The sequence below is a fragment of the Pseudoalteromonas sp. BSi20429 genome, from assembly GCF_000238895.1.
In the GTDB taxonomy this organism is placed as follows: domain Bacteria; phylum Pseudomonadota; class Gammaproteobacteria; order Enterobacterales; family Alteromonadaceae; genus Pseudoalteromonas; species Pseudoalteromonas arctica.
The window spans coordinates 1-51,740 of record NZ_BADV01000071.1; the positions used below are offsets into that span (position 1 = coordinate 1).

Annotated in this window: 56 protein-coding genes and 1 pseudogene; 37 read left to right on the forward strand and 20 right to left on the reverse strand. The window is 39.5% G+C overall.

Annotated elements, in window-relative coordinates; genetic code table 11:
* A partial coding sequence (locus P20429_RS20890) for a hypothetical protein (RefSeq protein WP_237715161.1) occupies window positions 1-191 on the forward strand: 191 nt, incomplete at its 5' end.
* A gap of 118 nt (window positions 192-309) precedes the next feature.
* Here the strand turns inward: P20429_RS20890 and P20429_RS19750 are convergent.
* Window positions 310-645, reverse strand: a pseudogene (locus P20429_RS19750) (DapH/DapD/GlmU-related protein); the annotation flags it as partial.
* Between the two features lie 145 nt (window positions 646-790).
* On the opposite strand from P20429_RS19750, the gene P20429_RS06110 reads away from it, so the two are divergent.
* Complete coding sequence (locus tag P20429_RS06110) at window positions 791-1,384, forward strand: hypothetical protein (protein ID WP_007584915.1); 594 nt, start codon at window positions 791-793, stop codon at window positions 1,382-1,384.
* A 2-nt stretch (window positions 1,385-1,386) separates the two neighbouring features.
* Here P20429_RS06110 and P20429_RS06105 read toward each other — a convergent pair whose 3' ends face one another.
* On the reverse strand, window positions 1,387-1,767 hold the full coding sequence (locus tag P20429_RS06105; RefSeq protein WP_007584916.1) for a hypothetical protein: 381 nt from the start codon (window positions 1,765-1,767) through the stop codon (window positions 1,387-1,389).
* A gap of 99 nt (window positions 1,768-1,866) precedes the next feature.
* Between P20429_RS06105 and P20429_RS06100 the strand changes: the two genes are divergently transcribed.
* Window positions 1,867-2,307, forward strand: coding sequence for a TerB family tellurite resistance protein (locus tag P20429_RS06100; protein WP_007584919.1), 441 nt, complete (start codon window positions 1,867-1,869; stop codon window positions 2,305-2,307).
* A 21-nt stretch (window positions 2,308-2,328) separates the two neighbouring features.
* Here P20429_RS06100 and P20429_RS06095 read toward each other — a convergent pair whose 3' ends face one another.
* Window positions 2,329-2,895 carry an NADPH-dependent FMN reductase gene (locus P20429_RS06095; protein WP_007584922.1) on the reverse strand — a complete coding sequence of 189 codons (567 nt, stop codon included), beginning with the start codon at window positions 2,893-2,895 and terminating at the stop codon, window positions 2,329-2,331.
* Between the two features lie 119 nt (window positions 2,896-3,014).
* On the opposite strand from P20429_RS06095, the gene P20429_RS06090 reads away from it, so the two are divergent.
* Window positions 3,015-3,914, forward strand: coding sequence for a LysR family transcriptional regulator (locus P20429_RS06090; RefSeq protein WP_007584924.1), 900 nt, complete (start codon window positions 3,015-3,017; stop codon window positions 3,912-3,914).
* 32 nt (window positions 3,915-3,946) lie between these two features.
* Here P20429_RS06090 and norR read toward each other — a convergent pair whose 3' ends face one another.
* Entirely contained in the window at window positions 3,947-5,503 is a 1,557-nt protein-coding gene (gene norR, locus P20429_RS06085; protein ID WP_007584926.1) for a nitric oxide reductase transcriptional regulator NorR, read from the reverse strand.
* A gap of 160 nt (window positions 5,504-5,663) precedes the next feature.
* Between norR and P20429_RS06080 the strand changes: the two genes are divergently transcribed.
* The 3 genes from P20429_RS06080 to hmpA are packed head-to-tail and all read left to right on the forward strand — an operon-like array spanning window position 5,664 to window position 8,368.
* Entirely contained in the window at window positions 5,664-5,933 is a 270-nt protein-coding gene (locus P20429_RS06080; RefSeq protein ID WP_007584928.1) for a hypothetical protein, read from the forward strand.
* Window positions 5,933-7,165, forward strand: a complete 1,233-nt coding sequence (locus P20429_RS06075; protein WP_007584929.1) for an NnrS family protein — start codon at window positions 5,933-5,935, stop codon at window positions 7,163-7,165. Before P20429_RS06080 ends, P20429_RS06075 begins: the two co-directional genes overlap by 1 nt.
* 21 nt (window positions 7,166-7,186) lie before the next feature.
* Window positions 7,187-8,368, forward strand: a complete 1,182-nt coding sequence (hmpA, locus tag P20429_RS06070) for an NO-inducible flavohemoprotein (protein ID WP_007584930.1) — start codon at window positions 7,187-7,189, stop codon at window positions 8,366-8,368.
* A gap of 80 nt (window positions 8,369-8,448) precedes the next feature.
* On the opposite strand, the gene P20429_RS06065 is transcribed toward hmpA, so the two are convergent.
* The 4 genes from P20429_RS06065 to P20429_RS06060 all read right to left on the reverse strand — a co-directional run bounded on the left by P20429_RS06065 (window position 8,449) and on the right by P20429_RS06060 (window position 11,178).
* On the reverse strand, window positions 8,449-8,820 hold the full coding sequence (locus P20429_RS06065) for a hypothetical protein (protein ID WP_002959634.1): 372 nt from the start codon (window positions 8,818-8,820) through the stop codon (window positions 8,449-8,451).
* Window positions 8,820-10,034, reverse strand: a complete 1,215-nt coding sequence (locus P20429_RS19755; RefSeq protein ID WP_007584931.1) for a S41 family peptidase — start codon at window positions 10,032-10,034, stop codon at window positions 8,820-8,822. Before P20429_RS19755 ends, P20429_RS06065 begins: the two co-directional genes overlap by 1 nt.
* Window positions 10,018-10,425 (reverse strand): hypothetical protein, encoded by a 408-nt coding sequence (locus P20429_RS20895; protein ID WP_007584932.1) that lies wholly within the window; start codon window positions 10,423-10,425, stop codon window positions 10,018-10,020. The genes P20429_RS19755 and P20429_RS20895 overlap by 17 nt, the downstream gene beginning before the upstream one ends.
* A gap of 99 nt (window positions 10,426-10,524) precedes the next feature.
* The gene (locus P20429_RS06060; RefSeq protein WP_033026978.1) at window positions 10,525-11,178 is read right to left on the reverse strand and encodes an endonuclease; all 654 of its coding nucleotides are present in this window, start codon (window positions 11,176-11,178) and stop codon (window positions 10,525-10,527) included.
* A 231-nt stretch (window positions 11,179-11,409) separates the two neighbouring features.
* On the opposite strand from P20429_RS06060, the gene P20429_RS06055 reads away from it, so the two are divergent.
* Together P20429_RS06055 and P20429_RS06050 are read left to right on the forward strand one after the other, a co-directional pair.
* Window positions 11,410-12,378, forward strand: a complete 969-nt coding sequence (locus tag P20429_RS06055; RefSeq protein ID WP_007584935.1) for a DnaJ C-terminal domain-containing protein — start codon at window positions 11,410-11,412, stop codon at window positions 12,376-12,378.
* Window positions 12,378-12,698, forward strand: a complete 321-nt coding sequence (locus P20429_RS06050; protein ID WP_007584937.1) for a chaperone modulator CbpM — start codon at window positions 12,378-12,380, stop codon at window positions 12,696-12,698. The genes P20429_RS06055 and P20429_RS06050 overlap by 1 nt, the downstream gene beginning before the upstream one ends.
* Window positions 12,699-12,773: 75 nt before the next feature.
* On the opposite strand, the gene P20429_RS06045 is transcribed toward P20429_RS06050, so the two are convergent.
* Window positions 12,774-13,499 (reverse strand): membrane protein, encoded by a 726-nt coding sequence (locus tag P20429_RS06045; RefSeq protein WP_007584938.1) that lies wholly within the window; start codon window positions 13,497-13,499, stop codon window positions 12,774-12,776.
* A 313-nt stretch (window positions 13,500-13,812) separates the two neighbouring features.
* Between P20429_RS06045 and P20429_RS06040 the strand changes: the two genes are divergently transcribed.
* Complete coding sequence (locus P20429_RS06040) at window positions 13,813-14,193, forward strand: hypothetical protein (protein ID WP_008138697.1); 381 nt, start codon at window positions 13,813-13,815, stop codon at window positions 14,191-14,193.
* Here P20429_RS06040 and P20429_RS06035 read toward each other — a convergent pair whose 3' ends face one another.
* A complete protein-coding gene (locus tag P20429_RS06035; protein ID WP_007584940.1) occupies window positions 14,194-14,634 on the reverse strand; it encodes a PaaI family thioesterase in 441 nt (146 codons plus the stop codon).
* Between the two features lie 167 nt (window positions 14,635-14,801).
* On the opposite strand from P20429_RS06035, the gene lexA reads away from it, so the two are divergent.
* The 5 genes from lexA to P20429_RS06010 all read left to right on the forward strand — a co-directional run bounded on the left by lexA (window position 14,802) and on the right by P20429_RS06010 (window position 20,078).
* Window positions 14,802-15,419: a transcriptional repressor LexA gene (gene lexA, locus P20429_RS06030; RefSeq protein ID WP_007584941.1), complete on the forward strand. Its 618-nt coding sequence runs from the start codon at window positions 14,802-14,804 to the stop codon at window positions 15,417-15,419.
* Window positions 15,420-15,902: 483 nt separating this feature from the next.
* On the forward strand, window positions 15,903-17,045 hold the full coding sequence (gene coxB / locus P20429_RS06025) for a cytochrome c oxidase subunit II (protein ID WP_007584942.1): 1,143 nt from the start codon (window positions 15,903-15,905) through the stop codon (window positions 17,043-17,045).
* Window positions 17,045-18,637, forward strand: coding sequence for a cytochrome c oxidase subunit I (gene ctaD, locus P20429_RS06020; RefSeq protein ID WP_007584944.1), 1,593 nt, complete (start codon window positions 17,045-17,047; stop codon window positions 18,635-18,637). The genes coxB and ctaD overlap by 1 nt, the downstream gene beginning before the upstream one ends.
* The gene (locus P20429_RS06015) at window positions 18,637-19,167 is read left to right on the forward strand and encodes a cytochrome c oxidase assembly protein (RefSeq protein WP_002959612.1); all 531 of its coding nucleotides are present in this window, start codon (window positions 18,637-18,639) and stop codon (window positions 19,165-19,167) included. The genes ctaD and P20429_RS06015 overlap by 1 nt, the downstream gene beginning before the upstream one ends.
* Window positions 19,168-19,202: 35 nt before the next feature.
* Entirely contained in the window at window positions 19,203-20,078 is an 876-nt protein-coding gene (locus P20429_RS06010) for a cytochrome c oxidase subunit 3 (RefSeq protein ID WP_007584946.1), read from the forward strand.
* On the opposite strand, the gene P20429_RS21060 is transcribed toward P20429_RS06010, so the two are convergent.
* Window positions 19,981-20,289, reverse strand: coding sequence for a DUF2909 family protein (locus P20429_RS21060; RefSeq protein ID WP_076916441.1), 309 nt, complete (start codon window positions 20,287-20,289; stop codon window positions 19,981-19,983). The genes P20429_RS06010 and P20429_RS21060 overlap by 98 nt on opposite strands.
* A gap of 14 nt (window positions 20,290-20,303) precedes the next feature.
* On the opposite strand from P20429_RS21060, the gene P20429_RS06005 reads away from it, so the two are divergent.
* The 13 genes from P20429_RS06005 to P20429_RS05945 all read left to right on the forward strand — a co-directional run bounded on the left by P20429_RS06005 (window position 20,304) and on the right by P20429_RS05945 (window position 32,384).
* Window positions 20,304-21,044 carry an SURF1 family protein gene (locus P20429_RS06005; RefSeq protein ID WP_033026973.1) on the forward strand — a complete coding sequence of 247 codons (741 nt, stop codon included), beginning with the start codon at window positions 20,304-20,306 and terminating at the stop codon, window positions 21,042-21,044.
* On the forward strand, window positions 21,034-21,528 hold the full coding sequence (locus P20429_RS06000) for a hypothetical protein (protein WP_007584950.1): 495 nt from the start codon (window positions 21,034-21,036) through the stop codon (window positions 21,526-21,528). The genes P20429_RS06005 and P20429_RS06000 overlap by 11 nt, the downstream gene beginning before the upstream one ends.
* Window positions 21,529-21,556: 28 nt before the next feature.
* A complete protein-coding gene (locus P20429_RS05995) occupies window positions 21,557-22,546 on the forward strand; it encodes a heme A synthase (protein WP_007584952.1) in 990 nt (329 codons plus the stop codon).
* Window positions 22,547-22,558: 12 nt separating this feature from the next.
* Entirely contained in the window at window positions 22,559-23,488 is a 930-nt protein-coding gene (cyoE, locus tag P20429_RS05990; protein WP_002959598.1) for a heme o synthase, read from the forward strand.
* Window positions 23,485-24,102 (forward strand): SCO family protein, encoded by a 618-nt coding sequence (locus P20429_RS05985; RefSeq protein WP_007584954.1) that lies wholly within the window; start codon window positions 23,485-23,487, stop codon window positions 24,100-24,102. The genes cyoE and P20429_RS05985 overlap by 4 nt, the downstream gene beginning before the upstream one ends.
* A gap of 152 nt (window positions 24,103-24,254) precedes the next feature.
* Window positions 24,255-24,527 (forward strand): STAS domain-containing protein, encoded by a 273-nt coding sequence (locus P20429_RS05980; protein ID WP_002959595.1) that lies wholly within the window; start codon window positions 24,255-24,257, stop codon window positions 24,525-24,527.
* A gap of 8 nt (window positions 24,528-24,535) precedes the next feature.
* Window positions 24,536-24,898 (forward strand): response regulator, encoded by a 363-nt coding sequence (locus tag P20429_RS05975; RefSeq protein ID WP_007584956.1) that lies wholly within the window; start codon window positions 24,536-24,538, stop codon window positions 24,896-24,898.
* 10 nt (window positions 24,899-24,908) lie between these two features.
* Window positions 24,909-26,999, forward strand: coding sequence for a chemotaxis protein CheA (locus P20429_RS05970; RefSeq protein ID WP_007584958.1), 2,091 nt, complete (start codon window positions 24,909-24,911; stop codon window positions 26,997-26,999).
* Complete coding sequence (locus tag P20429_RS05965; protein ID WP_007584959.1) at window positions 26,996-27,481, forward strand: chemotaxis protein CheW; 486 nt, start codon at window positions 26,996-26,998, stop codon at window positions 27,479-27,481. Before P20429_RS05970 ends, P20429_RS05965 begins: the two co-directional genes overlap by 4 nt.
* A 45-nt stretch (window positions 27,482-27,526) precedes the next feature.
* Window positions 27,527-29,833 (forward strand): methyl-accepting chemotaxis protein, encoded by a 2,307-nt coding sequence (locus tag P20429_RS05960; RefSeq protein WP_007584960.1) that lies wholly within the window; start codon window positions 27,527-27,529, stop codon window positions 29,831-29,833.
* A 79-nt stretch (window positions 29,834-29,912) separates the two neighbouring features.
* Window positions 29,913-30,743 (forward strand): protein-glutamate O-methyltransferase CheR, encoded by an 831-nt coding sequence (locus P20429_RS05955; RefSeq protein ID WP_007584961.1) that lies wholly within the window; start codon window positions 29,913-29,915, stop codon window positions 30,741-30,743.
* Window positions 30,727-31,344 carry a chemoreceptor glutamine deamidase CheD gene (cheD, locus tag P20429_RS05950; RefSeq protein ID WP_007584962.1) on the forward strand — a complete coding sequence of 206 codons (618 nt, stop codon included), beginning with the start codon at window positions 30,727-30,729 and terminating at the stop codon, window positions 31,342-31,344. Before P20429_RS05955 ends, cheD begins: the two co-directional genes overlap by 17 nt.
* Before the next feature lie 8 nt (window positions 31,345-31,352).
* Complete coding sequence (locus P20429_RS05945) at window positions 31,353-32,384, forward strand: chemotaxis response regulator protein-glutamate methylesterase (RefSeq protein WP_007584963.1); 1,032 nt, start codon at window positions 31,353-31,355, stop codon at window positions 32,382-32,384.
* On the opposite strand, the gene P20429_RS05940 is transcribed toward P20429_RS05945, so the two are convergent.
* A complete protein-coding gene (locus P20429_RS05940) occupies window positions 32,374-33,411 on the reverse strand; it encodes a polysaccharide deacetylase family protein (RefSeq protein WP_007584964.1) in 1,038 nt (345 codons plus the stop codon). The two genes, P20429_RS05945 and P20429_RS05940, sit on opposite strands and share 11 nt — an antisense overlap.
* A 42-nt stretch (window positions 33,412-33,453) precedes the next feature.
* Between P20429_RS05940 and P20429_RS05935 the strand changes: the two genes are divergently transcribed.
* Window positions 33,454-34,725 (forward strand): MATE family efflux transporter, encoded by a 1,272-nt coding sequence (locus P20429_RS05935; protein WP_033026980.1) that lies wholly within the window; start codon window positions 33,454-33,456, stop codon window positions 34,723-34,725.
* A 14-nt stretch (window positions 34,726-34,739) separates the two neighbouring features.
* Here the strand turns inward: P20429_RS05935 and P20429_RS05930 are convergent, their stop codons facing one another.
* Together P20429_RS05930 and nfuA are read right to left on the reverse strand one after the other, a co-directional pair.
* The gene (locus P20429_RS05930; RefSeq protein WP_002959572.1) at window positions 34,740-35,009 is read right to left on the reverse strand and encodes a hypothetical protein; all 270 of its coding nucleotides are present in this window, start codon (window positions 35,007-35,009) and stop codon (window positions 34,740-34,742) included.
* A gap of 9 nt (window positions 35,010-35,018) precedes the next feature.
* The gene (gene nfuA / locus P20429_RS05925; RefSeq protein WP_007584966.1) at window positions 35,019-35,594 is read right to left on the reverse strand and encodes a Fe-S biogenesis protein NfuA; all 576 of its coding nucleotides are present in this window, start codon (window positions 35,592-35,594) and stop codon (window positions 35,019-35,021) included.
* A 146-nt stretch (window positions 35,595-35,740) separates the two neighbouring features.
* On the opposite strand from nfuA, the gene P20429_RS05920 reads away from it, so the two are divergent.
* Window positions 35,741-38,290, forward strand: a complete 2,550-nt coding sequence (locus P20429_RS05920; protein ID WP_033026977.1) for a M14 family zinc carboxypeptidase — start codon at window positions 35,741-35,743, stop codon at window positions 38,288-38,290.
* A gap of 224 nt (window positions 38,291-38,514) precedes the next feature.
* On the opposite strand, the gene P20429_RS05915 is transcribed toward P20429_RS05920, so the two are convergent.
* On the reverse strand, window positions 38,515-39,192 hold the full coding sequence (locus P20429_RS05915; protein ID WP_007584968.1) for a ComF family protein: 678 nt from the start codon (window positions 39,190-39,192) through the stop codon (window positions 38,515-38,517).
* Between the two features lie 74 nt (window positions 39,193-39,266).
* On the opposite strand from P20429_RS05915, the gene bioH reads away from it, so the two are divergent.
* The 3 genes from bioH to P20429_RS05900 all read left to right on the forward strand — a co-directional run bounded on the left by bioH (window position 39,267) and on the right by P20429_RS05900 (window position 41,262).
* Window positions 39,267-40,004: a pimeloyl-ACP methyl ester esterase BioH gene (gene bioH, locus P20429_RS05910; protein ID WP_007584970.1), complete on the forward strand. Its 738-nt coding sequence runs from the start codon at window positions 39,267-39,269 to the stop codon at window positions 40,002-40,004.
* 90 nt (window positions 40,005-40,094) lie between these two features.
* Entirely contained in the window at window positions 40,095-40,403 is a 309-nt protein-coding gene (locus P20429_RS05905; RefSeq protein ID WP_007584971.1) for a hypothetical protein, read from the forward strand.
* 4 nt (window positions 40,404-40,407) lie between these two features.
* Window positions 40,408-41,262, forward strand: coding sequence for a putative metalloprotease CJM1_0395 family protein (locus P20429_RS05900; protein WP_007584974.1), 855 nt, complete (start codon window positions 40,408-40,410; stop codon window positions 41,260-41,262).
* A 72-nt stretch (window positions 41,263-41,334) separates the two neighbouring features.
* Here P20429_RS05900 and P20429_RS05895 read toward each other — a convergent pair whose 3' ends face one another.
* The 4 genes from P20429_RS05895 to greB form a co-directional block, all read right to left on the reverse strand.
* Entirely contained in the window at window positions 41,335-43,662 is a 2,328-nt protein-coding gene (locus tag P20429_RS05895) for a Tex family protein (protein WP_007584975.1), read from the reverse strand.
* 168 nt (window positions 43,663-43,830) lie between these two features.
* A complete protein-coding gene (locus tag P20429_RS05890) occupies window positions 43,831-44,412 on the reverse strand; it encodes a CBS domain-containing protein (protein ID WP_007584976.1) in 582 nt (193 codons plus the stop codon).
* Window positions 44,413-44,463: 51 nt separating this feature from the next.
* Complete coding sequence (locus tag P20429_RS05885) at window positions 44,464-44,775, reverse strand: hypothetical protein (RefSeq protein WP_007584977.1); 312 nt, start codon at window positions 44,773-44,775, stop codon at window positions 44,464-44,466.
* 116 nt (window positions 44,776-44,891) lie between these two features.
* Window positions 44,892-45,371 (reverse strand): transcription elongation factor GreB, encoded by a 480-nt coding sequence (gene greB, locus P20429_RS05880; RefSeq protein WP_007584978.1) that lies wholly within the window; start codon window positions 45,369-45,371, stop codon window positions 44,892-44,894.
* A gap of 195 nt (window positions 45,372-45,566) precedes the next feature.
* On the opposite strand from greB, the gene ompR reads away from it, so the two are divergent.
* Entirely contained in the window at window positions 45,567-46,286 is a 720-nt protein-coding gene (gene ompR, locus P20429_RS05875; protein WP_002959552.1) for a two-component system response regulator OmpR, read from the forward strand.
* 5 nt (window positions 46,287-46,291) lie between these two features.
* Window positions 46,292-47,605, forward strand: coding sequence for a two-component system sensor histidine kinase EnvZ (gene envZ / locus P20429_RS05870; protein WP_007584979.1), 1,314 nt, complete (start codon window positions 46,292-46,294; stop codon window positions 47,603-47,605).
* 22 nt (window positions 47,606-47,627) lie between these two features.
* Here the strand turns inward: envZ and P20429_RS05865 are convergent, their stop codons facing one another.
* On the reverse strand, window positions 47,628-49,670 hold the full coding sequence (locus tag P20429_RS05865) for a glycoside hydrolase family 97 protein (protein ID WP_007584981.1): 2,043 nt from the start codon (window positions 49,668-49,670) through the stop codon (window positions 47,628-47,630).
* Between the two features lie 158 nt (window positions 49,671-49,828).
* On the opposite strand from P20429_RS05865, the gene P20429_RS05860 reads away from it, so the two are divergent.
* Both P20429_RS05860 and P20429_RS05855 read left to right on the forward strand, forming a co-directional pair.
* Window positions 49,829-50,452, forward strand: a complete 624-nt coding sequence (locus P20429_RS05860) for a hypothetical protein (protein ID WP_007584982.1) — start codon at window positions 49,829-49,831, stop codon at window positions 50,450-50,452.
* Window positions 50,442-51,674, forward strand: coding sequence for a hypothetical protein (locus tag P20429_RS05855; RefSeq protein WP_007584984.1), 1,233 nt, complete (start codon window positions 50,442-50,444; stop codon window positions 51,672-51,674). The genes P20429_RS05860 and P20429_RS05855 overlap by 11 nt, the downstream gene beginning before the upstream one ends.
* The last annotated feature ends 66 nt before the right edge of the window (window positions 51,675-51,740 follow it).

Below are 51,740 nucleotides of genomic sequence, written 5' to 3' on the forward strand. Positions count from 1 at the left end.
GCGCAGCGACTCCCAACGTTAAAATCACAACAAAATCCCTCAATAACTCAGTCGGCCAATACAGTAGCATTTGCTACGTGACTCTCCACCGCTGTGGCCACTATGACATTCTACTGCGTAGCGTACCGACTTTATATTGTAGAGCGTCTGAATCTAATGATTCGGGCTTTTTTATGTCTACAAAAAAGTGATTCAGGTATTCCTCTATAGCGGAGCGTCTCTTAGTGAATAATTCACTTAATTTAACGAGTTAAAGTGCTCGCTGATGCGAGCGTAGCGACTCCCGACGCTAAAATCACATCGAGATAGCTACAGTGTTCTTATTTCACGAGCTGGATTACCCGCTACTGCGGTATTAGGCATTACATTTTTAGTAACGACAGCACCCGAACCCACAATACTGTTTTCACCAATACTCACACCCGCTAAAATAATTACACCTGTGCTAACCCATGCGTTATTGGCTAACGCGATAGGCGCTGCAAAATTTTCTTACTAAGCCTTTTTGCTGGATTAGTAGCATGTAACACAGCTAAAAGCTGAACTTTCGGGCCAATTAAGCAGGCATCACCAATGGTGATTAAGTAATTGGCCAGTGGCTAGTTGAGGTGTGTAATTAATATTTATAAAAGTAGGATTGTTAATGAAGGCTGAGATATTTAGTCGTTAATCGCTATTTAGTAGTTTTATCTAGTTGTCCTGTTCTCAGTTTTATATAGATACTTCTAATAAAGTACTTAAGAAAACTGTACTATTACAGGTGTTTTAAAATAACTATAACGAGAAACATATGAAATTATTAACTGCAGCAACTTTAATAGTTGCTTCATCGACAGCTTTTGCACGCCCTGCACCGCTAGTGTCTATTCCTACTCATGATGCCTTTTTTAATAGTATTGCAGCGCATTGCGGTAAAGCTTTTGAAGGTGAAGTAGCGGTAGATAACGCGAAAGGGCCAAGCTCATTTACAGATAAAAAGCTGGTTATGCATGTACGTAAATGTAGCGAGACTGAGTTACAAGTGCCGTTTCATGTAGGAGACGATGCATCACGTACGTGGATCATAACTAAAACGGGTAGTGGCTTGAGTTTAAAGCACGATCATCGTCATAAAGATGGAATAGACGACGCATCAACTATGTATGGTGGCCATACGCTTGATGCAGGGTTCGCGCAAATGCAGTCGTTTCCAGCAGACCAATACTCTAAAGAGTTATTCGTGAAAGAAGGCATTGCACAGTCTGTAGGTAATACATGGCAAATGTATATTTACCCAGAAGTATTTACTTATCGATTAATTCGCCAAGGACGTGAGTTTAAGGTGGATTTTGATTTAACTAAACCGATTACTCCACCATCAGCACCTTGGGGTTATAAAGACTAAGGTTACTTACCCTTGTTTGCATCTTCTTTAGTTTCGCATTGTAGTAAAACACTTAAATCTGGTTGGTAAGCACGTGGTTTTGTTGGAAAGCGTTCGTACTCTTGCACGCCTTCAAGTATTTTCAACATAAAGGTATTGCCGCGGCATAGACGGTCCGCATGGCGTAATAAAAATACACTTTGATTGGTAAAGTGTTTGTAATCGTCTGACTGGATTTCTATTTTATAGTTGTCTTCGCCAATTTTGGTTTGGTAGTAATGCACTTTGTTGTCAAAGTCGTATAGCTTCTCTGTTTCGGCTTTTTCAGCAAGTGCAGTATTTGCACTTGAAAGGGCCACCAGTGTAGCGCCTATAAATAAGCGTGGTGCGTTTATTCCTTTCATAAAATGTATCCTTTAATTTGCGAACTTTATACCCATTAATAAGAGTAATAAGGTCGATTTCTTTACGTATTAGTCTAACACCCAAAAAGGGAAAGTGTGATGTTCAAACAAATAAAACAACTTTTTGCTGTATTCGATGAACAGCAGCCAAGTATGCAAGAGCACGATTTAAAAACAGCTGTTGCTGCATTATTAATTGAAGTTATGCGTGCAGATACCAAGCTTGAACATGATGAACAACGAACCCTGACTGTAACCTTAAAAAAGTATTTTAATTTAACAGATATTGAGGTTAATGAGCTTACTAATAACGCGGCAAGCAGCTTAGATGATTCGATAGATTACTTTCAGTTTTCAAAACAGATTAATGAGCATTGCAGCGCGGCGCAGCGAATAGAAATAATAGAATTATTATGGCGCTTAGCGTATGCCGATGGAGAAATAGATCCCCAAGAAGACTACGTAATACGTAAAGTAGCAGGGCTTTTATATGTAACGCATACCGATTTTATCGCCGCAAAACTCGCGGCGACAAAGTAATTAGTTATTTAGGCGTGCAAGTTACCTTAACTTACTTGCAACGCTTACTAACTGATGAGCAAGCGCCGATACTCGCTCTGCAGTAACAGGTTCATTAATTTGCCCATTTTCATCAAACAATGTGTGTACAGCGGGTACTGCAAGTTGATCGGCAAGCACTAACGATCCAATACCACTTAGTATATCACGTACATGATTTAAACCGCGTAACCCACCAAGTCCACCTGGTGATGCTGAAAACAGCGCCACTACTTTATTGCGAAAAGCAGGAACAGCACCTTGCTCTGTGCGCGATGCCCAATCAATCGCATTTTTAAGTGCTGCAGTTATAGATCCGTTGTACTCTGGGCTTGCTAGTAAAATACCGTCAGCTGCACGTAGTTTGTCTTTTAAAAGCTGTACATCGCTTGGTGTACCTTGCGCTTCAATATCTTCGTTAAATAGTGGGATGTTTAATTCGTTTAGTTTTATTACTTCTACTTCAGCACCTGTTTGTAGAGCAAAACGTGCTGCCTCATTAATAATTTTTTGATTAAAGCTTTCTTGTCGAAGACTTCCTGCTAGGGCGATAATTTTTGGTGCTGACATGCTAGTGACCTTTTAGTGTTTAAACTTACAACGCTAATGTAGCAAAATTTTGCTTGTAGAAAACCCCAATAAACGCAACACTTGTGTGCGTAAATGCACATAAGTATAAGGTAATCAGAATGGCGATAAAATTTGAAGATTGGCAAGACGTTAAAGTAGCGTTTGAAGTAGCACGATTAGGCACGTTAACGGCGGCAGCAGAAGAGCTTAATGTGCACCACAGCACAGTACTTAGGCGAATTAATAATCTTGAAAAAAACTTAAATGCACGCCTTTTTCATCGCCATGCTCGTGGTTACAAGGTTACTGAAATTGGCACCAAGTTATTTGAAACAGCACAAACTATCCATAGCTCCTTAGAGCAGTTACATAACGATATAGCAGCAGCCGATAGCACCCTTAGAGGGAGTTTATTGCTAACGACGGTAAGTGGCTTTATGGATGTACTTGGTGATGTATGTGAGCAATTTCAGGCATTACATCCGCAAGTGCAGTTAGAAGTTATTTTAGAACAAAAAAGGTTAAGGCTCGATCACGGACAAGCACATATTGCAGTGCGTGCAGGCCCAAGGCCTGATGAAGGCGATTATATTGCTCAGCATTTAGCGCAGTTATCATCGGGTTTATACGCTAATAAACGTTACATTAATAAGTACGGGATGCCTAAATTATTAAGTGATTTACAACAACATAATTTTGTATCGGGTGTGGCGGGTTTTAATGCCCGCGTGCCTTATTTTGCATGGGCTGATGAACATATTCCTGCATCGCAAATTAAGCTGCGAGTATCTGAAACCGCAGAAGCGACTCGTGCAATAATTAAAGGGCTAGGCATTGGCGGATTACAGCATGACGTAGCGGCGCAATATTCTGATTTAGTACCTATATTACACAGTGAGTTAAGCTGGCCTACCGATGTATGGTTAGTCACGCATCACCTAGTACATCGCACTGCTAAAGTACAAGCTTTTGCAGGGTTGTTAAAAACACATTTTAGTAAGTTAGCTGCTAATCAATAGTTTTAGCAGCATTTTAGCTGTGTTTTAAATGATTATAGTGTTTTTTTTATTTCTATCCCTAGGCGTTTAGCCAAGCGTACTAAGTTAGCTCTATCTAATTCAAGTACTCTTGCTGCTGCTGACCAGTTGTAGTTATGCTTCTTTAATTGCTCGGTAATTACGTTGTATTGCAACGATTCTACAGCTTGCTTTAAAGGTTGGTTAATTAAGGTGTTGGTTGTACTTTGGCTTGCTACTAGAGAGCTTTGCGGCGCGCTTGGTGTTAAATCACAGTGCTCGCTTGTAATGGTTATTATTGGATTTTGCCATTGGCTTTGTTTTGCTTTTAAGGCGCTGCGGCTAATGACATGTTCAAGCTCGCGAACGTTACCTGGCCAGTTGTACTGATTAAGCAGTACTTGTGCTTCAGGGCTTAGTTTTAATTGTTTTATCCCTAATTTACGGGCTGTTTGCTCAATAAAATAACCAGCTAAGAGTGTTATGTCGTGCTCGCGTTTACTAAGTGGTGGCACAGTAATAGGGTAGACACTGAGGCGATGGTATAAATCGGCTCTAAAGCGACCTTGAGCTACTTCTTCCTTTAAATTTCTGTTGGTTGCGGCAACTACACGTACATCTACGTACTTTGGCGTGTCTTCTCCTACCGTTTGTATTTCGCCACTTTGTAGCACTCGTAATAGTTTACTTTGCATGGCAAGGGGTAGTTCGCCAATTTCATCTAAAAATAACGTGCCGCCATCAGCTAATTGAAATTTACCTTGGCGCGAGTTTTGTGCGCCTGTAAAAGCCCCTTTCGCATGACCAAAAAATTCACTTTCAGCAAGATTTTCAGGAAGTGATGCACAATTTAAGTGAATAAGCGGTTGATCTTTTCGAGCTGAATTTAAGTGAATATTACGCGCTACAAGCTCTTTCCCTACTCCTGTTTCACCTAATATAAGCACACTAAAGTTAGATGCTGCAACGAGTTTAATTTCGTTTTTAAGTGTTTGCATTAGCGGACTTTGACCAATAATTTCACCGCCGTCCCGTGTTAACGCTTCACGATTTAGTTCTTGCACTAATGCACTTGAGTGCTGTGCATGCTGTTTGTAATGGGCAAGCTCTAAAGCTGTTTTAAAATGCGCACTACACAGCGTTTGTAAGGTATTGAGTGTATCAGCGCTTATGCTGTTAAATGCATTGGCGTTAAGGCTATCAAACGTAAGTACGCCAAGTAGCGCGTTTTTATCATAAAGAGGTAAACCTAAACATGCATGTACCGGTATGTCGCCGGTTTTAGCTAATAGCAATCCGTCGTATGGATCGGGTAGTGGGCAGTCGTGCGCAAATTGCAGCGCGAGTGTGCTTTTGCAAATAGCTTCTAGGCGAGGGTGTTCTACTATTTTAAATCGTCTGCCAAGGCTGTCGGACATTAACCCTTTAATTGCCAGTGGTTTTAATTGCTCGCCCTGAAGCACTAATAACGCACTTGCATCACTAGGAATCACCCGCTCAACCGTTGCTAGTAATTGATCAAAGCTATGCTCGTGTAGTGTACTTTGAGCAAGCTCTAGAGCAACTTGTGTAAGGTTGAATTGCTGATTCATGTCAAAATGACCTGCTTGTGTTTTTATGAGTTAATTTATAGTAGGTCATAAAGACTCATACTGTAAAGTGGTTTAATTTAACTTATTGAATTTAATTAATTAAATTTGTTGGCACAGTATGTGTAATAGCTAAGTAACGTAGTTAGTTACAGAGATCGCCATGAACACACTAATGCTGAATAATTTAAATAATCAAACACAGTTTAGTTCACTATACGAAACAGTATTATTTGCTGCCAATACTGCATTAGCTGTGAGTTTAGTGTGTATTACGGCAAGTATTTTAATTAGCTACCCGTTTGCTGAGTACTTTTCCATGGCGGTGCAAGTATCAGCTCATATTGGGACTATTGTTATTGCTGCTATTTTAAAAGTAAGTTACGTACTGCGCTGTGTTGCACAACATGGTTTAGGGCAGGAGGTACGATAATGCGCCCTATAAACTTAACTGAGCCAATGCCAGCACGCGTTGCTATTCATCAAGTATCTCAATGGCCATTATGGATGCTCGCTTTTAGACCTTTCTTTTTAGGCGGTGGCTTATTGGCATTTTTGTCGGTGGGGTATTGGCTACTTATTTTAACAGGCCATGCAAGTTGGCACTCATCGATACCTGCAACATTATGGCACGCGCACGAAATGCTGTTTGGCTTTGCAGGAGTTGTAGCTGTTGGCTTTTTACTTACCGCTGCACAAACATGGACAGGCGTACCGAGCATAAGTGGGAAAGCCCTTATGTGGCTTACGTTTATATGGCTTGCAGCGCGCTTAGCCTTTTTTGTGATATTGCCTGATATTGCTCATTTTAATTTATATGCTGCACTTACATTACAAGTTATTTGGTGGCTAGGCGCCATAGCAGTACTGGCTAATATGTTATTAAAAGCCAATAGCAAAAGTAACTATCCGTTTTTAGCTATTTTAGCTGTGCTTTGTGGGCTCAATGTATTGTATTTAATACTTGTTTTAAAACAAAACATGCAGCTTGCACTTGGTGTGGTTGATACCGCAGTACTGGTAATTACTTTACTAGTTGGCATTGTTGCGGGTCGCGTTCTACCATTTTTTACCGCTAAAGGTCTAGGTTTAACCGCACAAGTTCGCACTCCTAAAATAGATAAAGCGGTGATGTATTTATCTATTTTGGCTATCACTTTATTTTTCATCAACAAGTTGTTTTTGAACACGATTAATCCTGCGTTAGTTGTTGCAACTGTTGCTGCGCTTCACCTGCTTAGGGCTGGTTTTTGGTGGGATAGCAAGGTATTGAGAGTGCCGTTGTTATGGTCTTTACATTTTTCCTACTTAGCGTTAGGCGTAGGGTTAATGATGGTTGCATTTAGCTTTTATAGCAGTGCAATACAATTTAAAGATGCGCTGCATTTAATCACTATTGGCACAATAGGTATGATGATTTTAGCAATGATGACGCGTGTATCACATGGTCATACAGGGCGGACACTCGCTATTCCTCATTACATGGCTGTTGCTTTTGCGTTTTTGCTTGTGGCCGCTATTACTCGTTCATTACTCCCTTTTATTATTGGGCCTCACCTTGCTTGGCAAATAAGTGCTTTGCTGTGGTTAGTGGCTTTTTCATTATTTTTAATTCACTGCACACCTATATTAACGCGGCGTCGTGTTGATGGGCGCCGTGGTTAGTTTACCCATAGGAAAACACATATGTTATCTGATAAAACCATTGAGATCGTAAAAAGTACTGTTCCATTATTAGCCGAGGCGGGTACGGTTGTTACCGATCATTTTTATAAGCGTTTATTTAGCCATAATCCTGAGCTTAAAAATATTTTTAATATGGTAAACCAAGATACAGGTCGTCAGCAATTTGCACTTTTTAATGCGTTGGCTGCGTATGCACAAAACATTGATAATTTAGCTGTATTAAAAGAAGCACTAACGCGTATTAACCATAAACATACCAGCTTAAATATTTTGCCTGAGCATTACCCTATTGTAGGTGCACACTTAATTGGTACGCTTAAAGAGCTTCTTCCTGAGCAATTTACTCCCGATGTTGAATACGCTTGGCGCGAAGCTTACGGCGTACTTGCTGACATTTGTATAACTGAAGAAGCTGCTTTGTATGAGCACAGTAAAAATAAACACGGTGGTTGGGCGGGAACTCGCCAATTTGAAATAACCAACAAACAGGCTGAATCAGAACTAGTAACGAGCTTTACACTTACGCCAGTTGATGGCGAAGCTGTTATTACACATAAACCAGGGCAGTATTTAGGTATTAAAGTTAAGCCGGAGGGCGCTGAATATGAAGAAATTCGCCAATATTCTATTTCGCAAAAAAGTAACGCTAAAAACTACCGTATTAGTGTTAAAAAAGAGCTACAGCCAAAGCCTGGCATGGTGTCTAATTATTTACACTCATTAGAGCAAGGCACTATTGTTGAGTTATACCCGCCGGCAGGAGACTTCTTTTTACGTAATAATACAAGTCCAGCGGTACTCATTTCAGCAGGTGTTGGGCAAACGCCAATGCTAGCAATGCTCGAAACGTTATTAAGCGATAACTCTAATCAAAATATTATGTATTTACATGCCTGCGAAAATACTCAGCAGCATTCGTTTTCAAAATATTTAAATGAGTTAAATGCAGTTTATAACCGTTTACAAACAATGACGTGGTTTAACCAAGCGACAGAGGGCGCTGACTTTACTGGGTTAATGAACTTAAACGCAGTACAAGCACAGCTACCATTGAGTAATGGTGACTTTTACTTATGTGGTCCTGCCGGTTTTATGGCATTTATAAAAAACCAGTTACTTGAATTAGGTGTTAAAAATGAGCAGATTCATTATGAAGTGTTTGGTCCGCATCAAGACTTGTAATAACGGTTTAAAATAGAAAAAGGCGCGCAGCGATATGCTGCGCGCCTTTTTTATTAATTTATAAACATTAATAAAGTGCCTTATAACTCTTTACAGGTAACACCTTCAAGTACTGTAGTAAGCTCTTTTTTAGGATAGTAAAGCTCGCATTGGTTATTACGTAGTTGCAAAATAAACTTCTCAGATTTTATATTATGCGCGCCCATAATTACTCTGCCATCAGACCCTTTACTCATTGCATGATCAATTAGCAGTTCGCTACGTTTAGTAAATACCGAATCGGCAAGTGTTACTAATGTGCCTCCCTTAGCTTGTTGAATTGCCTGTTGTAGTGTTGTAATAACGCTGGGATTAACGCTCGTTAATATAGCGGGTTTAGCAGGCTCACTATCTACACTTTGGCATCCGCCTAAAGCGAGCAAGGTGGCTAATGGGAGTAATAATTTAGCCATTACCTTTCCTCACCCAGCGTTGGCCAAGTTAAGTCCATATTACGCTGGGTAAATTGTACCGGCATATTTAAAGGAATGAGAGATTCACGAGAGCTTGAAAAATTAGCTGGTTCTGCTTTTGCAGCAGCCGTTCTAACTGGACAACTGCCATTTTCAACATGAAATAATGCGGTGGCTAAAACGGCCTCGTCACTGTCGCCTAACTGATGATCAAAGTCGTCCTCAATTTCACAACCTTGAACATCAGCATCAAATTGTGGAGTAGGGGTTGGTGTAAAACCCGCAGCGTATTCGCCAAATTCTTTGCTATTTACGCCACTAAACTGAATAGTGTAATAGGTTGTTGCGCAGTTATGAGTTGGGGTAAAGCCATAGGGCTTACCGCAGGTTGTGTCGCCAATTAAAATAACTTCTGCGTCTATACCTTTTAAACCATTAATAAAAGCTTCTGATGCCGAACAGGTGCCTGATGTGCTTAATACATAAACCTTTGATAGGTTTAAATCAGGTAGGTTTTCACCTGTGCTAAAAAAAGTAGAGTAATCTATTTCTTCATCAATAAATGGGAAGGGCGAATCAACGGGTTGTTTATCGTTTTGTTGAGTTTGATAATAAAAGCGGTTGTTAACGTTGGCGTTACCGGCAACCATATAAGCCAATTGTGCCGACAGTGCTAATAAACCACCACCGTTATATCTAAAGTCGATTACAAGCTCATCAATACCATCGGTTTTAAACTTATTTACCGCATCAATAAGCCCTTCTTGGGCAATGCTTATATGGCTATTAAATTGCATGTAACCCACGCTTGAACCATTTGCAGTTGTAATCGTTTTAACATTTTGAACAGGTGTTTGTTCAATATTGCCAGCGGTTACATTAAATGTTTTTTCGGCGCCATCGTTACTGCGTACAACAATAGTATGTGAGTCGCCGTTAGTAGGACTAAATAAACCTTCGTTAAGCATATCTACACCCGACTCTGTATTGGTATTAATGCTAACACCGTCAACTGAAAGTACGGTATCACCACGTTGAAAGCCTATTTGGCTTGCCGGCGAATCATCTTCAAGATAAGCAACGCGTAAAATACGATCGGCTGTATCGCCAATAAACGCCCAATTTATACCGTAACCAGAAGTAACGCCCGATTGCGCTTCTTGAAAGTAATCTTCAGTAGGTTCTGAAAAATGAAAGTTATCTTTTTTTTGCACCTGAGTCGGTAAGCTGCTCTGTTTTTAATTGAGCGAAGTAATCGGCTACTGTTGTAAAGCTTTCAGGGTCGTTATCGGCAATCTCATCATACCAAAGGTATGTTTCGTCGCTCCAAGAGCGAAGCCAAAGCTTTTCATAAAGGGCAGAACCCGCTTGATCTGGGTAGGGGTTGTTGTTATTAAAGGGATCGTTACCCGTACGAGGGGTTTCGCAAAAGTTTTTTAAATCGTTAGAGGGCTCAAATACCGCCGCTGTCCATGTTGGGCTGCTACTAACAGGTGTTGTAACTACAGGAGCAGAGTCGATACCGCCTCCGCCGCCACAACCCGTTAAAGCAAAGCCCGAAAGTGCTGCAAAAATGGCAAGCGAGGTTTTATTATTTTTAAACATAGTTAAGGACTTTCTGTAAATAAGTTGTTTAAAATATTACAACACTCGCTCGTTTATTCAACATTTATAACTTTGATTTATGTAAATGAGTGTTAAAGCTTAGAGCTTGCTCGCACTACTTGTATCTGCAAATGCTTGCTTTTTCCACGCATTAAATAACTTTTGCTGTTTATCAGAGATTTTTAAACCGTATGTTTTTTGCATGTAAGCGTAAGTGTCGGCTATACGTTTACGTGCATAGACAGGCGGTTCAACTACACGTTGCTTAAAGTTTACTTTTACTTCGCAACGACCATACTGTGAGGCGTTTTCGCTAAGCATACCAAAACGATAATTAGAGCGATCGGCATTAATTTCGCCAATAGCTGGCGCTAAGTTATTTATATCAGCTTCCATTTTTCTAAATTTAGCACTTACTTTACGGCAGTTTTTACGTCCGCCATCTTGCCAACATTGTAGCTGATGACCAAATTCCCACGCCGGAACAATATGTTCCCACTCAATGCGTAGTGCTCGCACATTTACTTTGCCTGAGCGGGTAAGTGTATTTCGAGGAATGTAACCACAGTTAGAAGGATCAGGAATGAGTTTTTTGCCTTCTTTTTTAATATCACAACCGCAGTAAATACTTTTGGCGTTGTCAGGGAGGGTTTTAATTAAATGTCTTTTAGCCGTTGAAAAACGGGTAAATTGTTCGGCTGATACCGAAACGCACACACAACAAGCCAGTAAGGCCAGAATAAATCGAGTCATATCCATCACAAATGTGAACTACAGGAACAGGCAGTTTAAAGCCTTGAAGATAAAAGATAAAGTTAACTTAAGGCCTGCACTTATATTACTAAAAAGTGTCCGATTAATTTTTTATTCAAAGTTATTTTCACTATTCATTTATTTCTTACTATTTATCGTATTTTAACCACACAAGATTATACGTTAAGGAGTATGCTTAAAGCTTACTCAATATGGGGATTTGGATTGCAAATGAAATTTGTTGATTATTATGCAGTGCTTGGAATATCGCCTGATGCAGACGATAAAGCGGTTAAAGTAGCTTATAAAAAGTTAGCCAGAAAATATCACCCAGATGTAAGCAAAGAGCCTCAAGCAGAAGATAAGTTTAAAGAAATAGCAGAAGCTTACGAAGTCATTCATAACAAAGAAGAACGCACTAAATACGACGAGTTACGTCGTCATCAACAAAATCGTGCTCGTCAACAGCAAGGTAATTATGGTGGTAACAATGCCTCATCGCAAAGTAATTATCAGCAAAGCGATCCTCAAACCGATCAAGAGTTTTCTGATTTTGTTAATTCAATGTTTGGCGGCGCCGGTGGATTCAATCGTTCCGGGCAGAGCAGAAGTAACGCCGCTCGCGCGCAAAAAGGACAAGATGTGGAAATAGAGTTCCCGATTTTTCTTGAAGAGACTTTAGTTGATACCGTTAAGCCTGTTGAGTTTATGTTACCGCAGCGAGATAGTAGTGGTCGTGTCTCTGAAATTAAAAAATCACTTAAAGTGAAAATTCCCGCAGGCTCAGTAAATGGCGAACGAATTCGACTAAAAGGGCAAGGCGGATTAGGGTCAGCGAACGGGCAAAATGGCGACTTGTACTTACAAATTAGTTTAGTGCCCCACCCATTATTTGATGTTGAAGGTCATAACCTAAATATAGTCGTCCCTCTTGCACCATGGGAAGCGGCTCTTGGTACAAAAATAAATTTACCTACGTTGGCAGGCAAAATCCAATTAACTATTCCATCTAATAGTCAGTCTGGTCAACGCTTGCGTATTAAAGGTAAGGGATTAATGAGTAAAAAAGCCAAAGGTGATTTATTTGCTGTGCTTAAAATTGTTAATCCAACATCTGTTGATGATACCAGTAAAAAACTTTGGGAAGAATTAGCCGAAAAAGCTCACTTTGATCCCCGTAATAACTGGAGCAAGCCATAATGCAAATTATCGTGACACAAAAAGATGATTTACTTACTAGCAAAGAGCTATGTTTGAGTAGTGATATTAGCGAAGCAATTTTATATGAGCTAGTTGAGCACAATATTGCGGTTCCAATTGAGGGGAAGCATGTTACGCAGTGGCAATTTACGGTATCTGCAGTGACCTTAGTTAAAAAAGCGGCCCGTATTCAACATGACTTTTCGTTAGATTGGTCGGCAATAGCTTTAGTTTTACAATTGCTGGATGAGCGTGATGAGTTGATTTTCGAAAACGAAATGTTAAAGCGACATTTGAGTCGATTTAAACACTTGGAATAAAATCTGCCCTTGGGTACTTCCTAGGGCTTATTTACTCTTTGGTGAAAGTGCGCTAGTTCTTAAAAACCAATATGACTACTTTGATTTATTCTTACTTTTAATTCGGATAAATCGTTTTAGTCGTATGTTTTGCATAAGTAGTAATATTCCACTTAGGCAAAAAAGTACGCTGGTTGCTGCAAAACTAATAAGCAGCGGATTATTAAAATCCTCTCGCTCATCGTAATCCATAATATGTAACATCCAAAAAAAGTCGAAAATTCGCCATAGTGTGCTGCGAACGGTGACAACTCTGCCGTTATTTTCTGACAAATACAGTGTTGTGTTAAATGTGTCGTCAAATTGTACCTGCCAAACATTGGTTTTATATCCAACTTCTCGCATACCTTGCTTTAGCAGTACAGCGCTTGTCACTTGAGCATCAATAAGTAAGTGTGCTTTAGCATTTGCGGTAATTTGTATTTTAGTTGGCGGCTCAAAAGGCCGGCCTGTTATACCGTTAAAGCTTTGCTGTTCATCTTTATTTATTACTGTAATTATAGGTGTGGTTAAAAAGTTCTCAAAAATTATTTGTGTTGGATTAACCACCTGAGATGCAATATCGTCAAGGGAGGCAACATAATCAGCCTGCGTAAATGGGTTATTAAGAGTACGTGTTGCAAGATGCTCCCCATGAACTTTATCAAGAGGAATAGCGCTCATGACTAAACCGCCTAATAGCCAAGCTAAAATTTGTAATGTGAGCAAATAACCGAGCCATTTATGTAACTTGCGAGCATACTTAAATATTTTTTTATTCATGTTTTAGTCTTATTATTTTTAGAGGCTAGTTTATTACATTAATGGGATTAGTTACTGCGACATTTTGTCGCAGTTTAAACTATAGCTTACTGTAATCATTTAAAAATAAAAAAGATTACACTTAAATTGCTAACATGACTTATTTGTTTAATTGAGCTGAGTGTTTGATATCCAGCTAGCTTTAAACGCTAAAAAATACTTAAAAGCTGCGAAATATCTATATAAAGTGGTTAATAGAGCATAGTTGATTTGGTATAACGGTAAAACTGCGTTAAAGTTTGCAATGAAATTATTAGAGGATAAATACGAAACGATGTCGGAAATTCAATTTTTAAATGTAGATCTTGAGCTTGAATCAAAGCAAGATATTAGTTTGCTAGTGGCAGACTTGAAAAAAGTCGCGACGATTTTACATTATGACAAAGACGAATACCGTCAATTAGCGCGTATTGAAGCAACAGGTGTAGTAAACACGCCTGACAAAGCAATAAACCATATATGTGAGCTTATTGAATCGTGTTCGCGTAACGCGCTAAAGCAATGGTTAAGCTGTTCACGTAGAACGTTTGATATTGGTTTTGAATCAGGCACTTCCCCTAAGTGCTTTAATCAAGCCTTAGATGCAGATACATTACTACGTATATCTGCGATTGGTGCGGGTATGGAAATTACAATTTACCCAATCGAAAAGTAACTACCTTCGCTCTACGACTGCTGCGGTCATTTTTGATACGCAGCACAGCTCATTGCGGCTATTTGTAATTTTTATTTCCCACACTGAACTACGTTTGCCAATATGAAACGCTCTTGCCGTTGCTGTTAAAGTGCCGTTGCGAGATGCTTTTAAATGACTTGCGCTAATTTCCTGCCCCACGCAGTAAAATTTTGTAAAATCGACAACAAAGTTAGCTGCATAGCTGGCAACTGTTTCGGCAAGTACAACGTTAGCACCGCCGTGAACCATTCCCATTGGGTTATGATGCTCAGGAATTGCCGGCATAGTGGCTACTAAGTAATCATCACCAATTTCAGTGACTTCTATTCCCATGGTTTTCATTAATGTTCCTTGGCCATCAATGCCTTGTTCTAACTGCTTGCACAGCTCTAAAGTGATGGGCTGGTACCAAATACTCATAATGACTCCTTTGCTTTTTTAATCATTTATAAACCTAGCTTTAGTTATATCCCTAAAATGTACACAAGTGAAATTACTTTGGCTATTTTAAGGCTTAATTTAAATTTGCGATTTTTATTTAACTGTATATACTCACAGTTAAATGTACTGTATGGAAAACCAGTTGTATGCGACCATTAACGAACCGCCAAGCTCAAATACTCGAACTAATTAAAGTTTTTATTAAAGACACTGGTATGCCTCCTACACGTGCTGAAATAGCGCAAACATTAGGTTTTAAAAGTGCCAATGCTGCTGAAGAACATTTAAAAGCACTTGCTAAAAAAGGCGCAATTAAAATGAAACCAGGTGCAAGCCGTGGTATTCAGTTAATTGAAGAAGAAGAGCCAGAACAATTAGGTTTACCGCTTATAGGGCGTGTTGCTGCTGGTTCACCTATTTTGGCGCAAGAGCACGTTGAAAGTCACTGCAAAATCGATCCATTAATGTTTAAACCGGCTGCAGATTTTTTACTACGCGTTAACGGTATGAGCATGAAAGATATTGGTATTATGGATGGTGATTTACTTGCTGTACATCGTACTCAAACCGCTGAAAACGGGCAAGTTGTTGTTGCCCGCCTAGACGAAGACGTAACTGTAAAACGTCTTGAGAAAGCGGGTCGTAAAGTATTACTTCATGCTGAAAACGACGATTTTGAATCTATTGAAGTAGATCTTGAGAATGAGTCTTTTAATATTGAAGGCTTAGCCGTTGGCGTTATAAGAAACGCTGATTGGATGTGACTTTAAAAATAGCTTTTAAACAAGCAGTTTTATAAATGCGTACTAATTAGTACGCATTTTCTGCTTTAAATTCGCACTAAAAATAGGGCATAAATAGCTCACTGACAATTTAAGCTGTAAACTTTTTTGCACTTATATTTTCCCCCTCCGAATGCGTTAAACCCCTTTGTTTTGCTCATCTTTTGAACTTCCTGTTACCTAGTTGGTTACTGATTTTTTATTAATTACTCAATATCACCTGGTTGTTTTTTATACTAAAACTTGCTTGTTGTTCATTTTTTAGCTAATTATTAATGTGCTGAGCTAATAATAACTCACAGCTTTTTAGTTTTGAGAACACACAATATACACAAACACGTTGTTGGCGCAGCAAAACCAATCAATATTAAATGAGATTGACTAAAAAAATAAAAATAACGAATTGGCGTTTAAGCCGTATGCCTCTTCGCTTTGCATTCGCAATAGCATCAAAGGAGCCGTCACATGGGTAAACTGACCTCTACCTTGTGGCTTATATTATGTGTTTTTTCGCACCCAGTTTTGGCTAACAGCCAATACAATATGCGCAAAGGCGTAACCGATATAAGCAATAATGTATATCAGCTGCACATGACCATATTTATAATATGTTGTGTGATTGGGGTGATAGTGTTCGCAATTATGTTTTGGGCACTTATTCATCACCGTAAATCTAAAGGGGCTGTACCTGCCCAATTTCACGAAAGCACTAAAGTAGAAATACTTTGGACTGCAATCCCGTTTGTTATTTTAATTGCTATGGCAGTACCAGCCACTAAAACTCTAATTGCAATGGAAGATGCCAGCAAAGCTGATCTCACTATTAAAATTACAGGCTCGCAATGGAAATGGCATTATGAATATATGGGTGAAGATGTAGAGTTCTACTCTATTTTATCTACCCCGCAAGATGAAATAGCGAATCTTGCAGATAAAAATCCTAACTACTTACTTGAGGTTGATAAACCTCTCGTACTGCCAATAAATCAAAAAGTACGATTTTTAATGACTTCTGACGATGTTATTCACTCTTGGTGGGTACCTGATTTTGCAGTTAAAAAAGATGCGAATCCCGGCTTTATAAACGAAACATGGACGAACATAAACGAAGAAGGTACTTACCGAGGCCAATGTGCTGAGTTGTGTGGTAAAGATCATGGCTTTATGCCCGTTGTGGTGGTCGCTAAATCTGAGGCTGATTTTAAAACGTGGCTTGCAGATGCAAAGCAAGCTAAACAAAAAGCAGTATTAGCAGATGCCGCATTACTTGATAAAACCCTCCCGAAAGAAGAATTAATGACTTTAGGCGAACAAGTATATATGGCCAATTGTGCTGCATGTCATCAGCCTACTGGCATGGGGTTACCGGGTGTATTTCCTGCACTTAAAGGCAGCCCGATAGTGCTTGGCGATATAAAAGATCACATTGATGTAGTTACCCATGGGCGACCCGGTACGGCAATGCAAGCATTTGCCAAACAGTTATCTATAAAGCAATTAGCAGCGGTTATTACTTATAAACGTAATGCGTGGGGTAATGATACGGGTGATGTTATTCAACCGAGTCAAATACAGGCAGCACTTGATGCCAAAGTGGAGGCGAACTAATGAGTAGCATAGTAGAACAACCTAACGCCAATGAAGCTCATCATGCTCATCACCCAGCTAAAGGTTTTAAACGCTGGCTTTACACAACTAATCATAAAGATATAGGTAGTTTATATTTAATTTTTTCGCTGACCATGTTCTTAATTGGTGGTGGAATGGCCATGGTGATCAGAGCTGAATTATTTCAACCAGGTTTACAGTTGGTCGATCCTCACTTTTTTAATCAAATGACCACCGTGCATGGTTTAATTATGGTGTTTGGTGCGGTTATGCCGGCCTTTACAGGCCTTGCTAACTGGATGATACCACTCATGATTGGCGCGCCAGATATGGCATTGCCAAGAATGAATAACTGGAGCTTTTGGATTTTACCGTTTGCGTTTTTAATCCTATTGGCATCGTTATTTATGCCTGGTGGGGGTCCTGCATTTGGTTGGACTTTTTATGCACCACTGTCTACAACATACAGTAATGATAATACTGCATTGTTTGTATTTGCCGTACATATTATGGGGATTAGCTCAATAATGGGCGCAATCAATGTGATTGTAACCATAGTGAACTTACGTGCCCCTGGCATGACATGGATGAAGTTGCCCTTATTTGTATGGACGTGGTTAATTACTGCCTTTTTATTAATAGCGGTAATGCCAGTGCTTGCAGGCGCTGTCACTATGGTACTTACCGATAAGTATTTTGCGACCAGCTTTTTTGATGCCGCAGGCGGTGGCGACCCGGTGATGTTCCAACACATTTTTTGGTTTTTTGGCCATCCCGAAGTATACATAATGATTCTTCCTGCCTTTGGCATTATATCTACAATAGTACCTACCTTTTCTCGTAAAAAACTTTTTGGCTATGCCTCAATGGTATACGCCACATCCTCCATAGCACTATTGAGCTTTATTGTATGGGCTCATCATATGTTTACCACTGGGATGCCGGTCGCTGGCGAGTTGTTTTTTATGTACGCGACCATGCTTATATCGGTACCTACAGGAGTAAAAGTATTTAATTGGGTTGCCACAATGTGGAAAGGCTCAATAACTTTTGAAGTGCCAATGCTTTTTAGTATTGCGTTTATTGTGCTGTTTACCTTAGGTGGCTTTTCGGGGTTGATGCTGGCAATTACACCTGCTGACTTTCAGTACCACGATACTTATTTTGTAGTGGCGCATTTTCATTATGTATTAGTAACAGGGGCTGTATTTTCGATAATGGCGGGGGCCTATTACTGGCTGCCCAAGTGGACGGGCAATATGTTTAATATCACGCTAGCTAAATGGCATTTTTGGCTATCGCTGGTGAGTGTGAACGTACTGTTTTTTCCTATGCATTTTGTAGGGCTTGCCGGTATGCCGCGTCGAATTCCCGATTATGCACTTCAATTTGCCGACTTTAACGCAATCATAAGTATTGGTGGATTTGCCTTTGGTTTATCGCAATTGTTGTTTGTAGCTGTGGTAATTAAATGCGCGCGTGGCGGTGATAAAGTGCCTGCAAAAGTATGGGAAGGGGCAGAAGGGCTTGAGTGGGAAGTTGACTCTCCAGCGCCATATCATACTTTTTCTACGCCGCCGGTAATTAAGTAATGACACACGCACCGCTACTCAAACGTTTGGTACTTATTTGCATAGGCATGTTTGCCTTTGCCTTTGCTTTAGTACCTTTGTATGACGTGTTTTGTGATGTAACAGGGCTTAATGGAAAACCTTCGCTTGAGCAGGCAGAGCAAAGTACACAAATAGTACAAAACCGAGAAGTCGGCGTTAGCTTTACTACTCACGCACAAAGTGGTGCACCGTTTGAAGTTAAATCAAAAGAATACAGTGTAGTGGTAAAACCCGGTGCAATGCGTGAAGTAATGTTTAGTGCTAAAAATAACAGCAACCTAGATAAAGTAATGCAGGCTGTACCATCAGTCTCGCCAGGTAAAGCGGCAAAGTATTTACACAAAATAGCCTGTTTTTGCTTTGATCAGCAACCTCTAAAAGCAGGGGAAGAACTTGAATTTAAATTACTTTTTTATGTTGATACCGCATTGCCAAGCGATATTGAAGAATTAACTTTATCTTATACCGTATTTGATATTAGTGAACAGCTGGTGGCAAGTAATAACTAGCTTTTTAAACTAGTGTGAAACTAGGAGTAAATAGAATGAATCAAGAATATGAGCATTATTATGTACCTGAGCATAGCCCATGGCCTATTGTAGGTGCTGTTGCATTGTTTTTTATTGCAGTAGGGGCAGGCTTGACTGTTATGAGTGTAGGTAAAGAAGGTGGTAGCGGGGTTTATCTGCTTTATGCCGGTATTGTTGTACTTGTTTATATGTTGTTTAGCTGGTTTAAAAATGTAATTAGTGAATCGGACCAAGGTTTGTACTCAGCACAAATGGATCGCTCTTTTAGACAAGGTATGAGCTGGTTTATTTTTTCTGAAGTTATGTTTTTTATGGCCTTTTTTGGTGCGCTTTTTTATGCACGGGTATTGTCGGTACCTTGGCTTGGAGGCGCAGGCAATAATGCAATGACTAACGAGGTTTTATGGCCTACTTTTGAAGCCGTTTGGCCGCTAGTTTCAACACCTGCTGGCGAAACTACTCAAGCTATGGGCTGGCAAGGCTTACCGCTTATAAATACCTTAATACTGCTTACTTCCTCAGTTACTTTACATTTTGCCCATGTAGCGATGGAAAACAATAAACGCACTCCACTTAAAGTTTTTTTAGGCGCTACTATTTTGTTGGGTGTTTGCTTTTTAGGGCTGCAAGTTGAGGAGTACATGCATGCATATAATGACCTTAATCTAACGCTAGATGCGGGTATTTACGGTAATACGTTCTTTTTATTGACTGGTTTTCATGGCATGCATGTAACGCTAGGAACGGTACTTTTATTTGTAATATTTTTACGGATATTAAAAGGGCACTTTACTAAAGATAAGCATTTTGCTTTTCAAGCAGCTGCTTGGTATTGGCACTTTGTTGATGTGGTGTGGCTGTGTTTGTTTGTATTTGTATATGTGCTGTAGCGTTTATTGGCGAATTATTTGCTTTAATAAAACCAAGTTTAAGCGCTGCAATAACAACAACTAAAACAACGACCGAAAACAATACGCGACGACCTAAAAAGTGAGACATAGGTCGTCCCCCAGTTTTCCCTGACACCATAATAAACAATGCTCTAAATAAGTTAAAAAGTATAAATATTAACAACAGTACGATAATAATTTTAATAATCACTGAGTTGACCCTTTATGCAGTTAGTTTTATGGCACAAACAAAAGCTTAGTTCACTAATCACACTTTGTATGGTTGTGGTTGTTGTACTTGTGTGTGTGCGACTAGGATTTTGGCAGTTGGAGCGGGGTGAGCAAAAACAGCAGCAACTAACCGCTATTGCTAAGCAACATACTCGTGGTGTGATGAGCTGGTCTCAATTACTTAACCTGCCTGATAGCTGGAACAAAACAGGTGTATTGGTTGAGTTAAAAGGGCGGTTTGTACAAAGCCAATATTGGCTTTTAGATAATCAAGTTTATAACGGGCAAGTAGGGTACGATTTACTTGCTTTACTAAAGCCAGACAGCGAAGAAAAAGTGATTTTAGTTAATTTAGGATGGGTAAAAGCGCCTATATCTAGAGATACACTGCCAAAGGTTACTCTGCCTACAGGTGTTTTTATTCTTAAAGCGCAAATAAAAGAAAATAACTTAAGTAGCTTTACGCTTGAAGATAAAACTACAAATAATGACTTACCTACAAGAATCCAATCTATCGACTTGAATATGCTGAGCACTCAAAGCCAGCAATCATTAATTAATTTTATGGCTTACAGACAAGGTAATGGTGATGAGATTGCAACACCTCATTATGAGGCAGTTGTTATGAGCCCTCAAAAGCATAATGCCTACGCTGTGCAATGGTTTTTAATTGCTGTTGCATGTGCTGTTGTGGCTATTTTTGCGAGCAAAAAAAGGACACTTAATGAAAAATAATCCCCTTGTGTTGTTTGTGGGCTGCTGCGCTATCCCATTAATTTTGGCATATGGCGCATTAAAGTTTGATTGGTTGCCTACTGCAATTACTAATAATGGCGAGTTTTTAAGCCAAGAAATAAAACTTAAAAATTGGCCGCAAAATAATCCCAAGCAATGGACTATCGCACTTAATTATTCAAACGAATGTAACACCCCATGCAGCGAACAACTCAATGCACTTAATAATTTATATGTGGCACTTGGTAAAAACCAAGGCAAGGTTGATATGGCTGTAATGGGAAGTCCCGACAATAAAAACCTACCATGGAAAATTATTACCGAGCAACAGAGTTTAAATCCTGCAAGTTTGTATTTAATTGATCATATGGGGTTAGTGGTACTTGAATATCCCTTTAAGGTCGAGCCACAAGAAAACCGTTTAGTACAAAAAGGGTTATTAAAAGATCTAAAAAAATTACTTAACTATTCTCGTTCTAGCTAACTAAGTTGAGCTTAAGTTGGAGTATCTGATGTATAAAAATTATAAAAACTTAGTATTAATAACAGGATTACTCGCTTTAATTGTAGTTGCTTTAGGTGCGTACACCCGCTTAAGTGATGCAGGTTTAGGGTGCCCCGATTGGCCTGGTTGTTATGGCTTTTTAACGGTACCTAAGCATGAGGCTGACATAGCCTTAGCAACTCAAAGCTACCCCGATATGATGTTCGAAACCGCAAAAGCGTGGAAAGAAATGATTCATCGCTACTTTGCAGGTGCTTTAGGCTTACTTATTTTAGGTTTATTTGTGTTGGCTTTTTTAAAACGCCAATATCCAACTACGCCAGTTAAATTGCCTTTGGCTTTACTTCTACTAGTGGTGTTTCAGGCTGCTCTTGGTATGTGGACAGTAACCATGAACCTTCAGCCGCTTATTGTAATGGGCCACTTATTAGGTGGCTTTAGTATTTTGTCACTTATAACGCTTTTATATTTACGGCTAACCGCAAAACCTATTATGGGTGGCGATAGCGGCGCAAAACGCTATTTCGGTTTAAGTTTAGTAGCGCTCAGTGTATTAATTATCCAAATTGCACTTGGTGGTTGGCTGGCTGCAAATTACGCCGCTCCACATTGTAGTGGTTTGCCATTGTGTAATTACGCACAACCGTTTTCATTGAGTAGCGTATTTCAATTACCACTTGAGCACAGTAATTATGAGTTTGGTGTGTTATCGCAGCAAGCGCGTATGTCTATTCATTTATTACATCGCATTTGGGCACTCGTTACTTGCATTGTTCTGGCGTTAATTATGTGGAAAATATACAGCCAAGCGTACTCTAAAAAAATTAAAAATTGCGTTGTGAGTGTATTACTTGTTCTGCTTTGCCAAATTAGCTTAGGGCTTATTTTAGTACATTGGCATATTCCGTTGGGAGTTGCACTGGCGCATAACTTGATGGCAGCCATACTGTTATTAAGCATGGTTAGGTTGTGTTATTACCTAAAATCACGCACATAAAGGGGAAATATGATGGCACTTATAATTGATAAAAAAATACTGCTACCCGTTAATACTCAATCGCTAATTTCGCGTACACATAGTTTGCTGCAAGACTACTTAGCAATTAGTAAATTTAAAGTGGTAGCTATGCTGGTGCTAACAGCTTGGGTTGGTTTAGCGCTGGCTCCCGATGTAGGGCGCGGTATGGTCGTACAGTTTATTAGCTTGTTAGGTATAGGGCTACTTTCTGCTGCTGCAGCGGTTATTAATCATGTGGTTGATAGCGAGATAGACTCAAAAATGGCGCGGACTCGTCATCGCCCTGTGGCTAAAGGGCGTTTAAGTAAAACACATGCGCTTAGTTTTGCAGCTGTTATTGGGGTTGCTGGTTTTATTATGCTGATGGTGTGGGCTAATACCTTAACCGCTATATTAACGTTATTTGCATTGGTAGGTTATGCATTTGTTTATACATCATTTTTAAAGCGTGCAACGCCGCAAAATATTGTTATAGGTGGGTTGGCTGGCGCAATGCCTCCATTATTAGGTTGGGTGTCAGAAACAAACCAAATGGCAGCAGCCCCTTGGTTACTCGTAATGATAATATTTACCTGGACCCCACCACACTTTTGGGCGCTGGCTATAGCACGAAAAAGTGATTATGAACGCGCTAAAATCCCTATGTTACCAGTAACCCATGGTATCGATTTTTGTAAAACGTGCGTCGTTGCTTACTCTGTTTTACTCGCTGTTGTTTGCGTATTACCTTATTTAATCGGTATGTCTGGATTAATCTATTTGATAGGTGCATGTGTATTAAATGCCGTGTTTATATATAAGGCGGTCAATTTAAAAATTGCTGGAAATGATGAGACTGCAATGGACTTATTTCGTTTTTCGATTATTCATTTAATGGTACTCTTTGTAATCTTATTTATAGATAAATGGCTCCCTTTATGAAGCAGTTATGGCTTGGATTAATTGTTATTTTAGTTTCGTTTTTATCAGCATGTTCAAATGAAAATAGTCCACCAGATGTAGATGCATTAGTTTACGAAAATGCAAAGCCACTGTCTGATTTTACGCTAAACGATCAGCGCGGCGAATTAGTGACTAAGCAACAATTTTTAGGACAGTGGAATTTAGTATTTTTAGGCTACACAAGCTGCCCAGATATTTGTCCATTAACACTTGCTAAGTTAAATGCTGTTTATAAAAACTTACAAGCAGATTATCCGCTACAAGTTTGGTTTTTATCGGTTGATCCAAAACGCGATACACCAGCTAAACGAAAGCAATATATAGATTACTTTAACCCAGACTTTTTAGCTGTATCAGGGGAACATAAACACCTTTTTCCTGTTGTTCGAGAGCTTGGTTTAATTTACGCCATTAGCGATAGTAGTGAATCAGAATATGCTGTTGATCATAGTGCCTCGGTCGCTATGGTTGATCAAAATGGAGCCGTTAGAGCTATTTTTAAACCAGAATTTAAACAAGGTAGTGTGCCATTAATTAATGCGACGACTTTAACGCAAGAGTTTAAAAAAATAGCTGATTACTATAAAAACTAGTTTTTTACTTTTTACCAATTTTAAAGGAGCTTTAGGCTCCTTTTTTTGTATTTTAACGACAGGTTAAATTTAATTAAGCATTTTATGGCAATTTTAATAACTAGGGCTAAGCTTTTGTTATGAATTGAATTGACAGGGAATGCACTTACTAAATGCTAAAACTTCCGAGCGAACTTGCTATTACGCAAGTTGAAACACTACATCAAGACTTACTACACGAACTCAATAGCAACGATGATATCTGTCTTGATATTAACGATGTAATTTCTGCTGATACTGCCTCAATTCAACTTTTATGCGCCTTACAAAAACACCTACTTACTATACAGCACAAAATAATATGGGTAGGCAGTAGCGAGGCCTTAACGCATACAATTAATAAACTTGGCTTAAGCCAATACTTAACAACCGAAAGTAAAAGTTAGGGGTATATATGAAAAGAATTTTAGCGGTTGATGATTCAGCATCGATGCGTCAAATGGTGAGCTTTACATTAAAAACTGCCGGGTTTGATGTAACCGAAGCTAAGGATGGCAGTGAAGCTCTCGCTATTGCCAAGCAACAAGACTTTGATGCCGTGATCTCAGATGTAAACATGCCAATAATGGATGGAATTACATTAATACGAGAGCTGCGTACTTTACCTAGTTATAAATTTACACCACTACTGATGCTTACTACAGAGTCGGGCTTAGAAAAAAAGATAGAGGGTAAAGCTGCTGGTGCAACAGGTTGGATTGTAAAACCATTTAATCCCGATCAGCTACTAGCGGTAATTAAAAAAGTTATTCGCTAAGGAGCGCAGTGTGAGTATAGATTTAAGTCAATTTTTTGAAGTTTTCTTTGAAGAGAGTTTTGAAGGCCTAGATACCATGGAGGCTGAGTTATTAAACTTAGTGCCAGGTGAGGAAGATTTAGAAACTATCAACACTATTTTTAGAGCTGCTCACTCAATAAAAGGAGGCAGTGGTACTTTTGGCTTTAGCTCCGTTGCTGACTTTACTCATGTACTTGAAACACTACTGGATCAAATTCGCCAAGGTGAACGAGAGCTTAGTACCGAGCATGTCAATTTATTACTCAAAGCTGTGGATTGCTTGCGCGCTTTACTTGCTGCACTTCAAGGTGAGCAAGAGCCAGATTTAACTGAGGCAGATTTGTTAAAAGTACAATTTGAACATGTACTTGGAATGAAAAACGAAACACAAGAAAATAAACCTCAAAGCTGTGAAGAGCAAACAAGTAGTAACACCTATCAAATAGACTTTAAACCCCATCATCATTTATTTAAAACAGGAAACGAGCCACTGTATATGATCAGTGAGCTTGAAGAGCTAGGTGAGTTAGAAACCACAGTATTTTACGATGAAGTTCCAGAAATTACAGATTTGAGCAGTGATGAATGCTTTTTACATTGGCGCTTTTTTTTAGATACTAGCCATGATGAAAAAGCCATAAAAGAAGTATTTGAATGGGTAGAAGACGATGCCGACATAAAAATTGAATTATGCGGAGGCTTATTTGGCAATGATGAGCAAATACAACCTAATCAAGGTGAGATATCTAAAGCTGTTGAGCTTGAAACATCCGATTTAATAAAAGTAGCTGAGCTACCTAGTAAGCCAAAGCAACCCGCTGCTAATAAAGATAAAAAACCTGCAAGTACACCAGAGTCTACCTCCATTCGAGTTGGTATTGATAAAGTTGATTCGTTAATAAACATGGTTGGCGAACTTGTTATTACACAAGCTATGCTAAATCAACTCAGCGAACAAGAAATCACACCAGCCACAATTACTTTACTACAGGAAGGCCTAGCGCAACTTGCCCATAATACGCGTGATTTACAAGAAAATGTGATGCGCATTCGTATGCTGCCAATAAACTTTGTATTTAGTCGTTTTCCTCGATTAGTGCGAGATATAGCGCAAAAACTAAATAAGCAGGTTGAGCTAAAGTTGATTGGAGAGCAAACCGAGCTTGATAAAACAGTAATGGAAAAAATATCCGATCCTATGGTGCATTTAGTGAGGAACTCACTTGATCATGGATTAGAGACTGTTGAGCAAAGACTGGCGGCAGGTAAAGATCCCGTTGGCACAGTAACCTTAAATGCATTTCATCAGGGTGGAAACATTGTTATTGAAATAATGGATGATGGGCAGGGGTTAAATACAAAAAAAATAAAAGAAAAAGCCATCGCTAACGAATTAATCTCAGCTGATAACCATCTCAGTGACGATGAAATAAATGAGCTTATTTTTATGCCCGGCTTTTCGACAGTGGATGAGGTAAGTGACTTATCTGGTCGTGGAGTTGGGATGGATGTAGTTAAGCGAAATATTCAATCATTAAATGGCTCAGTGGAAGTAACCTCAGCGCCCGGTGTTGGTTCTACGTTTACTATTAGATTACCACTTACTCTCGCTATTTTAGATGGGCAATTAGTTAAGGTGGCTCAGCATACTTATATTATCCCGCTCATTTCTATTGTGGAATCTCTGCAAATTGATATTGCTAAAGTGAGTCGAGTGGGTAAAAACCTTGATGTATTGAGGCTTCGGGACGAATACATTCCTATTTTAAGGCTCTACGATATTTTTAATCATAAAAATGCCATTGAATCACTCGATAAAACGCTGCTTGTTGTTGTAGAAACAGATAACCAAAAGGTGGGTTTATTAGTTGATGATTTACTGTCTCAACAACAGGTTGTTATTAAAAGTTTAGAGGCTAACTATCATAAAGTTGATGGCGTATCGGGAGCTACTATTTTAGGCGATGGGCGTGTATCGCTGATTGTGGACATTAGCGGCTTAATAAAGCTCTCAGGTTTAAAAAAACCAGGTAGCCAAGAATTAACGATTGAAACGCAAGCCACTTTGGAGGCGTTATGAGCTCAGAGCAAAGCCAGTTAAGTAATCAATTAAATCTTCAGCAACAGCAAGGTGTAAAACAGTTTTTAACTTTTATTATGGCTGATGAAGAATACGGCGTTGATATTTTAACAGTACAAGAAATTCGCAGTTGGGAAGAAATTACAGTATTGCCCAATGCGCCTGAATTTGTAAAAGGCGTTATTAATTTACGTGGAACAATAGTGCCAATTATTGATTTACGGTTGCGCTTTGGATTACCAAGTGTCGACTATGGGCCATTAACGGTGGTTATCGTTGTCAAAATAGAATTTGAACTAGGTAGTAAAATTATAGGTGTTGCTGTTGATGCCGTTTCTGATGTTTACAGTATTGCGGAGCAAGATGCGAAAGCGGTTCCTAGTTTATCTGAATCGAATAATTGTGAATATGTAGCTGGGTTGGTGAATGTTGGTGAAAAAATGGTAGCGCTAATTGACCTGCAAAAAACAATGAATATTTAGCAAACAGAAACTAAATGAATAATAAACTTAAAGGTGGTGATGAGCATGGGATGGTTTAGTAATCCAAAGCAGTCAAAATCAAGTAATGATTTAATTGTAGACGCATTGAATAAATCATTAGCGGTGATTGAGTTTGAACCTAACGGAAAAATAATTACTGCAAATATGAATTTTCTAAACGCGATGGGCTATCGCCTTGAAGAGGTTCAAGGCCAGCATCACTCTATGTTTGTTGACCCAGATGAAGCTCAGGGCAACGATTATAAGAACTTTTGGCAACGCCTGCGTAATGGCGAGTTTATCTCAGATGAGTTTAAGCGTAATGCAAAAGGTGGAACTGAGGTATGGATCCAAGCAACTTATAACCCAATTGTTGATGAGCAAGGGCAAGTATTAAAAGTAGTTAAGTTTGCCACCGACGTGACCGAGCAAAAGTTAATAGCAGCAGAAGCTTCAGGGCAAATTAGTGCTATAAGTAAATCTCAAGCGGTTATCGAGTTTAATTTAGATGGCACTATTATTGATGCCAATGATAACTTTTTAAATGCACTTGGTTATCAACTTAGCGAGATTAAAGGTCAGCACCATAGGCTTTTTATTGAACCCGAACATGCAAATAGTATCGAATATAAAGAGTTTTGGGCCAAACTAGGTCGCGGTGAATTTGATTCAGGGGAATATTTAAGAATAGGGAAGCAGGGTCAGGAGGTTTGGATTCAAGCATCTTATAACCCAATTTATGATATGAACGGCAAGCCGTTTAAAGTGATTAAATACGCATCTGATATTACTGAACAAAAAGAGCTTGAAAAAGCATCTCGTAAAGCAGCCGATTTAGCAAATGCGCTTAAAGTTTGCCAAGCGAACGTAATGATTGCTGATGAAGACCTTAATATAGTATTTGTGAACGATCGTGTTCAGCAAATGCTAAAAGTCCGCGAAAAAGAATTACAAACTGTATTACCAAGCTTTTCTGTTGATAATTTAATTGGCACCTGTGTTGATGATTTTCATAAGCACCCTAATCATCAGCGCGATTTATTAAAAAATCTCGATAAGCCTCATAAAGCCGAATTACTTTTAGCAGGTGTCACTTTCACCTTAATTGCTTCACCTTGGATTAGCCAAGATGGAAAGCATTTAGGCACCATTGTTGAGTGGGAAGATAGGACCAATGAGGTTGCGCTTGAAAAAGAAATAGCCGAACTTATTAGCGCTGCAGGTAATGGCGAATTAGATACAAGAGTCGCGGAAGAAGGCAAGGAAGGATTCTTTTTACGTTTGGCTCAAGGGCTAAATAGCTTAGTTAAAATAGTTGATGATGCAGTTGCTGACACGGGCAGTATGCTCGATGCGATGGCAAATGGTGATTTATCAAAACGAGTTGAAAAAGAATATAAAGGCTCATTTGATAAACTCAAACGCGATGCTAATGCTACGGCAGATAAGTTAACGGAAGTGATTAATCGCATTAATTCATCGGCAACGCTTGTAGCCAGTGGTGCAGAGGAAATCTCTCAAGGTAATGCTGATTTAAGCCAACGTACAGAAGAGCAAGCCTCGTCACTTGAAGAAACAGCGTCGAGCATGGAAGAGATGACTAGCACCGTTCGCCAAAATGCTGATAACGCAAAAGTGGCAAACGATTTAGCAGAAGAAACATGCGAAAAGGCGATTCAAGGTGGTGAGGTTGTAAATAGAGCAGTTACGAGCATGTCGGCAATTAATGAGTCGAGCAAGAAAATTGCAGATATTATTGGTGTCATTGACGAAATAGCATTTCAAACTAACTTATTAGCGCTTAATGCTGCAGTAGAGGCTGCAAGGGCTGGTGAACAAGGTCGAGGCTTTGCGGTTGTTGCAGGTGAAGTGCGTAATTTAGCACAGCGCTCTGCAGGCGCAGCGAAAGAAATTAAAGAGTTAATAAGAGATAGTGTAGGCAAAGTAGCTGATGGCTCTCAATTAGTTAATGAGTCGGGCGCTACACTTAAAGAGATTGTTGTATCGGTACAAAGAGTGACGCAAATGATTTCTGATATTACAGAGGCATCTGAAGAACAAAGTGCGGGTATTGAACAAGTTAATACCGCCATCTCACAAATGGACGAAATGACGCAACAAAATGCCGCCTTAGTAGAGCAAGCCTCTGCCGCTGGCGAGTCTATGGCTGAGCAAGCTAATGAGATGCGCCAACTACTCAACTTTTTCTCAATAGGTCAGCAAGAGATGGCGATGATTTCGCCGACTATGCGCACACCTAAATTATCTCATAAGTCGCAAAGCAGTTTTGTAAGTAATAAACCCAGAGGCGATAACTTTGTAGACTCTGCTGATGAATGGGAAGAATTTTAACAACCAATCTTCTTATATACCTCGCTGAATACATAATCACAGCGAGGTATTATTTGGCAGGCTAAATTGAGAGCGAACAATGAAAGAGTTTTTGTGTACCGACCGCGACTTTAAAGAAATTGCCAGTTTAGTTTATAGCGCATGTGGAATTGTATTAGGTGAGCATAAGCGAGAGATGGTTTATTCACGCTTAGCAAGACGTATTAGAGAGCGAAAACTAACTGACTTTAAAGCCTATTTAGAGTATTTAAATAGCCATAAAGATCAGGAGTTTGATGCCTTTATTAATGCAATAACAACTAACTTAACGTCTTTTTTTCGTGAAATACACCACTTTGAATTTATAAAATCTGAGCTTGTACCTGCTCTCTTAAAGGCAAATAAAAATAGTAAGCGAGTAAGAATCTGGTCTGCAGGTTGCTCAACAGGAGAAGAGCCCTACAGTTTGGCGATGACTTTAAATAATGCATTTCCGAGCAATTGGGATGTAAAAATACTAGCAACCGATTTAGATTCTAATGTATTGGCAAAAGCACAAAAGGGTATTTACACCGCAGCGAATGTTAACGGCTTAGATGACGTGCAACTTAAGCGTTGGTTTTTAAAAAGTAAAGACGGTGAAAACTATAAAGTTAAAGATAGGCTAAAAGAGTCTATTTCATTCAAGCGTTTAAACTTATTGCAAGATTGGCCAATGAAAGGAGCATTTGATCTTATTTTATGTCGTAATGTTGTTATTTACTTTGATAAAGAAACAAAAGATCAGCTTTTTAAGCGTTACGCCAATATATTAAATGAACAAGGTTATTTGTTTTTAGGTCACTCAGAAAGTATGGGAAAAGAGCATACGCAATTTAAAAATTTAGGGAAAACTATGTACCAAAAGGGACAAAATGCACGCAGAGTTTAGGCCGGTATTACCTAACTTTGAACATATTAAACGATATTGGGACTCGGGCCGAGGTAGCGTTGTTGCTAAAGTGCTTCCGGGTGAGTTTTATGTTTCTAAAAATAATGAGCTGATCTCTACAGTTCTGGGTTCGTGTATTGCGGCTTGTGTTTACGATGAAGTACTAGGGATTGGGGGCATGAATCACTTTATGTTACCAATTCAAAAGGGAGTAGAACTTAAGAATGCGCATAGTTTAAGTTGTCGGTATGGCAATTGGGCTATGGAGTATCTTATAAACGAAGTTTTAAAAAATGGTGCGTCTCGCCGTAACCTAAAAGTAAAACTTTTTGGTGGGGGTAAAATTATTAGTGCGATGACTGATATAGGGCTGGGTAATATTAGTTTTGCAGCGGCGTATATTAAAGAAGAGGCATTAAATCTAGTTGCCCACGATATGGGTGGACCATGGCCACGAAAAATATTTTTTCATCCGAACACCGGTAAAGTTCATATGAAAAAACTTAAAAACCTACATAATAATACGATTGAAAAACGCGAAGTCCGTTACTTACAAAACCTTAAAAAGCAAGAAGTAGTAACTGATATAGAGCTGTTTTAGGAGTATGCATGATTAAAGTATTAATAATTGACGACTCCCCCTTAATTAGGCGTTTACTCACTGAAATATTACAGCAAGCTAAAGATATTACGGTAGTGGGGAGCGCTGAGGATCCCTACGAAGCTCGCGAAATGATAAAAAAGTTAAATCCTGATGTATTAACGCTCGACGTAGAAATGCCAAAAATGGATGGCATTAGTTTTTTAAAAAACTTAATGCGATTAAGACCAATGCCAGTAGTGATGATTTCAACACTGACCCAAAAAGGCTCTCCTATTACACTCGAGGCACTCGAATTAGGGGCTGTTGATTTTATAGCTAAGCCTACTAATAACGTAAGAGAGCAATTGAGCCAATATGCATCACTTGTTCAACAAAAGGTGCGAATAGCTGCTGGAGCAAGAGTAAGAAGCTATAAAAAAACGGTCGTCACAAATGAGCCTATTAATACCCATTCTCAATTTTTACTTAATAAAGTAATTGCGATAGGTGCTTCCACGGGGGGTACTGAGGCTATCAAAGAAGTACTTATTAAAATGCCACAAAATTGCCCGCCCATTGTAATTACTCAGCATATTCCTCCTGTGTTTAGCGCCTCATTTGCTGAGCGAATGAATCGTACATGCACGATAAATGTGAAAGAGGCTGAACATGGCGATAAGCTTAGCACTGGCTGGGCTTATATAGCACCAGGTGGTTTTCATTTAAGTATTAAAAAGCGAGGTGTTAGCTTGTATTGCCAGCTTGATGATGGCGAGCCGGTCAACAGACATAAACCTGCGGTAGATGTGCTGTTTAACTCATTAGTTGAGACAGGAGCTAAAAACGTAGTTGCAGCCATACTAACAGGGATGGGGAGTGATGGCGCAAAAGGGTTACTTGCACTAAAACAAAACGGTGCGTATACCTTGGCTCAAGATGAGTACTCATCGGTGGTATGGGGTATGCCTAAGGCTGCCGCTGAGTTAAATGCAGCAGACGAGATAGTTGCGCTGGATAAAATAACCCAGCGACTACTACATCAGGCAGTTAAGGTTTAGGCGCTTCAATTACCCAAGGCTGCGAAAACCAAAAATAATCACCAGGGCTAGAAATAGAAGGGGCCGTACAATTAAAACGAGAGCGTCCTTTATTAAGCACCTTTGGTGAGGTTATTTCGACTGTATTTTTATTTACCCATTTTAAATCTGCTTGGCCTACGCTTGATACGTAACAGGCAAATTGGCTTTTATGAAAGTCACCCATTTTAAATTCAATTGTGAGCGTGGGTGGATTTTGTTGTGTAACGCTATCTTGATAAGTTAAATTGGTGATATTAAACGCGCGTGAGTTAAGCTTAGTAATAAGAGTTTCTAGTTTGCTGTAAAAGCCTGATGCAGGAAAACGTGGTAAGCGGCTAAAATTAGAGTCTTTATTTACAGCGCCGGAGTGCTGACCAATACCCACAAAACCAAGCTCTGTCACAAGTGCTTGCAGCTCGTTATTAAACTCACCATACGGGTATGCTAAGTATTTATAGTCGTGGCCTATTTCTTCTTTTATACGCTTTTGAGAGCTAATAATATCTTGCTTAATACGTGATTGCCATTGTGCATCGGTTTCGTTTTCAAGCTTAAGGTGTAAGTAATCATGTTGTCCGCTATGATTGGCTATTAATGCCCCTTTTTTAGATAATTCTTTGAGCTTATCCCACCCCATTACGTAGCTGATGCCCTCGTCGATTAATTTAGGATTTACAAAGATAGTGTACGGGTAGCCAAACTTTTCTAAAATAGGCGCGGCTTGTTCATAGTTATTGTTATAACCATCATCAAAGGTGATGGCGACAGTTTTATCAGGTAAGGTTTCACCTTGCTGAAGTGCGTTTATTAAGTCATTAAGAGGAATAACGTTAAAGTTGTGCTCTTTTAAATAGCTCAAATGTTTAGTGAATGTATTGGCGCTAACGCTTGTTACAGCGGGTAGGGTTTCACTAACATGATGATACTGTAAAATAACGGCTGCTTGAGCCCGCACAGATACACTAATGAGGATAAATAATACTAAATGAAACAATTTCTTATACATAATAAGGCACACCATAAAAGCTTGCTGTTGTTAGCGGGTCCGATGATACTATCAAATATCACAGTGCCGTTGTTAGGAATTGTTGATACTGCTGTAATTGGGCACTTAGGAAGCGCTCATTACCTAGCGGGTATTGCCCTTGGCTCTGCAGTTATATCTATTTTATTTTGGCTTGCTGGTTTTTTAAGAATGAGCACCACGGGACTCGTGGCACAAGCATACGGAAAAAACGATTTAACCCAACTTGCCGCTTTACTTAAACGAAGCCTATTGCTTGCAAGCGCAGTGGCCGTGCTATTAATTGTGTTATCCCCATTAATAAAGCACGCTATAGCTTACCTCTCCGCCGCCAATAGCGACGTACTTACCCAAGCGTATCAGTATTTTAGCATTCGTATTTTTAGTGCTCCAGCAGCATTATGTAATTTAGTGTTACTGGGGTGGATGCTTGGTGTGCATTATGGTCGAGGTCCATTTTATTTATTACTCGTCACTAATATCGTTAATATAGTACTCGATATTTATTTTGTTGTTTATTTAGATTGGGCAGTTGCAGGCGCTGCGTGGGCTTCACTTATTGCTGATTATACGGCTTTAGTATTTGCACTGTTTTTAGTGGTTAAACTAGCTAAAAAACAAGACATTGATCTAAATGTACCGAATTGGTTGAGTATTAGCAAAATGGCTGAATTATTGAGTTTGAATAGAGATATATTTATTCGCTCTTTAATACTGCAATTATGCTTTAGTTTTATGACGTTTTACGCAGCGCGTATAGGCGAAACCACATTAGCTGCTAATGCTGTTTTACTTAACTTTCTAATGTTGGTGAGTTTTGCTCTTGATGGCGTTGCTTACGCGTCTGAGGCAAAAGTAGGGCAAGCTAAAGGCCAAGGAAGCGTTAAAAATATAGAGCTTTGGGTTAAAATAAGTGTATTTTGGGGCATGCTTTTTGGCGTCTTATATAGCGCTTTTTTTGCATTATTCGGCAGCGGTATAATCAAGCTTTTAACCAATGTGCCAGAGGTTATTGAAGAGGCAACACACTATTTACCATGGCTAATAGTGTTGCCTATTTTGGCCATGAGTTGCTTTTTGTTTGATGGTGTTTTTGTAGGGCTTACGCGAGCAAAGAACATGCGTAACAGTATGATACTTTCAGCTGGAGTTGGCTTTTTTGGTGTGTTTTGGGTGTTTATAGACTTGCAAAATAACGGGTTATGGCTGGCTATGAGCTGTTTTATGTTAATGCGCGGGCTTACATTAATAATTAAATATCACCACTTAAAAATAAATAATCAGCTATTAGATTAAACTAAATAAATGGTTTATTTCCAGAGATCGGGGTCGTGGTGTTTAGGGCCCATATCTTTTAAAACTTGTGAAAAACGATTAGCAAAAATACCGCAGTAGCCCCAACCGGCAAAAAATAATGCGGGGAGTAAAATTATAACGCCAATTATTTGTAAGCTGTAGTGAGTGTAATACCCAATAGATATGAATATCACGGCTAGCACAAACAGTGCTAAGCCGCGAAAAAAGCGCTTTAAGCTCAGCTTAGGGTTGCTCCCTAAGCGATAAATAAGCTGCTTTAGCATTTAGAAGGCCTAATAGTAAGAGTGATCGCCCGCTTCGTGCTCTGTTATATCAGCAACACCGGTGATTTCTTCAAACTTAGCTATCATTTCTTTTTCAATGCCTTCTTTTAGCGTTACATCGATCATAGAACAACCGTTACAACCACCACCAAACTGAAGTATAGCTATACCTGCAGCTGTAATTTCAACAAGGCTTACTTGACCACCGTGGTTAGCAAGTTGTGGATTTACTTCGGTTTCTAGCATGTGCTGTACACGTTCGTTTAACGATGCATCGTTACCTATTTTACGCGCCTTTGCATTTGGTGCTTTTAGCGTTAACTGAGTACCCATTTTGTCGGTAACAAAATCGATTTCAGCTTCTTCTAAAAATGGAGCACTTTCTGCATCTACAACGGCATCAAAACCGTTAAAGTTTAGGCGAATATCGCTCGCTTCTACAGCGTCTTCTGGACAATAAGACACACCACATTCCGCTTGTGATGAACCAGGGTTTACAACAAACACACGAATATTGGTTTGTTGTGATTGATCTGCTAATAGTTTAGCAAAATGCGCTTGCGCTGTTTCGGAAATAGAAATCATAAAACCATCTATACTTGACTAAATTACTCGGATACTGCGTATCATACTCCGCTCATCGTGTTGCGGCTAGTGTTGAGCGTAAAAAGTTGGCATCTATTTTAAGCAATGGTAGCGTGCAAACAACGAACATTTTTTGAGTGATTTATATGCGTTTGGTATTAACATTAATGGTGGTGTTGCTTAGCTTTTCAAGTGTAGCTAAGCCACTTTCGTATTATTTTGAACAAGATGTAAAATTTGACCCTTCAATTCCTACTCCTGAGCAAGTACTCGGTTACGAAGTAGGAGAGTGGCACGTGAGACACGATCAGCTCGTACGTTATATGGAAATACTTGCTGATAAAAGCGACCGTATAAATTTTGAGGTGATTGGCCGCACGCATGAACAACGCCCGTTAGTAATGCTAACAATTACTGCTGCTGATAAGTTATCAAGCATAGAGCAGACACGCCAAGCTCACTTAGCACGCTTAAGTAATAACAGTAGTAAAGCACAAGACGATCCTGCCGTTGTATGGATGGGTTATAGCGTTCATGGTAATGAGTCATCAGGTAGTAACTCATCTTTGCTGGTGGCATATTACTTAGCTGCTGCACAAGGTACTGAAATAGATGAGCTATTAAATAACACGGTTATTTTACTCGACCCTTCACTTAATCCTGACGGGCTTGCTCGTTTTGCTAATTGGGCAAACAGTAACCGAGGCATGAACTTATCAAGTGACCCTAAAACCCGTGAACATGTTGAAAACTGGCCAAGTAGTCGTACCAATCACTACTGGTTTGATTTAAATCGTGACTGGTTATTACTACAGCATCCTGAATCGCGCGCGCGTATTGCTAAATTTCATCAGTGGAAACCAAATGTCTTAACCGATTTTCATGAAATGGGGCCTAATAGCAGTTACTTTTTTCAACCAGGTATTCCAAGCCGTAAACACCCAATAACACCTGATGAAAATGTAACGTTAACTAAAGCGATTGCTAACTATCACGCAAAAACGTTAGATGAAAACAACGCACTTTATTTTACTGAAGAAAGCTTTGATGACTTCTATTACGGTAAAGGTTCAACCTATCCCGATGTAAATGGTGGCATAGGCATTTTATTTGAGCAGGCAAGTTCTCGTGGACATATTCAAGAAACTATAAATGGACCTTTGAGCTTTCCTTTCACTATTAAAAATCAACTGTTAACGAGTTTATCTACCTTTAAGGCAGCAGTTGATAACCGCCAAGCGTTATTGGATTACCAAGCTAAATTTTATAATCAGGCTACTGATTTAGCCAGCGATGAAAGCTTTGAAGGTTATGTTGTTGAAGGTGCAAGCGACAACACCCGTATTATGCACTTTTTAGAATTGTTAAAGCAGCATCAAATTAACGCTTACCCACTTACTAAATCATTAAAAGCAGATGGTAAGAATTTCAGTACACATAGCTATTTTGTACCATTAGCACAACCACAATATCGTTTGGTAAAAGCGATTTTTAGTGAGCAAAAAAACTTTGCCGATAATACTTTTTACGATGTATCTGGCTGGACATTAGCGCATGCGTTTAATTTGCCATTTTCTAAAGTTAAAAGTAGTTGGGGATTAAAGGTTGCTGATAAAGCATGGGAAAAAGTAGCAACCCCATCATTTTCTTCACTCACCGAAGGTTACGCATTTGGTTTTTCGTGGGATGATTATTTAGCACCTAAAATGTTAAATAGCTTATTACAGCAAGGTATAAAAGCACGTGTAGCGCTAAAAGCATTAACGGCTAAATCAACATCAGGAGAAATTAATTTTAAACCTGGAAGTATTATTATACCGGCTGGACTACAAACAAATACAGATTGGATTACCTTGCTAAATAAAGCACAAAATGAGTTTGGTATTGCAATCAAACCTATTACATCAGGTTTAACAAGCAAAGGAGCCGATTTAGGGTCGCGATCAATGGCGGTTGTTAGTGCTCCAAAAGCACTGCTTATTGGCGGGCAAGGCGCAAGCCAGTACGAAGTCGGCGAAGTGTGGTATTACCTAGATCGCTTTGTAGGTGTTGCACCAACAATTGTTGAAATGAACCGCTTTAGTTCACTCGAGTTAAGTGACTACAGTCATATTGTGCTTGCTCATGGCAATTACAATAGCTTATCTGATGCCGACAAAGTTGCTATTAAAAGCTGGGTAAGAAAAGGCGGCGTTATTTGGGGTCACAAAGGCGGTGCTAAATTTTTAGCTGATCAGCAATTACTCAAAGCAAGCTATCTATCACGACAAGATGTAGCAAGTGCATTTAAAACGACAGATTTAAGTTATGGCGATAAAGATCATTTAGCAGGACGTCAACGCATTGCAGGTGCTATTTTTAATACTAATGTAGATTTAACTCATCCGCTTACATTTTCACTTAAGCGTAATACATTGCCCGTATTCAAAAACAGTACTTGGTTGCTAGAAGCTTCCGATGCTCCGTTCGTAAATGTACTTACCTACACTAAAAATCCATTATTGGCAGGCTTTACCGATGCCGTTAATGTTGAGCAAGTTGCTGGCGGCGCAGGCTTAATTGCTCACTCATACGGACGAGGTACAGTAATAGGCATGACCGACGACCCTGTATTTAGAGGTTACTGGTATGGGACTAGTCGACTACTAAGCAACGCTTTATTTTTTGGCCATACGTTTCGTGCAAATGGCGAATAATACTAATTCGCTTAAATTAAGTGATCTATTTTGAGGATGGAAAAACGTGTTGAGAGCTAGGCAAAAAATTCGCTATTTAGTTGTTCTCGGCAATTGCTCCTGCATTGCTCTACCTTCTGCATCCATGCAGTCGTAAATGAAAATTTTTTAACTCAGGTAGCGACACGTTTAGCCCCGTAAAATGATTAAGTATTATTGCGGATTGGTATAATACTTTTTAATAATTAAATAGGCGTTAAGCAAGTTGTAAAAGCCCACACTTGTTTAGCGCCTGCTTGTTTTAGTGCACTAGTAGCTGCGTTTAATGTTGCCCCTGTCGTCATCACATCATCAACAATAGCGACTGTTTTACCGCCCATATCCTCTGTACAAATAAAGGCATTTTTTAAGTTTTTAATACGCTTTGCTTTAGATAGCTCCGACTGAGCTTGTGTGTTTTTATTGCGAATAAGTACGTTACTCACTGATGCGTAATTAGCTAAACATGGTTGCCAAACTTGGCTTACCTGATTAAACCCGCGAGTAATGAATCGGCTTTTATGAAGAGGTAAAATAATAAAGGTATCTGGCAAAGTAGGGCTTTGCTCAAAAAACTGCGTTAATTGTTTTTGTATAACTTGCTGCAATGCCTTTTTATAATGAATTTGATTATTAAATTTTAGCCTTTTAAGCCAATGTTCAAAGGGAGGTTGATAAAAAGCACAGGCAAATAATTTATCAAACTCGCAATTAGGAAACATCTCAACAATATCGGGTCGATGCAGTAAATTCTTATGCTTACTAAAATCAAACAATGGTAAATCTTCAAGGCAATAATCACAAAGCCCTAAAGAGGTCGTAATCGTATTTTGACATTGCACGCAATAAGAGGGAAATAACCAATTTAAAATGGCTTGCTTCACTGACTCGCTCCTTGCATTGCAATCGCCTTTTTAAACGTTATGATGAGCCTAAGTTTGGTAAAGGTTAGGCAAATATGCAAAATGAGTTAGTGTTATTACATGGTTGGGGAATGAATCAGGGCGTATGGCAGTTAGTACAGCCAGAACTTGAGTTTTTATATTCAGGAAGTGCACGTAGCCTTGACCTACCTGGGTTTGGTAATAGCCATGTTTGCCCAAGCCCTTATACTTTGCATGATGCAGCAGAAACTTTAAGTAAGCAATTAAAGCCGAAGACCATTTTAATGGGGTGGTCGTTAGGTGGATTGTTTGCACTTTATATTGCTAAGCATTGGCCTGAAAAAGTATCAAAAGTTATTTTAATTGCATCGACTCCTTTCTTTGCTGAGGCAGATAATTGGCCCGGAATAAAAGCGAATGTATTGGCGCAGTTTAAAGAGCAGTTAGTTAATCATCGAGAAAAAACAATAGAGCGCTTCTTAGCTATTCAAGCGATGGGTAGCGAGTCGGCGCGTGATGATATAAAGCTGCTTAAACAATTACTAAATCAGTACAGCGCACCACAAAGCGACGCCCTGAGTGCTGGTTTAGATATTTTACAAAACGACGATTTACGCGATTTATTTGCTCATTGCCCAGTACCTATCAAAGGAGTATTTGGCCGACTTGATGCCTTAGTGCCTTATAAAGCAATTAGTGAAATGTCAGTACTAAATACTGAGTTTGAATACGAGGTGCTAGATAAAGCGTCGCACGCGCCATTTATTTCTCATAAAAGTGAGTTTTTATCTGTCGTTAAATCAATGCTTTAAAATAGAGCTAAGAATAGCGCTGTTTAAAGCTTTATTTTGAGCAGAACCTGAGCGATAATTAAACAATGTTTATTTGGTGGAGGTTTTAATATGCCAATCGGATCTGTATTTAATAGTGGTGTAGAAGGGTTTAATCGAGCTAGCCAAGGTATTGAAAAAGCCAGTGCTGAGATTAACCGTGCCAGTATAGAACAGCAAGATGACGCGCAATTAGCGCAGCAACGTCAGCTTACAGCAGCACGCCCTGAAGAAGCTATTACTGCACCTGTAGCACAGCCTGCTCGTGTTGATGAAGCACTTGTTAACTTAAAAGTTGAAGAGTTTAATGCCAAGGCAAATACGCAATCAATTCAAACGGCCGATGATGTACTTGGCACGTTAATCGATATTAAAGTTTAGTATTATGAATATTGTCACGCCATTTCCTTCTATCAATATAAACACTGCAAATGTTTATACGGAAACTGCACGGCGTGACAACCAACTACGCGAAGTTATTCCTGCTCCCGCATCTAGTAGCGCAAGCAATACAGAAACCAAAGCGCAAAGTGATTCTGAAAAAGCAAAATTACCAGGCAGTAGCGATGGTGCGACGTATAACGCAACGGGGAAAATAGCAGACGAAAAGTCAGTTCAGCAGCGCGATGGAAACTCAGAAAACCCTGAGGGCTCTGAGGAAGAAAGTGAAGCAATTGAGAAAAAAGAATCTGAGCAAGAAGAGCTGCAATTAGAACAAGAACAACAACAAATTACAGAGCTAAAAGCACGAGATACTGAAGTACGAATACACGAGCAAGCGCACGCTTCTGTAGGTGGGCAACATGCTGGCTCGCCAAGCTATGAGTATCAACGTGGCCCAGATGGTACTAACTACGCAGTTGGCGGAGAAGTACAAATAGATGTGTCAGAAATTCCGGGTGACCCGCAAGCCACTATCGATAAAATGCAAACCGTGCGTGCTGCCGCATTAGCGCCTGCAGAGCCTTCGGGAGCTGATCGCTCTATTGCTGCAGATGCTACGCAAAAGCTAGCAGCGGCTCAAGCTGAGCTTGCACAACCTGAAAAAGAAGACGACGAAGACGCAAAAAGTAAGCTTGAAGCTTCATTCTCTAGCGATGAAAGCAACGATACAAAAACAGCTAAAAGTGATGAGCAAACACGTGATGCCGATGTTGAGGCACGGGCGGGGCGTATTGCTAACTTTTATCAAATGGCTACATCGCCAGCGAGCCAAAGTAGTTTTTCAGCGTTAAGTTAATAATTTAGCAAAACATAACCACAAAAAAACCGCTTACGCGGTTTTTTTCGTTTTAGCTTAGCTGTACAACTATTATTTTTTCACTTTAGCATTAGCGAACGCATCGGCAAATGCATTACCCATTAACGCATTACCGTTGTCACGTTTAGGCTTTGCAGCGCGAGGTTGCGAATTATTAGCACGTGCTTGTGGTTTTTGCGTAGCTGGCGCTGCTGACTTATTACTTGTGTCAATGTCGTCATCTAAGCGCATAGTAAAGCTTATACGTTTACGTGCAGCGTCTACTTCAACAACTTTAACCTTTACAATATCACCAGCTTTAACAACTTCACGCGGATCTGATATAAATTTATTCGTGATTGCTGAAATATGCACTAAACCATCTTGGTGAACACCTACATCAACAAACGCACCAAAATTAGCAACGTTTGAAACCACGCCTTCTAAAATCATACCTGGTTTTAGGTCACTAATTTTTTCAACACCGGCTTTAAACTCAGCTGTTTTAAATTCAGGGCGAGGATCTCGACCTGGTTTATCAAGCTCAGTAATAATATCGGTAACGGTTGGTAAGCCAAATTTTTCGTCAGTGTAATCGTTAGCAGCAAGTTTAGTTAAAAAGTCGCTGTTACCAATTAGGTTACTGACATCGACGCTATTGCGTTCACAAATGCGTTTAACAACAGGATAAGCTTCAGGGTGAACTGATGAGTTATCTAGAGGATCGCTACCATTGTTAATACGTAAAAAACCAGCCGCTTGTTCAAATGCTTTTGGCCCTAAACGCTCAACCTTTTTAAGCTCACTACGTTTAGTAAATGTGCCGTTAGCATCGCGATAATTAACGATATTTTGCGCTAATGTTTTGTTTAAACCAGATACGCGTGTAAGTAGCGGTACCGATGCCATGTTTAAATCTACGCCTACTGAGTTTACACAGTCTTCAACTACTGAAATAAGGCTTTGGCCTAATTGGCTTTGCGATACATCGTGTTGGTATTGGCCAACACCAATTGATTTTGGCTCAATTTTAACAAGTTCAGCAAGAGGATCTTGAAGGCGGCGCGCAATAGAGACAGCCCCTCGTATAGAAACATCTAAATCTGGGAATTCATTAGCTGCAAATTCAGAAGCTGAGTAAACCGATGCACCCGCTTCGCTAACCATAATTTTACTAAGCTTAAGTTCGCTGTTTGCTTTCATAAGCTCAGCAACCAACTTATCTGATTCGCGTGATGCAGTACCGTTACCAATCGCAATTAGCTCAACTTTATGCTGACGACAAAGTTGCTCTAACGTACGCACTGATTTATCCCAATGATTTTGTGGTGCATGAGGGAAAATAGTTTGTGTAGCTAGTAATTTACCTGTGCTATCAACAACGGCAATCTTACAGCCAGTACGAAGGCCTGGATCAAGACCTAAAGTAGTACGGGGGCCTGCAGGTGCTGCCATTAATAAATCTTTTAAGTTTTTAGCAAATACGTCGATTGCACCAGCTTCTGCTTTTTCGCGCATTGCCGCAAAAAATTCATTCTCTAGGTGTAATCCTAACTTAATTTTCCACGCCCATTGCACAACGTTTAATAACCAAGGACTTGCCGCTTTATATTTAATATCTAAACGATAATGATCTGCAATCATTTGAGCACACAATTGAGCTGAATTTTCAGAACTTGGCTCAGGATTCACACTTAGCTGAAGTATGCCCTCATTACGCGCTCTTAACATTGCAAGGGCTCGGTGAGAAGGTACCTTTTTAAGAAGCTCTTGATGCTCAAAGTAATCTCGATACTTTGTACCAGCTTGCTCTTGCCCTTTAATTAGCGAGCTTTCAATAGCGCCATTTTGACTAATGTGACTTCTAAACTTAGCAAGTAGCTTTGCATCTTCAGCAAAGCGTTCCATTAAAATAAACTTAGCACCATCAAGCACTGCTTTTGTATCAGCAAAGCCTTTTTCAGCATTAATAAATTGCTCTGCTTGTTGTTCAGGGTCTAGGTTTGCATTGTTAAATAACTCATTTGCAAGAGGCTCTAAGCCTGCTTCAATTGCTATTTGACCTTTAGTGCGACGTTTTGCTTTATAAGGTAGGTATAAATCTTCAAGCTCAGTTTTACTTTGTGCATTAGTTATATCGGCACTTAGCTCTGGCGTTAATTTATTTTGCGATTCGATGGTCGATAAAATAAAACTACGGCGCTCTTCTAGTTCACGTAAATACGATAAACGCTGCTCTAAAAGGCGTAATTGGGTGTCGTCTAGGCCGCCGGTAACTTCTTTTCTGTAGCGGGCAATAAAAGGAACAGTTGCGCCTTCATCAAGTAATTTTGTAGCTGCAACAACCTGTTGCTGCTGTGCGTTTAACTCACCGGCTAAACGTGCAGAGATATCGCTCATGCAAAAACCTTTTTATACAATAAAATAAGACCAGAAGCGTGTTACTGGCGCCGTTAATTGCTTGAATAATATCACAGGAGGTAGTAATAAAAAGCTCTTAAAGCAAGCTATTTCACTTGCTTTAAGATGGTTGGGAGGGGAGTAAATCAATTCAACTAAAAGAGCGCCCTAGTGAGGATGCTCAATGTTTTCTAATACTTCACTGAAAGAGTGAGCAATAGGGCTAATATGTAGTGGAATATGTAATGTTTTAGCTATTTGGCGAGCTGAAATTAAACCACAAATTTCGCTACTTGCTGTTGTTACTAATAAAAACATTACACCTTGATGCTCCATTGTTTGCAGCGCATCACCAATACATGCATAGCTTAAACTTTGCATGCTTACACCTGTAAGTCGGCTAATTGGCGTCATAATATCGCGCAAGCTTACTTCACTTCGTGGGGTATTTAAACGCTCTGCAATAATAGTAATTTTAGAGCTTTGTAAATCGGCGCTAGAAACAAGACCAATCAATTTTTGGTTCTCGTCGGTTACTAAAACAAAATCAGATTGTTGTGCACTAACTTGTTTAAGTGCATCTGTAATCGTTGTTGTATGCTCTGCACGAATAGGCGTTTTTTGAGTAAAGTTATTTACCATTTTTAGCGCTGGAGATGATAAATCAATCAATGGTTGGTCATCTGCAAATGTGCTTGCAATAACGCCGTGAGAAACATTTAGGGTACGTAATTCTTTAAAGTTAGACATAGGTAGTCACCTTAGTAGTTATAAAATTTAATTAAGTTGTAAAATAATGAATTAAATTAAATAGCTAGGTGGTCCGCGTTGGTACGCAGTGCTAAAAGGTCTGTTTAGGTTGGTGCTCTTATAAAAAGAATCTACGACATTAGGAAGTGGTTGAGGCGACCTAAAGGTAATAGTATTAACGTGAGAGTCTACGTCAAAATCGAGGTTTGCTTGGTCAGGAATGTCACAAGCAATAAAGTGATTAGATAGTTTAGCGTTATCAAGGTTTACTTCAGTGTTACTGGCATGCAGCGTCAAACTTACACTCATTAAAAGTGCAAACAATACGGCATTATTTAATATGCGCTGTACTATGTTTGACATAACCACGACCTTAATTAACTGCTTTCAAATTAAACAAATCAACTTGAATAATTCAGTTATAGCTTATTGGTTTAATTTACACAATCAAAAGTTAACATGATCTGAATCAAAACTTTTTATTTCTTTTTTTGGTAATCGATACTGTTTACATACCACTGCTTTTTACCCTGAGGAGTAGGTACTTCAAAATCGTCATCTACTTGTTTTTTAATCAGCGCCCGCGCCATAGGTGAGTCTATCGATATGTAATCTTTTCGGTCGTAAATTTCATCAGGTCCGACAATTCTGAATTTTTTAGTTTCACCTTCTTCGTTTTCAATTTCGACCCATGCACCAAAAAACACTTTTCCATCTTGAACGGGAGAGTAGTCGATGATTTTTAAATCAGGTATGCGTTTGCGTAAATAGCGTACACGACGGTCAATTTGGCGTAGCAAACGCTTGTTATATTGATAGTCTGCGTTCTCAGAGCGATCTCCGAGACTAGCTGCCCAGCTTACTATTTTTGTTACTTCTGGGCGTTTAACGTTCCATAGTTGGTCGTGTTCTTGTTGTAATTGTAAGTAACCTTCGCGGGTGACTAAATTTGTTTTCATGGTGAATTCTTTATTAGCTCTAATGGTGTGCACGTTATTAAATTTGCCAAAACTTGTCGAGCGTAAAATGTAATAAAGTACGAGTAAGTAAGCTTTGAAATGTTCAGTAACAATCTAAGCAAGTAATTAGTTTTTGATTATTAAGTTTTTCATTTATATTAACTAGTAATTGGATATAAAAATAAGAAAGAGATTATGGGACACGAAACCACAAAAGTATTAGTTGTTGATGACGATATGCGCTTACGCAGTTTGCTTGAACGTTATTTAGTAGAGCAAGGCTTTATTGTTAGAACCGCAGGAAACTCGGAGCAAATGGATAGACTCCTAGAGCGAGAAAACTTTCACTTAATGGTTCTCGATTTAATGCTCCCAGGCGAGGATGGCTTATCTATTTGTCGCCGTCTACGCCAAAAAGAAAATGAAATTCCTATTGTTATGCTTACTGCAAAGGGCGACGAAGTAGATCGCATTATTGGCCTTGAACTTGGCGCTGACGATTACATTCCAAAACCATTTAATCCACGAGAGCTACTTGCTCGCATAAAAGCCATTTTACGTCGCCGAGCAAAAGAAGTGCCAGGCGCACCTGCTGCTGAAGAAAACTTAATCGCTTTTGGTAAATTTACGCTTAATTTGGCAACGCGCGAAATGAGTGAAGGGGATAAAACAATATCGCTTACCAGTGGTGAGTTTGCAGTGCTTAAAGCGCTTGTTTCGCATCCACGTGAGCCACTTAGCCGCGATAAGCTAATGAACTTAGCGCGTGGCCGCGATTACAGTGCGCTTGAGCGAAGCATTGATGTGCAAGTGTCGAGACTTCGCCGCATGATCGAAGTAGATGCTGCCAATCCACGATATATTCAAACCGTTTGGGGTTTGGGGTATGTGTTTGTTCCCGATGGTGAAAAGTAATATTTATGGGCATGTTTCCGCGCAGTGCTTTTGGACAAACTGTTTTTTTAGTGGCGGCTCTGCTGCTCATAAATCAAATAGTGTCTTATGTTACGGTTAGTTTTTATGTTGTAAAACCAACCATTGAGCAAGTCAACTTGATGCTTGCTAAGCAAATTAAAACAGTATTCATTGACTGGGAAGATGGCGTTGAAATAAACGACGAAGTATCTGCAAAGTTTTTTGAAATTACCGGCATTGAAGTCATGACGCAGCGCGAAGCAATGCGCCAAGGGCTTGGGCAAAGCCGCGAATATTCTATGCTATCGCGCAGCATGACTGAGCAACTTGGTGGTTATTCTCGTGTACGTATTAGCCAAACTGATCCGTTGATTTATTGGGTTGAAGCACCGCAAGCGCCAGGTTATTGGGTAAAAGTACCGCTTAAAGGCTTTAAAGAGAACAACTTAGAGTTTTTAACTTTTTACTTATCAAGTATTGGCTTTTTAAGTGTGCTGGGTGGGTGGTTGTTTGCAAGACACCTTAATAGACCATTAAAAGCACTGCAACAAGCTGCAGTGAAAGTGGGTAAAGGCGACTTTTCTACCAAGTTAGAAGAACAAGGCTCAACAGAAGTAATAGAAGTAACGCGCGCGTTTAACCAAATGTCGCGCGGAATTGCTGCACTTGAAAACGACCGCCGTTTACTAATGGCCGGTGTATCTCATGATTTACGTACGCCGCTTACGCGTATCCGTTTAGCCACCGAAATGATGGTTGATGAAGATGACTATCTCCGTGAAGGTATTATTTACGATATAGAAGACATGAACGGGATTATTGATCAGTTTATTGAGTATCTACGCCACCATAAACGTGAAGAACTAAGTTGCGAAGATATAAATGCTTTAGTTGCCGAGGTTGTCAATTCTGAGCTTCAGCATCAACGTACTATTACGTTTAAAAGTAATCCAAATATAGGCAATATACCGTTAAGCTCTGTGGCTATTAAGCGTGTAATTACCAACATGATTGGTAATGCACTGCGTTATTCTGAGGGCGATATTGAAGTACTTAGCTACTTTAATTCAAACAAAAAGTATGTAGTTATCGCTGTAAACGATAATGGCCCCGGCATTCCTGAAAACGAACTAGAGTCTGTGTTTGAGCCCTTTAAACAAGGCGATGCTGCACGTGGCAGTGAGGGTAGTGGCTTAGGCCTTGCCATTATTAAACGCATTGTTGATATGCACGACGGTAAAGTAAAACTAGAAAACCGCCCAGAAGGCGGTTTAAGTGCACAAGTATATTTGCCAATAAAGGTATCAACCCCTGCATAGTAAATGCAGGGGGCCCATTATATTAAAGTGCTTTAAAACGAATAGCTGTACCGCCACTAGTGGCTAATTTAAGCGTTAGTTTATCGCTTGCAGTTACAACACGTTTTTCGATAGCTAGATCGTACGGATTGTTTTTCCACTCTGCGCTTTTACCATCTTTATAAATTTGTGCTTCAAATTTTTTGCCTTGCTCTAAAAAGTCGAGTTTCACCTCAATAGTTCTGGCTTGTTCGTCAGTAACAGCGCCTAGGTACCAATCATTTCCTGAGTATTTAGTGCTTTTACGTTCTTTACGAGCGAATACAATAAAGTCGCCTACTTCACCATCAATAGCAATACTTTGCTGCCAATCTGTTGGTACGTCTTGAATGAATTGAAATGCATCGGGCTTAGCCAAGTAGTTTTTAGGTAAGTCGGCAGCCATTTGAATTGGGCTATACAAAACAACATAAAGTGCAAGTTGTTTGGCAAGTGTAGTTTGTGGGCGGTTTGTATCGCCTCCTAAACCATTAAAGCTCATATCAAAAATACCTGGCGTAAAGTCCATTGGTCCTGCAAGCATGCGGGTAAAAGCAAGCATTGGTACATGCTCTGGTGGATTAGGTGGTGAACCCCATGCATTATATTCTTGTCCGCGTGCACCTTCGCGCGCAATCCAGTTTGGATAAGTACGGCGCAGGCCTGTATCTTTAATTGGCTCGTGAGTATTAATGCTAATTTTATGCTTAGCCGCAAGTTTTACGTTATAAAGGTATTCGTTAACCATAAACTGGCCGTCATGCCATTCGTGGCGAGCAATACCGTTTTTGTCTATACGTTTTATATTTCCGCCATCGGCTACATAACCTGTTTTTACTTGGCTTACGTTTGATTTTTCGTAAAGGGCAAAAGCATCTTCCATTTGGTCACGGTAGTTGCTTACATTGCCTGATGTTTCATGGTGGCCAATGAGCTGTACGCCTTTTTCTTTGCCGTATTGAGTCAGTGCTGCTATATCAAAGTCGTCGTACGGTTTGGTAAAGTTAAATACATCGCCATTAAAATACCAATCGCCATCCCAACCAATATTCCAGCCTTCAACGAGTACGCCATCAAAACCATACTGCGCTGCAAAATCCATATAGTATTTTGTGGTTTGCGTAGTGGCGCCGTGTTTTTTACCGCTACCCCAAGTTTGCGTGTTTATATGCATACCCCACCAAATACCCACGTATTTGCCAGGCTTAACCCACGACACGTCACCGAGTTTATTAGGCTCGTTTAGGTTTAGTATTATATCTGAATTAACTAAGCCAACAGCGCTGTCGGCTATTTGAATGGTGCGCCATGGTGTTTTAAAAGCGCCTTGTTTTTTAACTGCAACACCATCTGACCACGGTGTTAAATCGGCAGTGAACGTACCAGAGCGGCGTTGATTAAGCACCATGCCTGCGTAATCAACAAGTGCGGCTTCATGAATACTAATATGAGTACCGTCACTTGTTTTAAACGTAAATGGTGTGTGAGCTAGTGGAGCTTCGTTAAGTGGGGTAGTGTTGTAAACATATTCGTAGCGGTTCCAGCCACGAGCAGGTATCCACCATGCTGTTGCATCATGGCTATTGTTTATTGCAAATTCAGTTAACTCTTTGGTGATTTCTGTATGTTCGAACCCGGCTTGTTGTGGTACTTCGTATCTAAAACCTACACCACTATCAAATGCTTTAAATCGAATAGTGTAGGTACCTTTATTTGGCTCGTTTTTTGTAAAGGTAACGGCTACTTCGTTATATTCGTCAACAACGTTTTGGCGTTCGCCCCAGGGTTGTTGCCACTGCGAGTTAACGCTTTGTTGTTCAATGCTTTTAATTTTAAAGCCATCGCTAAAAGCTGCTTGTGTTTTAAATTCAAACCCCAGTAAAGATTTGTTTATAACCGCTTTGTTTTTAAATTTTATTGCGTAGCTTGGCGTGTTGTTCTCGTCAGAGATGCTTACTGTTATTTGTGTGTCTGGCGATTTTAGCTCTACGGTTTGTCCGTAGCTATTACTAGCAAAGGCTAAAAGCACAAGTGCTGGTATTCTCATGGTGTGTCCTTAGATGAGTCGGTGGTGACATCTAAGGATAATGACTGTTGATGATTAATACGACTGCTTACATACGTATTCAATGTTTTAAAAAATAGAAAGAATTTGGTGGCTTAATCGGTCTATAATGTAAACAAATTGATAATAGCGACAAGAAAATGATAAAAAGCTTACTTTATGTATTTTTACTAAGTGTTAGTACTGGAGTTTTTGCAGCAAATATTACAATTAAAAATGCTAATAATGACCCATTACCTAATGCTGTTGTATGGCTAACTGCAGGAGACCCCTCTAGCGTTATTCCTCCAGAAGCACCTTATGCGATGACCCAGCAAAATAGAGAATTTAAGCCGCGTATTTTAGTTGTCCCACAAAATGCAAAGGTAGAGTTTCCGAATGCGGACTCAATCATGCATCATGTTTATTCATTTTCTAAAGCCAAAACGTTCGAATTAAAGCTATATAAGGAGCACCCAAAAGCGCCCATTACTTTTGATCAAACGGGTGTTGTTGAGCTTGGCTGTAATATTCATGATTGGATGTTAGGTTATATTGTGGTGGTAGATAGTACTATTTTTGCAATCACTGATGAAAACGGGAATGTTGATTTAAATGCCAATGCAGGCGAATACACGTTAAGTGTTTGGCATTCTGGATTTAGTGATATTAGTAAGGTTGAATCTCAAACTATTACTGTGGCTACTAACCCGATCACTTACAAAGTAAAGCAGGAAATTGCGGAGCAAATTGACTTTGCTACGGATGAATTTGATGACTATTAATCGCTTAATGAGGCTGGCATTTTTAGCCGGTGCTTTATGTTTTAGTAATGCATTGTATGCACAAGTAAAAGGCTTGATACAAATTAGAGCCGTGCAGGGGGACGATATACGTAGCTTCCAAGAGGGCGGCCTTGGGCTATATCGGCACGATACTAAAAGCGACGAACTTATTTTATCCCAAGGTATTTTAGATTTTAATGTTGATTTAGCATCTAGTTGGTCGGCTCATGGGGTGTTAAATGCGAATCAAGATCCTGACGTTGGCCTTGGTTTTACACAGGCTTATATAAAGTATCAGCCGCTATCTAACAGCAACTATAAATGGCACATGCGCGTGGGGGGCTTTTACCCACTTATGTCGCTTGAAAATCCTGATATAGGGTGGACTTCTCCTTATAACTATACAAACTCAGCTATTAATAGCTGGATAGGCGAGGAAGTACGCACTGTTGGCGCAGAGGTAACTATTAAGCGCCCAGCAAAACGTTTCAACAGCGCTCATAGCTTTAGTTTTGTAGGTGCTACATTTAAAGGCAATGACCCTGCAGGTACTTTACTTGCGTGGCGTGGTTTTGCATTACACGATAGACAAACTACATTTAACGAAAGTATTAAATTTGCGCCTATAGCGGCATTAAATGCATACGAATTACGTTGGCAGGCTAATCAGGTTTTACCGTTTGAAGAGGTAGACGGGCGTTTTGGCTATTACGCTGGCGTACATTGGGATTACTTAAAAAAATCACAATTTCGAATTTATTATTACAACAATAACGGTGACCCAACCACACTCAATATTAGTACAGGGCAGTATGCTTGGGATACTCGCTTTACAAGCGCTGCTTGGCTTTATAAGTTTAATAGTAAAACACGTTTAATAGCACAGGTACTTAATGGTAAAACTGAAATGGGCAGTAACGCATTAATTGATAATGCTTTTTATAGCCATTATTTAATGCTGAGCCATAAAGAAGGCAAACATCGAGTTTCAGTACGTTATGATTATTTTAAAGTTACTGACAACGACACCACTGCGTTTGACCCTAATGCAAGTAATGGGGAAGGCTTAACCGCAACATGGCGCTACCAGCTCACTAATAAACTACAAATAGGGGTTGAAGGTTCTGCACTTAAAAGTGTTGCAAAAAATAGAGAGCCAATTGGATTTAATGAACGAATCTCGCAGCAGCAAATAATGCTAAATGCGCAATGGCGTTTTTAAAAGTATAAAAAAGGGAGCATTTAAATGCTCCCTTTTTAGTTTAATAAAATTGGTATAGATTATACC

Bases quoted from the DNA above. Each gene is read 5' to 3' on its own strand.
- P20429_RS06110 (WP_007584915.1), top strand. From the start codon at position 791: ATGAAATTATTAACTGCAGCAACTTTAATAGTTGCTTCATCGACAGCT.
- P20429_RS06105 (WP_007584916.1), bottom strand. From the start codon at position 1,767: ATGAAAGGAATAAACGCACCACGCTTATTTATAGGCGCTACACTGGTG.
- P20429_RS06100 (WP_007584919.1), top strand. From the start codon at position 1,867: ATGTTCAAACAAATAAAACAACTTTTTGCTGTATTCGATGAACAGCAG.
- P20429_RS06095 (WP_007584922.1), bottom strand. From the start codon at position 2,895: ATGTCAGCACCAAAAATTATCGCCCTAGCAGGAAGTCTTCGACAAGAA.
- P20429_RS06090 (WP_007584924.1), top strand. From the start codon at position 3,015: ATGGCGATAAAATTTGAAGATTGGCAAGACGTTAAAGTAGCGTTTGAA.
- norR (WP_007584926.1), bottom strand. From the start codon at position 5,503: ATGAATCAGCAATTCAACCTTACACAAGTTGCTCTAGAGCTTGCTCAA.
- P20429_RS06080 (WP_007584928.1), top strand. From the start codon at position 5,664: ATGAACACACTAATGCTGAATAATTTAAATAATCAAACACAGTTTAGT.
- P20429_RS06075 (WP_007584929.1), top strand. From the start codon at position 5,933: ATGCGCCCTATAAACTTAACTGAGCCAATGCCAGCACGCGTTGCTATT.
- hmpA (WP_007584930.1), top strand. From the start codon at position 7,187: ATGTTATCTGATAAAACCATTGAGATCGTAAAAAGTACTGTTCCATTA.
- P20429_RS06065 (WP_002959634.1), bottom strand. From the start codon at position 8,820: ATGGCTAAATTATTACTCCCATTAGCCACCTTGCTCGCTTTAGGCGGA.
- P20429_RS20895 (WP_007584932.1), bottom strand. From the start codon at position 10,425: ATGTTTAAAAATAATAAAACCTCGCTTGCCATTTTTGCAGCACTTTCG.
- P20429_RS06060 (WP_033026978.1), bottom strand. From the start codon at position 11,178: ATGACTCGATTTATTCTGGCCTTACTGGCTTGTTGTGTGTGCGTTTCG.
- P20429_RS06055 (WP_007584935.1), top strand. From the start codon at position 11,410: ATGAAATTTGTTGATTATTATGCAGTGCTTGGAATATCGCCTGATGCA.
- P20429_RS06050 (WP_007584937.1), top strand. From the start codon at position 12,378: ATGCAAATTATCGTGACACAAAAAGATGATTTACTTACTAGCAAAGAG.
- P20429_RS06045 (WP_007584938.1), bottom strand. From the start codon at position 13,499: ATGAATAAAAAAATATTTAAGTATGCTCGCAAGTTACATAAATGGCTC.
- P20429_RS06040 (WP_008138697.1), top strand. From the start codon at position 13,813: ATGTCGGAAATTCAATTTTTAAATGTAGATCTTGAGCTTGAATCAAAG.
- P20429_RS06035 (WP_007584940.1), bottom strand. From the start codon at position 14,634: ATGAGTATTTGGTACCAGCCCATCACTTTAGAGCTGTGCAAGCAGTTA.
- lexA (WP_007584941.1), top strand. From the start codon at position 14,802: ATGCGACCATTAACGAACCGCCAAGCTCAAATACTCGAACTAATTAAA.
- coxB (WP_007584942.1), top strand. From the start codon at position 15,903: ATGGGTAAACTGACCTCTACCTTGTGGCTTATATTATGTGTTTTTTCG.
- ctaD (WP_007584944.1), top strand. From the start codon at position 17,045: ATGAGTAGCATAGTAGAACAACCTAACGCCAATGAAGCTCATCATGCT.
- P20429_RS06015 (WP_002959612.1), top strand. From the start codon at position 18,637: ATGACACACGCACCGCTACTCAAACGTTTGGTACTTATTTGCATAGGC.
- P20429_RS06010 (WP_007584946.1), top strand. From the start codon at position 19,203: ATGAATCAAGAATATGAGCATTATTATGTACCTGAGCATAGCCCATGG.
- P20429_RS06005 (WP_033026973.1), top strand. From the start codon at position 20,304: ATGCAGTTAGTTTTATGGCACAAACAAAAGCTTAGTTCACTAATCACA.
- P20429_RS06000 (WP_007584950.1), top strand. From the start codon at position 21,034: ATGAAAAATAATCCCCTTGTGTTGTTTGTGGGCTGCTGCGCTATCCCA.
- P20429_RS05995 (WP_007584952.1), top strand. From the start codon at position 21,557: ATGTATAAAAATTATAAAAACTTAGTATTAATAACAGGATTACTCGCT.
- cyoE (WP_002959598.1), top strand. From the start codon at position 22,559: ATGGCACTTATAATTGATAAAAAAATACTGCTACCCGTTAATACTCAA.
- P20429_RS05985 (WP_007584954.1), top strand. From the start codon at position 23,485: ATGAAGCAGTTATGGCTTGGATTAATTGTTATTTTAGTTTCGTTTTTA.
- P20429_RS05980 (WP_002959595.1), top strand. From the start codon at position 24,255: ATGCTAAAACTTCCGAGCGAACTTGCTATTACGCAAGTTGAAACACTA.
- P20429_RS05975 (WP_007584956.1), top strand. From the start codon at position 24,536: ATGAAAAGAATTTTAGCGGTTGATGATTCAGCATCGATGCGTCAAATG.
- P20429_RS05965 (WP_007584959.1), top strand. From the start codon at position 26,996: ATGAGCTCAGAGCAAAGCCAGTTAAGTAATCAATTAAATCTTCAGCAA.
- P20429_RS05960 (WP_007584960.1), top strand. From the start codon at position 27,527: ATGGGATGGTTTAGTAATCCAAAGCAGTCAAAATCAAGTAATGATTTA.
- P20429_RS05955 (WP_007584961.1), top strand. From the start codon at position 29,913: ATGAAAGAGTTTTTGTGTACCGACCGCGACTTTAAAGAAATTGCCAGT.
- cheD (WP_007584962.1), top strand. From the start codon at position 30,727: ATGCACGCAGAGTTTAGGCCGGTATTACCTAACTTTGAACATATTAAA.
- P20429_RS05945 (WP_007584963.1), top strand. From the start codon at position 31,353: ATGATTAAAGTATTAATAATTGACGACTCCCCCTTAATTAGGCGTTTA.
- P20429_RS05940 (WP_007584964.1), bottom strand. From the start codon at position 33,411: ATGTATAAGAAATTGTTTCATTTAGTATTATTTATCCTCATTAGTGTA.
- P20429_RS05935 (WP_033026980.1), top strand. From the start codon at position 33,454: ATGATACTATCAAATATCACAGTGCCGTTGTTAGGAATTGTTGATACT.
- P20429_RS05930 (WP_002959572.1), bottom strand. From the start codon at position 35,009: ATGCTAAAGCAGCTTATTTATCGCTTAGGGAGCAACCCTAAGCTGAGC.
- nfuA (WP_007584966.1), bottom strand. From the start codon at position 35,594: ATGATTTCTATTTCCGAAACAGCGCAAGCGCATTTTGCTAAACTATTA.
- P20429_RS05920 (WP_033026977.1), top strand. From the start codon at position 35,741: ATGCGTTTGGTATTAACATTAATGGTGGTGTTGCTTAGCTTTTCAAGT.
- bioH (WP_007584970.1), top strand. From the start codon at position 39,267: ATGCAAAATGAGTTAGTGTTATTACATGGTTGGGGAATGAATCAGGGC.
- P20429_RS05905 (WP_007584971.1), top strand. From the start codon at position 40,095: ATGCCAATCGGATCTGTATTTAATAGTGGTGTAGAAGGGTTTAATCGA.
- P20429_RS05900 (WP_007584974.1), top strand. From the start codon at position 40,408: ATGAATATTGTCACGCCATTTCCTTCTATCAATATAAACACTGCAAAT.
- P20429_RS05895 (WP_007584975.1), bottom strand. From the start codon at position 43,662: ATGAGCGATATCTCTGCACGTTTAGCCGGTGAGTTAAACGCACAGCAG.
- P20429_RS05890 (WP_007584976.1), bottom strand. From the start codon at position 44,412: ATGTCTAACTTTAAAGAATTACGTACCCTAAATGTTTCTCACGGCGTT.
- P20429_RS05885 (WP_007584977.1), bottom strand. From the start codon at position 44,775: ATGTCAAACATAGTACAGCGCATATTAAATAATGCCGTATTGTTTGCA.
- greB (WP_007584978.1), bottom strand. From the start codon at position 45,371: ATGAAAACAAATTTAGTCACCCGCGAAGGTTACTTACAATTACAACAA.
- ompR (WP_002959552.1), top strand. From the start codon at position 45,567: ATGGGACACGAAACCACAAAAGTATTAGTTGTTGATGACGATATGCGC.
- envZ (WP_007584979.1), top strand. From the start codon at position 46,292: ATGGGCATGTTTCCGCGCAGTGCTTTTGGACAAACTGTTTTTTTAGTG.
- P20429_RS05865 (WP_007584981.1), bottom strand. From the start codon at position 49,670: ATGAGAATACCAGCACTTGTGCTTTTAGCCTTTGCTAGTAATAGCTAC.
- P20429_RS05860 (WP_007584982.1), top strand. From the start codon at position 49,829: ATGATAAAAAGCTTACTTTATGTATTTTTACTAAGTGTTAGTACTGGA.
- P20429_RS05855 (WP_007584984.1), top strand. From the start codon at position 50,442: ATGACTATTAATCGCTTAATGAGGCTGGCATTTTTAGCCGGTGCTTTA.